We start from the raw sequence: 57,039 nt of genomic DNA, 5'->3' as shown, positions 1-57,039 counted from the left end.
CGACGATCGGCAGGCCGCCCTGCGACAGCAGGTTCGCGGCCTTCAGCGTGCCCTCGCCGCCGATCGGGATGATGGCGTCCAGGCCGAGATCGGCGACGTGGCCGCGGGCCCGCTCCACGCCGTCGCGCAGGTGGGCGGGCTGGACCCGGGAGGAACCCAGAATCGTTCCGCCACGGGCCAGGATGCCGCTCACGGCGTCCAGGTCGAGCTTGCGGTAGTCGCACTCCAGCAGGCCGCGCCAGCCGTCGTGGAAACCGATGACCTCGTCCCCGTGGTCGACGACGGCGCGGTGCACGACGGAGCGGATGACGGCATTGAGCCCGGGGCAGTCGCCTCCGGAAGTGAGCACACCAATGCGCATGGCAGGAGGACCTTTGCAACGTGGGCCGACGACCGGACCACGTCGTCCGGTTGGAACTACCCAGCACCCTACAAGCGGATCGAGGGTGGACTGAACCATCCTCCACATGCTGGTCAGATCCGTCGTACGAAAACACGTCGGCCCGGACCCCACCAGGGGAATCCGGGCCGAACAACGGGTGTCGGGAGGGCTACGCGGGCTGCGTGGCCGCCGCGATCCGCTCGGCGCGCAGCGCGTCGTACCAGCGGTCGTCGATGGGCGGCAGCGCGTTCACGTCGAGGGCCAGCTTCAGCAGCAGGTCCGCGATCTGCGGGTTGCGCGCCAGCACGGGACCGTGCATGTACGTGCCGAACACCGTGTCGCTGTACGCGCCTTCGGTGCCGTCACCGGTGCCGTTGCCCCGGCCCATCGAGACCCGGGCGAAGGGCTTGGCCGTCGGGCCGAGGTGCGTGACGCCCTGGTGGTTCTCGAAGCCGGTCAGCTGCGGCAGCCCGAGCCGCGGGTCGATGTCGCCCAGCACGTCGCCGACGCACCGCTCGCCCTCGCCGCGCACGGTCACCACGTCCAGCAGGCCGAGGCCCTGCTGGCGCTCGCCGACGTCGTTGACGAACTCCTGGCCCAGGATCTGGTACCCGGCGCAGACGGAGAAGACGATCGCCCCGTTCGAGACGGCGCGCTCCAGACCGCCGTCGCGCACCAGCCGCTCCGCGGCCAGCCGCTGCGGCCGGTCCTCACCGCCGCCGATCAGGTAGATGTCGCCCGAGGTCGGGATGGGCTGGTCGCTGCGCACGTCCACGCGCTGCACGTCCAGGCCGCGCCGGCGGGCCCGGCGCTCGACGACCAGGGCGTTGCCCTGGTCTCCGTACGTGCTGAGCAGGTCGGGGTAGACCCACACCAGACGCAGGCTGTTGTCGCTCATGCTCTTGTCCTTATGGGTACTAGTTGCCGACGCGGCGGCGCACGTCCTGGAAGGCGGTGTAGTTGGCGATCAGCTCGATCTGTCCGGGCGGCGCCAGCTGCACGGCCTCGTCGAGGGTCTCGCACACCCGGAAGTCCAGGCCCGCGACTTCCAGACGGACCGCGAGGTCGAGCTTGCGGTCGCCGATCACGAAGATCGGGTGGCCGGCCAGGCGCGGGTAGTCCACGTCCCACAGCCAGGAGGTGTCGGTACCGTCCGCGCCGCGGGCGTTGACCGACAGGATCACCGGGGTCGGCGGCGGGTCGATCAGGGAGAAGGTCTCCAGCCAGCCGGCCGGGTTCTTCGCGAGCAGCAGTCGCAGTTCGCGACCCTGGAAGCTCACCACGTCGTAGCGTCCGGCGACGGCCTGCACCTGGTACATCCGCTCCAGCGCCACCTGCGGCGGGACGCCGAAGACGGCTGCCACGGCGGCCGAGGTGGCCGCGTTCGCCTTGTTGGCGCGGCCCGGGAGCTGGAGGCTGATCGGCCAGGCGCTGCCGTGCGGGTCGAGCACGTGGTCACCGGAGAGCACCCAGCTGGGGGTGGGACGCCGGAAGCCGCACTCGCCGCAGAACCAGTCGTCGCCCGGACGCTGCATGACGCCACCGCAGGAGGGGCACGACCAGGCGTCGTCCTTCCATTCCTGGCCGGCGGCGACCCACACCACGTTCTGCGAGGAGGACGCGGCCCACACGATGAGCGGGTCGTCCGCGTTGGCGACCACGACCGCCTTGGAGCCCGAGAGGCCCTCGCGCCACTTCTCCGCGAGCATGCGGGTCTCGGCGGCGCGGTCCAGCTGGTCGCGGGAGAGGTTCAGCAGGGCGATCACCTTGGGGGTGACGTCCCGGGCCACTCCGGCCAGGTACTTCTCGTCCACCTCGATGACGCCGTACCGGGCGTCGGAGCCGCCCGCCAGGGCGGAGGTGATGCCCGCGGGCATGTTCGCGCCCAGCGCGTTGGAGACGACCGGACCGCTGGCCCGCAGGGCCTCCGCGATGAGCCGGGTCGTCGTGGTCTTGCCGTTCGTCGCCGAGACGAGGACGACGTCGAGATGCTGCGCCAGTGCGCCGAGGAGATCGGGGTCGAGTTTGAGCGCGACCTTGCCTCCGATCACCGATCCGCTTCCGCGTCCCGCGGCCCGCGACACCGCCGCCGCGGCCTTGCCCGCCGTCACGGCCAGCTTGGCCCGCGGCGAAAGCGGCTCTGTGTTGCCTGCCATCGTCCCTTGTCCTCCTTGCGTCGGTCGCCCCCAGCCTATCCATGACCTGCCCGCGCCCTGACCGCGGCGCCCCCGGTCCGCCGAAGATCTCCTCATATAGTCGCCCGTCGTACTCTTACGGCCATGCGACAGCGCCCCCTCCCCGGTACCTCCGGCATCGTCCGCACCATGAGCCTGCTGGGCGACCCGGTGCTCCATTCCGCTTGCGCGGAGGTCACCGAGTTCGGCCCGGCCCTCGACCGGCTCATCGAGGACATGTTCGCCACGATGTACGCCGCCCAGGGCGTCGGCCTCGCCGCGAACCAGATCGGCGTCGGGCACCGGGTGTTCGTATACGACTGCCCCGACGACGAGGACGTCCGCCACGTCGGGCACATCGTCAACCCGCGGCTGGTGTCCGCCGACGGGGACGAGTTCCTCGGTCCCGAGGGCTGCTTGTCCCTGCCGGGGCTGGAGGCGGGGACGCTCCGCTACGACAGCGCGGTGGTGGAGGGTGTCACCTCGGACGGCGCGGCCGTGCGGGTGTCCGGTACGGGGTTCTTCGCGCGGTGCCTGCAGCACGAGTGCGATCACCTGGCCGGTGGGGTGTACGCGGAGCGGGTGACCGGGCTGCGTCTGCGCAAGCTGCGGCGGCAGATCCGGAAGGCCGACTGGGGTGCGGCCGGGATCCACGCGCTGGGTGAGTGAGGGCCCGGCGGGGCCGGGGGTTCCCGGGGCTCTGCCCCGCCGGATGACCCCGCGGGGATCAGAAGCCCGGGCCGTCCGCTCTGTTGCCCGCCGTGGCCAGGCGGCCCCAGAGGAGGTCGGTGAGGGCGCCGACGAGTTCGGTGCGGTCGCAGGGGCGTTCGCCGAGCCACCAGTCGCCCGCCGCGTGCATCATGCCGACGATGCCGTGGCCCCAGACCCGGGCCAGGCGTTCGCCGCCGGGGCCGAGGTCCACGCGTTCGCCGATCACCTGCGCCAGTTCCTCGCCGAGGCGGCGCAGCAGCGGGGCCGAGTGCCGGCCGACGTCGAAGCCGCGCTCCGGGGCCTGGGAATCCTCCGCGGGGTGCATGAGGAAGCGGTAGACCTGGGGGCGGGCCTCGATCGCGGCGAGATAGGTGTCGAGGGTGGCCTCCACCCGGCGCCGCCGCTCGGCGGGGGCGTCGAGGGCGGCGCGCAGCGAGTCGAGCAGGGCGTCCGTGTGCCGGACGGCCAGGGCCTGGTACAGGCCCGCCTTGTCGCCGAAGTGGCGGTAGAGGATGGGCTTGGTGATCCCGGCCTCCGCCGCGATGGCGTTCATGGACGCCTTGGGGCCGTCCCTGAGGACGACCCGGTCGGCGGCCTCCAGCAGCTCCCGCCGCCGGCGCTCACCCGCTCCCGGCTCGCCGGACTGCCGTGTGGTCTCCATGCCGTGTCACTCCCCGCCCTTGCGATGTCCTGAGGCCCACGCAACGTAACACCCCGCACACCCCGGAGATCTCATCGGCCGTCACGGATCGCTGCTGCTTGACAGTGCTTACCGGCCGGTAACAGACTGGAGTCGGCGTGGGGGTTACCGTTGGTAACAACTTCTAGGTGAAAGATGGAGGGGACATGGCGGAGTTCACCATGGATCTGAACGACGACCAGAAGCAGGTACGGGACTGGATCCACGGCTTCGCCGCCGACGTGATCCGCCCCGCCGCCGCGGAATGGGACGAGCGCGAAGAGACTCCGTGGCCCGTCATCCAGGAGGCCGCCAAGGTCGGCATCTACTCCCTCGACTTCTACGCCCAGCAGTTCTTCGACCCCACCGGCCTCGGCATCCCGATGGCCATGGAGGAGCTGTTCTGGGGCGACGCGGGCATCGCGCTGTCGATCGTCGGCACCGGGCTCGCCGCCATCGGCGTCGTCGCCAACGGCACCGAGGAGCAGATCGGCACCTGGATCCCGCAGATGTACGGGACCCCCGACGACGTGAAGGTCGCCGCCTTCTGCTCCTCCGAGCCCGACGCCGGCTCCGACGTCGGTGCGATGCGCACCCGCGCCGTGTACGACCGGGCCACCGACGAGTGGGTGCTCAACGGCACCAAGACCTGGGCGACCAACGGCGGCATCGCCAACGTCCACATCGTGGTGGCGGTCGTCGACCCGGAGCTGGGCACGAAGGGGCACGCCTCCTTCATCGTGCCGCCGGGCACCCGGGGCCTTTCCCAGGGGCAGAAGTTCAAGAAGCACGGCATCCGCGCCTCGCACACCGCCGAGGTGGTGCTGGAGGACGTACGGATCCCCGGTTCCTGCCTGCTCGGCGGCAAGGAGAAGCTGGACGAGCGGCTCGCGCGGGCCCACGAGCGGGCCAAGGCGGGCGGCGGGGAGCGAGTGAAGAACGCGGCCATGGCCACCTTCGAGGCCTCCCGCCCCGCCGTCGGCGCCATGGCGGTCGGCACGGCGCGCGCCGCGTACGAGGTGGCGCTGGACTACGCGAAGACCCGTACGCAGTTCGGCCGGCCGATCATCGACAACCAGGGCGTCGCCTTCCAGCTCGCGGACATGCGGACCTCCATCGACGCGGCCCGGCTGCTGGTCTGGCGGGCCTCGTGGATGGCGGTCGCGGGCAAGCCCTTCACCTCGGCCGAGGGCTCGATGTCCAAGCTGTTCGCGAGCGAGACCGCCAAGAAGGTCACCGCGCAGGCGGTCCAGATCCTCGGCGGCAACGGGTTCACCCGCGAGTACCCGGTGGAGCGCATGCACCGCGACAGCGCGATCTACACGATCTTCGAGGGAACGAGCGAGATCCAGCGCCTGGTGATCGCCCGCACCCTCTCGGGCATGCCGATCCGCTAGCGCGGAGCCCCGAACGGGGAAGGGACCCCGGCGCCACGAGGCGCCGGGGTCCCTTGGGGGGTCCGGGGACATGCGGCGGTGGGCGGCGAGCCCGCGGTCCTCAGGGACGCAGCAGGCGGTCCAGCGCGCGGGTGAAGAAGAGCCGGGCCGCCGCCGCGACCAGGGGGTCGAAGGGGCGGCCCAGGCCGCGTACGCGCAGTTCCTCGCGCCATTCGGCCTCGCTGCCGCCCCGGGGCGAGGGGCGGAGCTCGATCTCCGCCCGGCCGGTCACCACGCGGCCGTGTTTGACGAGCCGGACCAGTCCCGCCGAGCCGCCCCGCGGCGGCTGCCAGAGGGTCACCTCCATGGGGTCGTCGAAGGTGATCCTCCCCACGCCCGTACGCATGGTGAAACGGGTCCCGGTGTGCGTCGGAGGCGGCGTTTCGATGATCGCCCGGGTGAGCGGGACGGCGGCGCCGTGGCGTTCCCAGTCGGTCAGCCTCATCCACGCCTCCCCGGGGTCGAGAAGTGTGTGGCGAATGATCCGGATAGCGGGCATGAGCGCATCGTAAGCGGGCATACACACCCTGAACTGGGCGGCGAATATGGGTTCCGTCCGGGGGTGGCGATCAGCAATACTCACCGCCACCGTGGATCGCGGATTCGACCGGGTGACCACCGGCCCTCCCGCCCCACACTGCGAGGAGGTGCGCCATGTGCTCCCACCAGCCCCCCTGCCCGTCCGCCGACAGCGTCGACCACGACGCCGCACGCACCGTGGCCTTCCACCCCGAACAGGGTTGGAATCTGCTCTGCAACGGCGCCGTGGTCTTCGACGACACAGGCGAACTGCTCCCCGACGGCCGCACGGTGGAGCCCCGCCGCCCGGCCCTTGTCTGAGCGAGGAGACAGCATGCGTCAGCAGCTGATCCGAAAGCCCGTTCCGAAGCCCGCACCCCGAGACCTGGATCTGCGTACCCCGTCGGGCAGACCCCTCCCGTACTGACGGGAGCCCTCGCGTTACGCCACGGCGCCACCGGTTGGGCCCACAGGGGCCGGAGTCAGCCGGTGGTCGCCGCCGCGCCGCCCAGGAAGGCACTCTCGTACGCCTCGTCGCCGATCGCCGCCCGGGCCTGCCGTTCGCCCTGGTCGCGCACGGCCGTGAGCGAGGGTGAGCCCCCCATCTGCGGCCGGCCCACCGTGCGCCACCAGGCATGCCCCGTGCCCAGCAGCCGGGCCGCCAGCTCGCCGTCGCCCAGGCCCGCCACGGCCGCCGCCAGCAGGTCGAGGCCGAGCGCGATCCCGAAGCGGTCGCCCAGCAACCGTTTGCCCGACAGCATCGCCCGCGCGTGCCGGGCCGCCTCCCCGTGGTGGCCGAGCCCCAGCGCCGCCATGGCCAGGATGTAGTCCGCGTACGCCCGCAGCCAGCGCTCGCCCAGCTCCGCGCAGGCCTCGCGCAGGCCCTGCGCCTCCCGCTCGGCCTCCTCGAAGCGCCCGAGGTCGCACAGGGCGTAGCCGGTGGCCAGCCGGCACAGCAGCCACCCCACGCCGGCGGTTCTCCCGCCGTGCCCCCCGCGCGCCCGGGGGCCGGCGAGCGCCAGGGCCCGTACGGGATCACCCGGCATCAGCACCGACACCGCGTGCAGGTACGCGGCGCGCAGCTCCGGCTCCGGGTCGGCCAGCGTGGCGGCGGCGCCGGTGCACTCCTTGCCGAGCTCCTCGGCCGTGGCCAGGTCGCCCTGGAGCAGGGTGGTGAGGCCCAGGGCCCACACGGCCTGGACGTACGCGGCCCCCGAGCGCGGGCCCCTGCTCAGGGCCCGCTCGAGGAAGGACCGGCCCTCGCCGACGTGGCCGCAGGAGAACCAGAAGAACCAGAGCGCGCCGGCCGTCTCCAGGGCCGCCGTCGGATCTGAGCGGAGCAGGTGCTCCAGGGCGGTACGCAGCTGCGCGTGCTCGGCGGTCATCCTGCGGTACCAGTCCACCTGGCCGGGGCCCATCCAGCCGGGGTCGGCGGCCTTCGAGAGCGCCGCGTACCAGTGGGCGTGCCGGTCGGCGACGACCCGTTCCTCGCCGAGTTCCGCCAGCCAGTCCTGCCCGTACTCGCGGATCGTGTCCAGCAGTCGGTAGCGGGCGCCCGCGCCCCGCTCCCGGCTGCACCGGACCACCGACTTCGCCACCAGCCCCGCCAGCACCCGCTCCACCCGAGCGGCGGGCAGCGGGCCGCCCGAGCACACCGCGCGCGCCGCGGCGACGTCGAAGTCCCCGGTGAACACCGAGAGCCGGGCCCACAGCAGCCGTTCGACCGGCTCGCACAGCTCGTGGCTCCAGCCGATCGCGGTGCGCATCGTCTGGTGCCGGGGGAGGCGGGCGGTGGTGGTGCCGGAGAGCAGGTCGAAGCGGCCTTCGAGGCGCTGGGCCATCTGCTCCAGGGTCCACCGCCGCATCCGGGCGCCGGCCAGTTCGAGGGCGAGGGGGATCCCGTCCAGGCGGCGGCAGATGTCCGCGGCGAGGCTCGCCCGCTCCGGGTCGGCGAAGGCGGCCGCGGCGTGCGGGGTGGCGGCGAACGCGCGGGCCCGGAACAGGGCGAGGGCGTCGCTCTCGGGCCCTTCGCTGGGCAGCGGGCTGACCTCGACGAGGTGTTCCCCGGGACTGCGGAGCGGCTCGCGGGTGGTGATCATCACCGTCAGGCCCGGCGCGGACTGCAGGAGTTCGCCCACCAGGTGGCGGCAGGCCGCCACCAGGTGCTCGCACGTGTCGAGGACGATCAGCAGCTCCTTGTCGGCCATCCACGCGCACAGTTCCTCGTCCAGGGGACGCGGGGACTGGTGGGCCAGGCCGATGGTGTGCGTGACCGTGGCGGTGAGCAACTCGGCGTCGCGCAGCGGCGAGAGCTCCACCCACCACACTCCGTCGGGCCTGCGCTGGCGCGGGTCGGCGGCGGCCCGGAGGGCCAGCCTGGACTTGCCGACGCCGCCGACGCCCGTGAGCGTCACGAGCCGCCGCTCGCGCAGCAGGTCGGACAGGAGGCCGAGTTCACGCTGGCGGCCCACGAAGCTCGCCGTTTCCGGCGGCAGGTTTCCCGGCACGGCGCCAGAGTCTGGTCCAGGAATGCCGTCCATGGAATCTGCCTGATTGTTGTTGACCGAGTACTCACCGAACACGGGAGTATTCTGCGCGATCTTCCTTCCCGATAGTGCCGTTCGGCCCAGATCGGACGAACGGGTTGTCAGGAAGCGTTACGCAGACCGGGAGTTCAGGCGGCCAGCACGATCCGCCGCTCGGCGGAGAAGGCCCCCCAGGTGCCGTCGGGCAGCCGCGCCCGGAGCTTCACGGTCCATACGGTTCCCGGCGGTTCGGCGACCGTCAGGCGGTGCTCCGCCCGGCCGGCCGGGACGGCGCCCGCGCCGAACTGGATGACGGTGGTGGGGCGGCCGTTGACGTAGAGCTCGTACTCGCTGGTCTCCCGGCCGGTCGCCGGAGGGGTCCAGGCGAGGGTGACCGCGCCCGGCGAGGCGGCCGCGGTGAACTCGTCCGGCGCGGTGCCGGTCCGCTGTCCCGGGCCGGGCGGGGTGCTCACGTCGACGGCGGGGCCGTCGGGGGAGGAGTTGTCGGCGCCGTCGCGGGCCCGGACGGTGAAGGTGTACACGCTGTCGGGCTGGAGGTCCTCCAAGACGGTGGTGGTGACCCCGGGGCCGACCGTGTGGATCCGGGCGTCGCCCTGGTAGACGTCGTAGGCGGTGACGCCCGTGTCGTCGGTGGCCGCGGCCCAGCTCAGCCGGGCGGAAGTGGGCCCGAGCGGTTGGCCGTTCGTACGGGGCGGCGCGGTCGGGGCCAGCCGGTCCTCGGCCGTGGCGGCGGGGGTGGTGGCGGAGGCGGCCGGGCCGGCCGGGGAGGTGTTCCCGGCGGCGTCCCGGGCGCGGACGGTGAACGCGTAGGCCGTCCGCGGGGTGAGGCCCGTGATGTCCGTCATCGTCTTGTCGGCGGGCAGTTCGCGGACCAGCCGGTCCGCCTGGTAGACGAGGAAGGACGTCACCCCGTCGGAGGGCGCGGCCGACAGCCACATGACGTGCACGGTCGTGGCGCTGCCGGCCTGGGCCGTGAGCCCGGCCGGGACCGCCGGGGGCGTGGTGTCGGAGCCGCCGCACGCCGTCAGCGCCACGGCCGCGAGGGCCAGGGCGGGCGCCGCCCCTCCCCGTGCGGACGGCCGCCGGGAGCGGCGCGGGGGGCGCGGCGCGGTGCGGGGTGCGGGGTCGTGCACGGCGGGCGCCCTCTTCTTCCGGTGCTTCGGGTCTTCCGGTGCTTCGGGTCTTCCGGTTCTGCGGGTCTTCCGTTTCTCCCGGCTCCCCGGAAAGGTCTAGACATATATGGCACGCCGCGCGGCGGCCGGGCAAGACCCCTGCGGGCCCCTTCCCGCCGGGGGCGCCCGGTTCGTGTTCTTCCGTTCCCGTCTGGCATTATTGCGAGCTCTTTGCAATAACGAAGGAAGTGCACCAGATGAAGGCCCGGACCGTACGGGGAATGGCCGGGGCGACCGCGGCCGCGGTGATCGTCGCGGGCGCGGCGGCCTGTTCGAACCCCGGGGGAGGTGCCGCGGCGGGCGCCGGGGCAGCCGACTCCGCGGTCGTCGGCATAGCCACCGAGCCGGAGAGCCTCAGCCCGCTGCTGGGCTACGGCAAGGACGGCAACTCGAAGATCTTCGACGGGCTGCTGGCCCACGACGCCGGCATGAAACTGAAGCCCGCACTGGCCGAGGCCCTCCCGGAGGTCTCCGCGGACGGCCTCACCTACACCTACGCGCTCCGCCGGGGCGTGCGGTTCAGCGACGGGCGGCCGTTCGGCGCCAAGGACGTGGTCTTCACATACCGGACGATCCTCGACGCCAAGACGAACAACGCGTCCAAGTCCGAGCTCGACGCGATCGCGGACGTCACGGCGCGCGGCGACGAGGCCGTCGTCTTCACCCTGAAGTACCCCTACGCCCCCTTCGCCGAGCGGACCGTCCTGCCCATCGCCCCCGAGCACCTCGCGGGCGGCCAGGACGTCAACAGCGGCGAGTTCACCACCAAGCCCGTCGGCACCGGACCGTACGTGCTCACCGCCTGGTCCAAGGGGGAGAAGCTGAGCTTCAAGGCCAACCCGACCTACTGGGGCGGCGAGCCGGCGGTGAAGAAGTTCACCATGGCGGTCATCAAGGACGACGACGTGCGCGCCACCCGGCTGCGCTCCGGCGAACTGGACGGGGCCGTCCTGCCGCCGAACCTGGCCAAGGGGTTCAAGGGCGACAAGACGCACAGGACGTACGCGGCCCAGAGCTTCGACTACCGCAACGTCACCCTGCCCACGGAACACCCCGTCACCGGCGACACGGCCGTCCGGCAGGCCCTGGACATCGCCGTGGACCGCGCCACCATGGTCGACAAGCTCCTGGAGGGCGCGGGCAAGGCCGCCTACGGCCCCGTCCCGACCGGCAGCCCCTGGTTCGCCGCCGGCACGGAGCGCGCGTACGACCTCGCCAAGGCCAAGAGGATCCTCGACGAAGCCGGCTGGATCCCCGGCGCCGACGGCATCCGCGCCAGGAACGGGGTCCGTGCCGTCTTCCCGCTCTGGTACACCTCCGGCGACAAGCTCCGCCAGGACCACGCGCTGGCCTTCGCCTCCGACGCCAGGAAGGCGGGCATCCAGGTCACCACCGAGTCCGGCAGCTGGGAGGTCATCGAGCCCCGGATGCGGACCGAGGCCGTCCTCGCGGGCGGCGGCTCCCCGGCCGACCCGGACTTCGACCAGTACCTGACGCTGAACTCCGCGCTCGCGGGCGACGGCTTCAACAACATGGCCCGGTACGAGAACCCGGCCGTCGACAAGGCGCTGCTCGACGGCCGCCGGAGCGCGGACCCGGCCGTGCGCAAGGCGGCGTACGACACGGTCCAGCACGAGCTGGTCAAGAACCCGGGCTACGTCTACCTCACGCACATCGACCACCTCTACGTCGTGGCCGACCGGTGGGACGGACCGTCCACCCAGACCGAGCCGCACGACCACGGCCTCGGAACCGGCCCCTGGTGGAACGTCGAGAGCTGGAAGCCGAAGCAGAAGTGAGCCGTCCCCACCCGCTCCACCGTCTCGACGCACTCCACCGCCTCGACCCGCTCCGCCGTCTCCCGTGGGGGCCGATGGCGCGCATGGCGGGCCGGCGGACGCTGTTCGCCGGTCCGGTCCTGCTCGCCGTCACCTTCGGGGTCTTCGCGGTCGCCGCGCTGTCGCCCTTCGACCCCGTCAAGGCCTACGCCGGGAACGCCGGGCTCACCGCCTCGCAGGCCCGACTGGACCAGCTGCGGGCCAACCTCGGCGTGGACCAGCCCCTGCTCGCGCGCTGGTGGGAGTGGCTCACCTCGGCGGTGACCGGCGACCTGGGCACCTCCTCCGTCATGCGCCAGCCCGTCTCCGACGTCATCGCCGAGCGGCTCGGCTGGTCGGCCCTGCTCGCGCTCTGCGCCTTCGCCGTAGCCGTACTGCTCGGCACCGCGCTCGGCGTGCTGGCCGCGCGCCGGCAGGGCGGGCGCCTGGACCGGGTCGTTTCCGGGCTCGCGTACACCCTCGAAGCGGCCCCCGCCTACTGGCTGGGACTGCTCGCCGTCTGGTTCTTCTCGGTGCGCCTGGGCGTGCTGCCCTCCGGCGGTCTCACCGACGCGGGCAGCGACGTGATCACCGCCGGGCAGGTGGCCCGCCACCTGGTGCTGCCCGCGCTCGTCCTCGGCATCTCCCAACTGCCCTGGTTCTTCCTCTACGTGAGGCAGGGCGTGGCCGACGCGCTGGAGGAGGATCCCGTACGCGGCGCCCGCGCGCGGGGCCTGGGGGAGCGGCGGGTGCTGCTCGGCCACGGGCTGCGCTCCGGCATGCTCCCGATGCTGACCCTGATCGGGTCCCGGGTGCCGGAACTGATCACGGGCGCGCTGCTGGTGGAGACCGTCTTCAGCTGGCCCGGCATCGCCGCGGCCACCGTGCAGGCCGCGACCTCGGTGGACTTTCCGCTGCTGGCCGCGCTGACCGTCCTGGCCACGGCCGCCGTGCTGGCCGGGAACCTGCTGTCCGACCTGCTCTACGGGCTGGCGGACCCGAGGGTGGGCTTCGATGGCTGACACGACCCGGGCGCCCCGCGCGACGCCGCTGCTCTGGCGCTCCCACGGCCGCGACCGGAGCTCCACACGGAACCTGCGGGTGCGGACCTCGGCGGTGATCGTCGTACTGATCGCGCTGGCGGTGCTGCTCGTACCGCCGCTGGTCCAACTCGACCAGCAGGCGGTCGACTTGTCGGCAAAGCTGCTGCCGCCCTCCTGGGCCCATCCCTTCGGCACCGACGACGTGGGCCGCGACCTGCTGCTGCGCTGCGTGTACGGGCTGCGCGTCTCGCTGCTGGTCGGGCTGGTGGCGGCGGTGGTCGCCACCGTTCTCGGCACGGCGGTCGGCGCGCTCGCGGGGGCGCTCGGCGGGTGGCCGGACCGGTGCGTCATGCGGGTCGTGGACGCGCTGTCCTCGATCCCGCACCTGCTGCTCGGCATCTTCATCGTGGCGATGTTCCGGCCGGGGGTGTGGCCCGTGGTCGTCTCCGTGGCCCTGACCCACTGGCTGTCCACGGCCCGCATCGTCCGCGCGGAAGTCCTCTCGCTGCGCTCGCGGCCCTATCTGGACGCGGCCGTCTCGGGCGGAGCCTCCCGGTGGCGGGTGACCGTACGCCACCTCGTGCCCGGAGTCATGCCGCAGGCCGGGCTCGCCGCCGTGCTGATGGTCCCGCACGCCATGTGGCACGAGTCGGCCCTGTCCTTCCTCGGCCTCGGCCTGCCCGCGCACCAGGCGAGCCTGGGCAACCTCGTCCAGACGGCCCGCGGTTCGCTGCTGGCCGGCGACTGGTGGCCCACGCTCTTCCCCGGGCTCCTCCTCATCGTCCCGACCCTGGCGATCGCGGGCCTCGCGGGCGCCTGGCGCGAACGCCTCAACCCCCGCCGCCGCTCGGAGCTCAGCCTTTGAAGGAGCGCAGCCTGTGAAGACCCCCGTCCGTTCGGCATCGGAGCAGGATCCGCAGGCCGCGCCGGAGTCCGCGCGGCCCGTGCTCGAGCTGGACCGGCTCTCCGTGCGCTTCCGCATGCGCGGCGGCCGGTACGTCGAGGCCGTCACCGAGGCCACCCTCGACCTGGCCCCCGGTGAATGCCTCGCGCTCGTCGGCGAGAGCGGCTGCGGCAAGTCCGTACTCGCCTCCGCCCTCCTGGGCCTGCTCCCCGGCAACGCCGAGACCGCCGGCGCCGCCCGGCTCGCCGACGGGACCGACCTGCTCGCCCTCGACGAACGCACCCTCGCCCGGAGCATCCGGGGCCGCCGCGTCGCGCTGGTCCCGCAGAGCCCCGCCGCGCACCTCACCCCGGTCCGCACCATCCGCTCCCACCTGGAGGAGACGGTCCGCGAACTGACCGGGGCCGCCGGACGGTCCGGGGCGGACGTGCGGGAAGCCGCCGAAGCGGCGGCGGAGCGGGCGGCCTTCCCCGCCACCCAGCTCGACCGCCATCCCCACGAGCTCTCCGGCGGGCTCGCGCAGCGGGCCGCCACCGCGCTCGCGCTGATCGGCGACGCGCCCCTGCTGCTCGCCGACGAGCCGACCACCGGCCTCGACCGGGACCTCGTCCACCGCACGGTCGACGAGCTGCGCGCCCACACCCGGGACGCCGGGCGCGCGCTGCTGATGATCACGCACGACCTCGCGGCGGCCCACCGCATCGCCGACACCGTGGCCGTCATGTACGCGGGCCGCATCGTGGAAACCGCCCCCGCCGGAGCCTTCTTCGGGGTGCCGGGCCCCCGCCACCCCTATGCGCGCGGACTCCTCGACGCCCTCCCCGAGCGGGCCTTCACGCCCATCCCGGGCGCCCCGCCCGAGCTCGGCGCGCTCCCGCCCGGCTGCGCCTTCGCCGCCCGCTGTCCGCGCGCCGACTCCCGCTGCCGGGCCGAGCGGCCCGCGCTCACCGAAGGGGTGGCCTGCCACCATGCTTGAGCTCACCGGCATCACCGCCGGCTACGACCGCCGGGCCCCCGTCGTGCGCGGCGCCCGCCTGCGCCTCGCCCCCGGGGAATCCCTCGGACTGCTCGGCCCCAGCGGCTGCGGCAAGTCCACCCTCGCCAGGGTCGCCGCGCTGCTGCACCGGCCCGACCGGGGGACCGTGGCCTTCGGCGGCCGCGCCGTGGCCGGCTTCCGGCACCGGGCGCCGCGGGCCCTGCGCACCTCGGTCGGCATGGTGTTCCAGCAGCCCCGGCTGGCGGCCGACCCCCGGCTCACGCTGCGCGAGCTCGTCGCCGAACCGCTCCGCGCGACCGGGCGCCGTAGCGAAGTCGACGCCACCGTACCCGAGTTGGCGGACCGGGTCGGCCTGGGCGCGGACCTGCTCGGCCGGCGGCCCCACGAGGTCAGCGACGGCCAGCTGCAACGTGCGTGTGTGGCGCGGGCCTTGGTGCTGCGGCCGCGCTGGCTGGTGTGTGACGAGATGACCGCCATGCTCGACGCGTCCACCACGGCCGCGCTGGTCGGCGTGGTGGAGGAGTACCGGGCGGAGTCCGGCGCGGGCCTGCTCGCGGTGGGGCACGATCCCGTCCTGCTCGGACGCTGGTGTGCGGAAACGGTCCACTGGGACGAGATCGTCAAGGACTGAACGCCGGTCACGGACCGTCAACACCCGTTTGGCGGACACGGGTTTCGCCCGAAGGGCCCTCCCACTGCGCCACCATGGCGGCGCGTAAGGAGGTGTTCCGATGGTGATCTCCCTCTCCGTCCTCGTCCTGCTCCTCGTCCTCGCGTGGATCTTCATGCGCGGTGGCGGCCTCAAGTTCTCGCACGCGCTCGTCTGTGTCCTGCTCGGCTTCTACCTCGCGAGCAGCAGCCTCGCGCAGACCATCCACAACGGGGTCTCGGCCACGGCGAACGTGGTCGGCGGCCTCACGCCCTGACCCGCACCCGGTACCAGCCCTGCTCCGCATGCGAGTTGATCAACTGTTGCGCCTTCGTGAATCATCCGGCTCGTCCATGGACTCCTCAGGCAGTGCGATCTAGCGTCTGGCCGCGGCGCGATGTCATACGCAATGTCAACAACTGAGGACAAGGGAGGTGGTCCGGATGTTCCGAAGAACGCTGAACTGCGCCGTGGCACCCGCTCTCGCCGCATTCGCGGTGCTGTACGGGGTCTCGCCGGCCGCCGCCGAGGAGATACCCCTGGCCCCCGGCCACCGCCTGGTCAGCCACTACCAGGGCGGTCCCGCCACCGCCGCCCCGCTCCCCGGCGAAGCGCCGCCGCAGCACCCCTTCCTCGCGCCCAACGGCCGCAGCGGCATGCACTCCGACGCGGCGGGCAGCGCCACCTCGCCCTGGTCGGGACCGCTCGGCAACAAACCGCAGGTGACCAGCGAGAAGATCGCCGCTCTCGGCGGCGAATGCGCCACCGCCACCTTCGACTCCGGCGGCCGGCTGGTCACGGTGTGCGGCACCTTCGGCGGCTTCAAGGTCAAACTGCTGGAGCCCCGTACGCTCGCCACGCTCGCGGAGCACCAGCTCCCGCAGCGTTCCTCGACGGTCCAGGCGATCACCTCGCTCGACTTTTCGAAGATCTTCAAGGACACCTCGGGCGGCGCCTATTTCTACCTGGACAACCAGGACCGGGCGGTGCTGGCCGACTCCCGCCAGCACGTCCTGCGCCTCTCGCACGCCCAGAAGCCGGACGGAAGCTGGCAGTTCACGGTCGACAACGACTGGGACCTCACCGGCCAGGTCCCGCACGACTGCGTCGACTGGACCAACCTGTGGCCCACGGGAACCTGTGATCCGGTCACCTCGGTGATGCCCGACTGGAACGGCCGCATCTGGTGGGTCACCCGACAGGGCCGTGTCGGCACGGTGGACCCGGCGACCTCGGTGATCCGCTCGGTCGGGCTGGCGGGGGAGGAGATCCAGAACTCCTTCTCGGTCGGCGAGGACGGAGTCTCCATCGTCACGGACCACGCGCTGTACAGCTTCGCCGCCTCCCCGGACGGCACCCCCGTCGTGCAGTGGCGCCAGACCTACGACCGGGGTACGGGTACCAAGCCCGGCTCGGTCAACCAGGGTTCGGGCACCACCCCGGACCTCTTCGGTGACGGCTACGTCGCGATCACCGACAACGCCGACGACCGGATGAACGTCCTGGTCTTCAAGCGGGGCCCGGACGTGCCCGAGGGGCAGCGCCTGGTGTGCAAGGTCCCGGTGTTCCGGTCCGGCGCCTCGACCACCGACAACTCCCTGATCACCTGGGGCAACAGCATCGTCGTCGAGAACAACTACGGCTACGAGAACGTCACGTCGCTGGTCCTCGGCAAATCGGTTGTCGGCGGCGTCACCCGCATCGACGTCCGCGCCGACGGCAGCGGCTGCGACACGGTCTGGCAGAGCGCGATCCGCTCGCCCTCCGTGGTCCCGAAGCTCTCCACCGCGAACGGGCTGCTCTACTTCTACGAGAAGGAGCCGAACGTCTGGGGGATCGACGCCTGGTACCTCACGGCCGTCGACTTCCGCACCGGCGAGCGCCGCTGGCGTCAGCTGACCGGCACCGGCCCGCTGTACGACAACAACTGGGCTCCGATCACGCTGGGCCCCGACGGGACGGCCTACGTCGGCGTCTTCAACGGCATCGTCGCGGTCCGCGACGGCCGCTGAGCCACCGCGCCGGGCCGGCGCGCCGTGCGTGAGCGGGGGCCGTCCACCGGACGGGGTCCGCTCACGGCAGGCGGCCCACGCGCTCGATGGCCACCATCGCCGCGTCGTCGCCGAGGAAGCCGTCCGGGGTGTGGGCGAGGAGGTCGGCGCAGAGGTGGCGCAGGAGGGCCTCGGGGCCGTCTCCGGGCCAGTCCGCGGCCCGCTCCCGCAGCGGGTAGAAGGCCCCCGAGGCGTCGCGGGCCTCGATGACGCCGTCCGTGTACAGCAGGACCACGTCCCCCGGCCCGAAGGCGAAGGACTGCGCGGTGAAGCCGGTGTCCACCAGGTCGGACAGGCCCAGCGGCGGCGCCGGGTGGTCCACCTGGAGGGGGACGGCCCGGCCCCCGCGCAGCAGCAGCGGCGGCGGGTGCCCGCAGCTGACCAGCCGGAGGGAGGGCTCCGCGTCGGGGACGTCGAGCACCGCCGCCGTGGTGAACCCCTCCTCCGGCCGGCCGGGGCCGCCGCCCCGGCCGTCCGCGCCCCGGTCCGGGTCGGCCGCCACGGCGGCCTCCAGGTAGCCCACCAGGCCCGGCAGATCGGCCTCCAGGTGGGCCGCGGCCCGGAAGGCGCCCAGGACCACCGAGGCCTCTCCGACCGCCTCCAGCCCTTTGCCGCGGACGTCGCCGATGAGCAGCCGGGTGCCGTCGGTGGTGCGGGCGGCCGCGTACAGGTCGCCGCCGATCTGTGCCTCGGTCTCGGCCGACAGGTACACCGAGGCGATCCGCAGCGGGCCCATCCGGTCGCGCAGCGGTCGTAGGATCACCTGCTGCGCCGCGACGGCCACGGAGCGCAGCCGGGTGAGCTGGCGCTCGTGGACTTCGCGCAAGTGTGCGAAGAAGGTGACGAAAGCCGAGATCAGCACGAGGGCGATGATCTGGAAGGTGTGGTTGAGGTCCGTCAGGGAAGTGCGCGCGATCGCCACCGCCACCTGCGCGAGGACCGCCACGGCGCCGACGAACCCGGTCGTGCGCGGACCGGCGAAGGAGGCGGTGAGGGCCGGGGCGGCCACCAGGAAGGGCCCCAGGTGGACCTCCGGCGGCGCCAGCACGTCGACCACCGTGACCACGGCGATCAGCGCGAACGGGACCGACAGCAGCACCGCGCGTGATTCCCGGAACCTGCTGGAGCGCGGGTGCGCCGGTGAGGGGTCCATGCCTCCTGCATACACCGCGCACGGCCGGGCGGCACCCGCTCAGGCCGTGTGGCCGGGGCGGGTGCCGCCCGGGTGGTGCTCAGGTGGTGCTCAGGGTGCCGGGGGCGTCAGCTCACCTGGAGGGTGACGTCGTCCACGACGAAGGAGGTCTGCAGGGAGGCGTCCTCCACGCCCTGGAACTTCAGCGTGACCGTCTGGCCGGCGAACTGGGAGACGTTGAACGTCTTGAGCTGGTAGCCCGCGGCCGCGTTCACGTTGGACAGGCTCGCCAGCGTCTGGCCGCCCACCGAGACGGTGAAGGTGTCGTAGACCGTGTTCTCGGTCTCGGCGGTGTCGATGTGCAGGTAGAAGCCGAGCTGGTACGAGGAGCAGCCGGTCGGGATGGTCACGGACTGGGCGGCGCTGTCCGTGCGGGGCGTGCCGTAGCCGTTGAGCCAGGCCTTGTAGGTGCCGCCGTGCGGGGTCTGGCCGGCCTGGTTGGTGATGACGTTCGTGGTGGTCGTCCACGGGGTGGTGCCGCTCTCGAACCCGCCGTTGGAGACGAGCTGGCGCGGGGTGCAGGAGGGGCCGGTGCCCGTGACGGTCAGGGTGTAGGTGGTGGTGTGGCTGACCGAGCCCGAGCCGGTGACGGTCAGGGTGTAGGTGCCGGGCGCGGTGCTCGCGCCGACCTGGACGGAGAGCGTGGAGGAGCTGCCCGACTGGACCGAGGCCGGGCTCAGCGAGGCGGTGGTGCCGGCCGGGGCTCCGGTCACCGACAGGGCGACGGTCTGGGCGGCGCCGCTGGTGGTCGCGGTGTTGATCGTGGAGGTGGCGGTGCCACCCTGGGCGGCGCTGCCGGTGGCCGGGGAGGCGCTGATCGAGAAGTCCGGGCCGGGGGTGGTGCCGCCGACGGCCTGGTTCCAGACTGTGTAGGCCACGCCGTCCGCGCTGCGGTCCAGGACCGTCGCGCTGATGTTGTTGGTGGTGTCGCAGGAGGCGTGGTAGCAGGGGTCGTACGCCGCGTTCGCGGTGCCGCCCCACTTCGCGGCCTGCGCCGAGGTCTTGCGGGCGCTGGCCCCGGCCGCGTAGCCGGAGGTGGGGATGCCGCCCTGCTGGAAGGAGTAGTCGTCACTGCGGCCCTGGCCCTCGGTGTTCTCCTCGGGGGCGAGGTTCAGAGAGGTCCAGTACGCCTTGAGCGGGGCGGCCGCGGTGGAGTTGACGTTGTTGATGAAGTAGCCGCCGTTGGTCGAGCCGACCATGTCGAAGTTGTAGTAGGCCTTGATGGCGGTCCTCTGGGTGCTGGTGAGCTGGTTGACGTAGAACTTCGAGCCGTTGAGGCCCTGTTCCTCGTCGGTCCACCAGGCGAAGCGCACGTGCTTGGTCATGGTCGGGTTCTTCTGGGCGAGGGCGAGCGCGTTCTCCAGCAGGGTCGCGGAGCCCGAGGCGTTGTCGTTGATGCCCGGACCCGCCGAGACGCTGTCGAGGTGCGCGCCGAACATGATCGTCTGGTCGGCGGGGCCGCCGGGCCAGTCGGCGATCAGGTTGTTCGACGGGTAGGTGCACGAGGTGCAGTTCTGCTCGGTCACCGTGTAGCCGGCGGCCTGCAGCTTGCCCTTGACGTACGCCAGCGACGCGGTGTAACCCGCGCTGCCCGCCCGGCGGTTGCCGCCGTTCTGGGAGGCGATCGTGCTGAACTGGGTCAGGTGCGCCTGGACGGCGGCCACGTCGATGTTCGGTGCGCCGGGGTTGGGGGTGGTGCCGCCGATGGTGAGCGCGTAGTCGACGGTGTGCGAGAGGGTGGTGCCCTGGCCCTTGACCACGACGGTCGAGGATCCGGGGGCCGCGCTGGAGGAGGCGGTCAGGGTCAGCGTCGAGGACTGGCCGGACTGCACGGTGGCCGGGCTGAAGGTGGCGGTGACCCCGGCCGGGAGGCCGGACGCGGTGAGGGTGACCTGCTGGGCCGTGCCCGTGGAGATCGCGGTGGCGACCGTGGTGGTGGCCGAGGCGCCCTGCTGGACGGTGCCCGAGGGCGGGTTCAGCGCCAGTGAGAAGTCGCTGTTCTGGCCGCTCGGGGTACACGTCGGGTCACCGGTCTGGGCGGGCACGCTGATGGCGTCCCAGGCGGCCTTGGTCTTGTTGAACAGGCCGCAGGTGGTGTCCAGCGACTTGGCGGAACTGAGCGTCGCCGTACGGTACTTCTTGTAGGACATGCTGGAGGTCTTCAGCAGCATGCCGCCGTAGAAGATCTTGCCGGCGTTCTGGATGCCCACACCGGTCAGCGTGGACTGGTTGCAGGTGCTGCTGTTGGGCTTGCCGCCGCCCGGACTGGTGCCCTCGGCGAGCAGGTAGAACCAGTGGTTCAGCGGGCCGGCGGCCGCGTGCACCTCGGTGCCCGGTATCGAGGAGCTGTAGCAGGACGGGTCGTTGTTGACGGCCGGCGGGTTGTACATGTTGCGGATCGGACCGTTGCCCACGAGGTTGATCGTCTCGCCGACGAGGTAGTCCGGAGTGTCGTACGGGGAGGGCTGGTTGATGAAGGCCTCGGTCAGCGCGCCGAAGATGTCACCGGTGGCCTCGCCGAGCCCGGACTCCTGGCCGCTCGTGCCGCCGGGGGTGTTGGAGTCGATGGCGTGCCCGTACTCGTGGGCCACCACGTCCACGCCGGCGATCCACTCGTTGGCGTTGTTGTGCCCGATGGTGACCGTGCTGCCGTCCCAGTAGGCGTTCACGTCGTTCAGCCCGACCTTGGCCGGGAAGCTGCGGCCGCTGCCGTTGACGCCGTTGCGGCCGAGCCACTGGCTCAGCATGTCCCACTGCTTCTGCGCGGCGAACATCAGGTCCACGCAACCGGTCTCCTTGGAGGTCGGGTTGCCGGTTCCCCAGGAGTCGGTGGACTTCGAGAAGACCGTTCCGCTGCTGTAGTCGGCGCAGCTCAGACCGGTCCGGTTCGGGTCGCGCAGGGAGTACGTGCTTCCGGAGGCCGTGGTGTCGATGGTCAGCGGGTTCGGGCCGTTCCACTTGCTGTTGCCGCTGCCCGCGACCACCTCGTCGAAGGTGTCGACGACCTTGCCGGTGCGGGCGTCCACGAACACGTGGAGCTTGCTGGGCGCCTTGGCGGTCCGCCCGGTCAGGACGGTCTCCCAGGCCAGTACCGCCTTGTCGTCCTTGAGCTTGACGACGAGCCGGCTGCTGTCCACCTTGTCGGTCTTGACCTGCCGGCCGCGCGAGACGGCCTCGGCGGCCTTCGCCGAGAACGACGCGGTGGTCGACACGTCGATCACGGTCGCGGAGGCCGACTGGAGGGCGCGCACCCGGCCCTCGCCGTCGGCGAGGACGACCGCGTCGCCGCCGACGACCGGCAGGCCGCGGTAACTGCGCTCGTACGCGACGGAGTACAGGTCCTTGACCCAGGGGGTGACCAGGCGCCGGTCGTACTGCTGCTGCGGGGAGTTGACCAGGCTGTCGAGGCCGCTGCGCACGGCCGCGTCGGCCGCGGCGACCGCCCGTTCGGCAGAGCTGGACGGTCCGGGGTCCGAGTTCTGCGAGGCGGTGGCGGTGGTGGCCAGCGTGCCGGCGAGGCCCGTGGTCAGCACCATGGCCGCGAGGGCGGCCAGCCATCTGGTGGGCTGCAAGAGTCCACTCCGATCGTGTGGGGGGATGGGGCGGGGGCGGTGCGGGGACGGGCGGGGATGGGCAGGAAATGGCGGTGGGGCGGTCTGGCTGTTCGCGGCCGAGTATGGGCGTGTCCATGACCAGATCGGGACATCCCTGCGGACATAAGACCGGCGTTATGGTGCCGACGCGTGACGCTGCGTAAGCTGCCGGGATGCAGCTGGAGTTGAGACATCTGCAAGCCGTCTGCCAGATAGCGGAGACGGGAAGCCTGGGGGGTGCGGCGCGGATCCTCGGGGTCTCCCAGCCGGCGCTCTCCGCCCAGCTGCGCCGGATCGAACGGGTCACCGGCGGCGAACTCTTCGTCCGGGGCCGCCTCGGGGTCGAACCCACCCCGCTCGGCCAGTTCGTGCTGGCCAAGGCCCGCCGGGTGCTCAGCGAGATGGACGCCCTCGGCTCGGAGGCGCGGGCCCGGACGGCCGACGCCCCGCTGCGCCTGGGCTGCATCCTGCTGGTGCTGATCGACGGACTGATCGCCCGGCGGGACCTGGTCCTGTCCGGCCGGGAGATCACCGTGGACATCGAGGACTCGGTGACCGCCCTGGTGCGGATGCTCGGCGCGGGCCGCTACGACGTCATCGTGTACGGCGAGGTCAACGACCACGAGGTGCCGCTGCCCGCCGGAGTGACGGCCCGCACCCTGGTCCCCAGGGAGCCCTTCTGCATCCGGATGTCGGCGCGGCATCCGCTGGCCCGGCTGGAGGCCCTCGACCTCGCCGACCTCGCCGACGAGCAGTGGATGACCCTGATCGAGGACGATGACGGCGGACCCGAGGCGCTGATCGAGGCCTGCGCCAAGGCGGGCTTCGTCCCCGCCCTGCGCTACCGGATCACCGACCGCATGATGCAGTACGACCTGATCTCCGCCGGCCGCGCCATCTCCCTCAGCCAGCCCACGGCACCCGCCGTGACGGGCACCGTCATGCGCCCGCTGATCGGATCACCGGTCACCGGCCGCATCCGGCTCGCCTGGAACCGCTCGACGGTCTCGGCCCGCCAGGCGGAGCTCTTCTACCGGTCGGCGGTCTACGCGTACCTGGCCAATGTGGACAACAACCCTTTCCACCGGATGTGGTGGGACGGGCATCCGGAAGCCCACCCGACCCTCGACTGACCGCCCGCACGGCGCCCCGGGCCGAGTCCTGACGTCATTTCATACTCCGTACATGGAAAGGGTATTCAGCTCCCTCTACGCTCTCCGCATGGCAGTGGCCGCCACGTCATTTCCCCTCCGGACAGCAGAGGAAATACCCATGAGCAAGAGAATCCGCGCACAGGTCAGCCGCAGAGGTTTCCTCGCGGGCACCGCCGCGGCCGCGGCGGCCGCCACCGTTCCCGCGGTCGGCCAGGCGGCGGCGGCCCCCGCGGCGGCCGCGAATCGCCCCAACATCCTCCTGATCGTCACCGATGACCAGCCCAAACAGACCGACTGGGCCCTCCAGAAGACCATCGGCTGGCTGGCCGGGGAGGGCGTGAAGTTCAACCACGGCCACGTCACCACCCCGCTGTGCGCACCCTCCCGCTCCTCCGTGTTCTCGGGCCGCTACGCCCACAACCACGGGGTCCGCAACAACGCCGCTTCGGCGTCCCTGGACCAGAACACCACCGTCCAGCGCTATCTGAAGCAGGCCGGATATCGCACGGGCCTCTTCGGCAAATACCTCAATGCGTGGAACCTTGCCGACGCGCCTCCGCATTTCGAGGATTACGCACTGCTCCAGCCCGGATACGTCGACGCCAAGTGGAACGTCAACGGGTCGGTCCAGACGATCAACGGCTACACCACGAACATCATCAAGAACCGCACGCTGAGCTTCCTGGACAAGGCGGCCACCGACACCCGCCCCTGGTTCGCCTACGTCACCCCGTACGCCTCGCACGGACCCCGCACGCCCGAGGCCAAGTACGCGGGCGTGCCCGTACCCGAGTGGAACGGACGCCCCTCCGTCACCGAGGCCGACCGCAGTGACAAGCCGACCTACATCAAGGAGGCCACCGGCACCCTCGAGGACGGCAAGCGCATCCGCGCCGAGCAACTGCGCGTGCTGCTCTCCGTCGACGACGCGGTCCAGGCCTTCAAGGACAAGCTGGCGGCCACCGGCCAGCTCGACAACACGCTCGTCATCTACATCGGCGACAACGGCTTCGGCTGGGCCGACCACGGCTGGACCGCCAAGTCGGTGCCCTACAGCCCGGCCCACGAGGTGCCGTTCTACCTCTCCTGGCCCGCCGGAGGCCTCGGCGCCGGCACGGTGGACAACCGCATCGTCGCCAACATCGACATCGCGCCCACCATCCTCGACGCCGCCGGGATCACCCCGAACACCCCGCAGGACGGCACGTCGCTGCTGACCTCGTACAGCCGCGACCACCTGCTCGTCGAATGGTGGCGCCAGGGCCAGGGCCAGGGCACGGACCACCGGACCTGGTCCTCCTACGTCGCCAAGGACAAGCAGTACGTCGAGTACTACACGCTGTACACCGACACCAACGGCACCGTGGCCGGCACCGGAGAGGTCAAGTTCCGCGAGTACTACGACCTCGCCGCCGATCCGCACCAGCTGGTCAACAAGCTCTATCAGGCCACCCCGGAGCAGGAACGGAACCTGGGCATCCCGGCCCTGGCCGCTCAGCTCGCCGCCGACCGGGTCGGCTAGCCCCCCCACCTCCGGCCGGGCGCGCCCCCGTGCGCCCGGCCGGACCGCACCCATCCGCACGTAAGTCCACCGTCCACCGGAGCCCTCATGTCCTCCTCCTGCTGCACCCCGGGCCACGACTCCCCGGCCGGCGCCCTGACCCTGCTCGCCGCGCCGGCCGTCGCCGCGCCCCGGGCCGTCCGCGGTCTGCTCGACCTGCCCGGCGGGCGCTTCCTCATGGGCACCGACGACGCGGACGGGTTCCCGGCCGACGGGGAGGGACCGGTCCGGGAAGTGGCGGTGGACCCCTTCCGGATCGCGCCGACGACGGTGACGAACGCCCAGTACGCGACCTTCGTCAAGGCCACCGGCCATGTCACGGAGGCCGAGGACTTCGGCTTCTCCTTCGTCTTCGCCGGGCTTCTGACGGGCGAACTCGCCCTCTCCGCACCGGCCGTGGACGGGGTCCCGTGGTGGCGGGCGGTTTCCGGTGCGAGCTGGAAGCACCCCGAGGGGCCCGGGTCCTCGATCGCCTCCCGGCAGAACCACCCCGTCGTCCACGTTTCGTGGAACGACGCGGTGGCCTACTGCGCGTGGTCCGGAACCAGGCTGCCCACCGAGGCCGAGTGGGAGTACGCGGCGCGCGGCGGCCTGGAGGGGCGCCGCTACCCCTGGGGTGACGAACTCGCGCCGGGCGGCCGGGTGCTGCTGAACATCTGGCAGGGCGACTTCCCCACCACCCACACCGGCGGCCGGACCGGCACCGTCCCGGTGAAGTCGTACCGCCCCAACGGCCACGGGCTCTACAACGCCGTCGGGAACGTGTGGGAGTGGTCCGCGGACCCCTTCGCCCCGGGCCACCCGTCCCGTGCGATGCGCGGCGGGTCCTTCCTCTGCCACGACTCGTACTGCAACCGCTACCGGGTCGCGGCCCGCAGCTCCAACACCCCGGACAGCTCGACGTCCAACATCGGCTTCCGCGTGGCCGACTGAGGGTCTATCAGCCCGTCTCGACGGCGAGGGCGGCCACGTGATCGGTGACCATGTCCAGGATCTCGGCGGCGGCCTTCTCGTCCCCGAGGACCAGGAAGTTCAAGGTCACCCCGTCCGTCATGGCCGCCAGATAGCGGGCCAGCACGGCCACCGGCACGCTCAGCTCGAACGGCGTGATCCGCCGGAGCTCTTCGAGCAGCTCGGCGTACGTATCGCAGTACGACTCGTACTGCTTGCGCGCCAGGTGCCCGAACTCCGGCTGGCGCAGCGCGTACTGGGTGAGCTCGTAGGTGAGCATGTGCGCACCCGGGCTCGCCACGACATGGTCCCAGTACGCCTGGAAGCCGGCCCGGATGGTCTCGCGCAGCGTCGGCCTCGGCACGATCGCGGCCTTCACGAGAGTGACGTAGTGCGCCGTGATGGTCTCAATGACCGACTCCAGCAGCGCCTGCTTGGAATCGAAGCAGTAGTGGAAGACGCTCAGGGAGACGCCCGCCTCGGCGGCGATGGAGCGGGTCGTGGTCCTGGACACCCCGTCGCGGGTCATCGCGCGGATCGCCGCCTCCGTCAGCTGCCTGCGCCGGTCGGTCAGCGGCATCCGTGCCATGTACGCGTTCCCCTTCGCTCCGGTGCGCCCCGAGCGGGGTGTCCGCGGGCGCACCGGCCCCGGACACCCCGCTCGACGCCGTCAGCTGCTGTATACGCCGACTTCGTACAGGGAATAACCCCACTGGGTGCCGCGTCCCGCTCCGTGGACGCGGACGTACCTGGCCGGGGCACCGGCGAACTGGGCCGTGTCCAGGCCGCCGTCACCGCTCGCCGTGGACCAGGCCGTCTGCCAGTTCGTGCCGTCCGGAGAGAGCTCGATGCGGTAGGACCTTCCGTACGCGCGCTCCCATTCGAGCGTGACCCGCTTGACCAGGGCCGGCGAGCCCAGGTCGAACTGCACCCACTGGCCGTCGTTCCAGTCGCTCGCCCAGCGGCTGCCCCGGTCGCCGTCGACGGCCCTGCCGGGCGCGTAGCTGATGAACGGGTTCCACTCGGCGGAGCTCGCCGAGGCGGCGGCGCCCGCCGCGAGGTTCACTCCGGCCTTGTGCTGCTCGGAATTGCCCCAGGTGCGCAGGTAGGACTCGGCGCCCTTGAACAGGTCGTCCACCACGCCCTGTCCGCCGGTGAGCCGGATGTCCTCGATCCAGTCGGGCACCAGGCCGTAGTGCGAGGCGCCGTCGGTGTTGAGGTCCCAGGTGCGCTGGCCGGTGGTCACCTTGTCGATGACGGAGCCGCCGTCGGTGCTGCGGAAGGGGTACGTGACCGGGTTCGGGGTGTTCGCCCCGCGCGGGCCGGGCCAGCCGCCGACGCCGTTCATGTCGGTGCCGTAGCCGTAGCCGACGTTGTACTTCTCGCGCAGCGCGTCGGTCCGCTTGGCCTCGGCGCTGAAGCCCTCGGAGCCGCCCATGTACGCCGTGGCGAAGCCGCCGAGCTTGTAGAGCCGCTCGGTCCAGCCCAGGTCCATCCAGCTGTGCGAGGAGATCACGCCGGGGTAGGACTCGGTTTCGAGGATGTCGAAGGCCTGGCCGGCCGCCTTCACGCTCATGTGGTCGAGTTCGAGCATCATCTTGCGTTTCATCATGCCGCGCACCGCGTAGTCACCGAGGTCGGTGAGGCCGCGGGTGTTGCACTGGGCGCCCGAGGCGTACGAGGGCACGCTCACGCCCGCCGGAAGCTGCTTCTCGGCCGAAGCCGCGGGGGCCAGGCCGATCGGGTTGTCCTGCTGCGGTCCCCGGCACTGCTCGGTCTGCCAGAAGGTGCCGGTCGACAGGAACTGCCCGACGTTGATGGCCGTTCCCAGCGCACCCTCGTCGAAGCGGACCCCGCACAGGGCGTTGTCGAACTTGTGGCACAGGAACATGCTGCGCACGCCGAGGTTGTACAGCTCGTCGAGGCCGCGGTCGATGTCCGCCTTGCCGCACTGGGCGATGTCCAGGATCTGCTTGCAGCCGAAGGGCTCGGAGGTTTCGACGCCGAGGACCACGGCCAGCTTGCCCTGCTTGATCACCTCGCGGGCCTGGGCGGAGTCGGTGACGATGCGGAACCAGCCCTTGCCGGCGCCGCCGTACATCTTGTCGACGTAGGCCTGCATGTCGTAGGTCTTCTTCGCCTCCAGCCGGATGGCGGTCATCTCGTCGCAGCCGCGGTCCTTGAAGAAGTAGACCGAGCAGATCACCCCGTTGGTGACGAGGTCGTTGACCAGGACGCGCTGGCCGCCGCGCCAGGCGCGCTCGATCCAGGCGTAGTAGTTCTGCTGGTGGGTCAGCGAGTCGTGGGCGGGCCAGTCCTTGAAGGTGGGCCAGCCGTCGGGGTCGTGCTTGCCGTCGCCGCCCTTGGTGATGAAGTCGAAGATCGCCAGGCTGCCGTCCGGGTAGTGCTCGGGACAGTCTTTGAGCGCGTCGGCGATCCCGGCGTCGGAGAACGGCTTTCCGCAGATCAGCCGGCCGCCGAAGCCCTCGTTGGACATGATGTGGTCGTGCGCGTCGACGAAGCCGCGGACGTTGCCCTGGGCGTCGGTGCCCTTGAAGGGCTCGCCGGTGACGTTGATCTGGGAGTCGGGCGCGGGCCGTGCGGTCGGGTTCCACCAGCCGTTGTCGGCCGCCGCTCCCGGTACGGGGCCCAGCGCCATGGCGAGCAGGCCGATCAACAGGGACAGGATCGCGATCGGCTTGCGCCGGCGGTGGGGGCGGGGCCCCGGTCGTTGCCTGCGGGGTTCTCGGCGTTCTGGGGTCAGGGCCACTACTCACGTCCTCGGTCGGCGGAGGGCGCGGTCGAGGACACGGTCCACCGGAGGCGTGGCCGCCCTGGCACCTGTTTGTCATGTCCCGCGCAAGCGTTGGGTCGAGAATCGCTACTGCCGGGTACAGAGTCAAGGGTCCGGGTCACATGACCTGATGGATCGTCACCCTACTCGTCCGTAGGTTCGCCGTCAGCGGGATGCGGAGGATCGGGTGCAGTGGATCGGGTATGGAGGCCGGGGCCTGGGCCGGGGCCAGGCAACGGGGCCCGGTAGTGCGGGAGTTTGAAGCGGGGCCGGGTGTCCTGGGGCCCTGACCGGTGGGAACCGGTAGGAATCGGTGGCGGGATGCTGTTTCGGCCACCCGGTGGTGGGGTGGGGGCGCTGCGGCGCGGCCGGCAGGGGGGTCCCGGGGCCCGGCGCGGGGGCCCCGCCCCGAGGCGTGCGATGTCTTCCGCCGCCAGGTCCTGAGTCCCCCCTCGTGGTGTTTCTGTGGAGGTCGCCCGGGGCCGTTCGCGGCTTGATCCCTGGTACTGCGGGCGGAAAGCGCCATAGGACGCGAAACACGGCTCCGCTGCCCGTTCACGTGTTCTCCGTTTCTGCTTCACCGATCCGTGTGTCCCAGAGTCCTACGCCCCGTGGATTGTCATGCCCGCGGCCATGGGTGGGTGGCCGTTTTCCGGCCACGCACGGCTTGTGGGGAAGGGGGGCGGTCCGGTGTCTCAGCCACGTTTTCTGTTCGTGTCCTGGGTGGACGTAGAAAGACGTCAGGCGCCTGCACCGATGGCGGGGGGACCGCACGCGGTGTGCGGGAGCGGCGGCCACGGCGGCCAGGGAGGCGGGCCCGACGCCGTCACCTGGCGCCTGGTCGGCTCCAACAATCACGAACTCGGCCGCAGTCCTTCGGTGTTCCGCGCCCTCGGCGCCTGCGGCGCGGCCGTGGAACGGCTCCGGGAGCGGATCGCCGAGGCGGTCCCGATCGTGGCGATGTCCTCGGCCTTGGCTTCGGCCGCGGGTGCGGGCACGGCGGCGGGAACGGCCGCCGGAACGGCTTCGGCCCCGAGTGCGGGAGCGGACGCGGGAAATCGTACGGGTACGGGTACGGGTACGGGTCCCCGCAGGGTGGGCGGCGTGCTCCCGGGCGGCTCCGGCGCCCTGTCCGGTTCCGGTTCCGGTTCCGGCGTCGGCGCCTGGACCTGGCAGCTCGTCCTCGACGAGCAGTGCGTGGCCGTGGCCGTCCGCACCTTCCGCCGCCAGCGCGAATGCCGGCACAGCCTCCAGCTGTTCCTGTCCGCCGCCGCCGAGGCGCAGGTGGCCTCCGGGGTCACCCACACCCGGCGGCTGCGCGGTCTGCGGCTGCCCGGTGCCGGGGACGCCCCGGGGCTGGCCCTGCGCGGGGGAGGGCTGCGATGACCACGACCACGGTGATCCCCCCGGCCGTCCCCGAGGACGAGCACATCACCCCGCGCGCCCTCTCGGGGAGCGGCGATCCGGCCGACCGGATCTTCCGCGGCTCGGCCCGCACCGCCGGCGCCGCCGTCCTGCTCGTCATGACCCTGGTCGGCGTCTTCCTCGGGGTCCGCGCCGTCAGCGCCCTCGACGATGCCGGCTGGTCCTTCTTCACGACCTCCGCCTGGGAACCCGACTCCCACAACTTCGGTGTGGCGGCGGTGCTGGTCGGCACCCTGCTGATCGGCGGCGTCGCGATCTTCTTCGCGCTGCCGCTGGCGATGGGCACCGCGCTCTACATCACCGAGTACGCGCCGCGCCGCGTCAAGCAGACCCTGATCAGCCTCGTCGACCTGATGGCCGCGGTGCCCAGCGTGGTCTACGGCCTGTGGGGCCTGTTCCTCTTCCAGCCGTACGTGGTCGGGCTGTCCCGCTGGCTGACCACGTACCTGGGCTGGTTCCCGCCCTTCGCCGTCGACGGGGACGACCCGAGCGACCCGCTCAGCCCGAACACCTTCTACACCTCCTCCACCTTCATCGCGGGCATGGTCGTCGCGCTGATGGTGACGCCGATCGCCTGTTCGGTGATGCGCGAGGCCTTCGCCCAGGCGCCGCCCGGCGAGCGCGAGGGCGCCTTCGCGCTCGGCGCCGCCCCGTGGGGCGTCATCCGCTCCGTCGTCCTGCCCTTCGGCAGGGGCGGGATCATCGGCGGCACCATGCTCGGGCTCGGCCGCGCGCTGGGCGAGACCATCGCCGTCTACCTGATCATCTCCCCGGTCTTCGTGATCCAGCCGCACATCCTCCAGAACGGCGCCATCTCCGTGTCCGCCCTGATCGCCCTGCGCTACGGCTCGGCCAGCCCCCTCGGGATATCCGCGCTCATGGCGGCCGGCCTCACCCTCTTCCTGATGACCCTGGTGGTCAACTTCATCGCCTCCTCGGTCGTGGCCCGCAGCCGCTCCGGAGCGGGGGCCGACGCATGACCGCCCTCACGCACAAGCCGCACGTCCCGGGCGCCGTCCCCGCCGGCTCCGCCGTCCCCACCGCCACCGCCGCCACCGTCCGTCCGCCCGTGGTGGGCGACGGCGCCGGGGTCCCGCCCGAACACCGGCGCAACACCGCGACGTTGCACCTGCGCGACGTCCTGGCCATGGCGGGTGCGGCCGCCGCCGCGCTCGCCGTGACCGCCCTGCTGTTCGGCCGGATCCTGCCCTTCGACGCCCCCCTCGGCTTCGTGGTCGTCCTCTACCTGGCCTTCATGGCCCTCTACGCCGTCTTGGTCTCCCTCGACGAATCCGCCGCCACCGTGCGGGCCCGCCTCGCGCAGGTCCTCGTGCACAGCATCGCCGCCCTGCTGATGACGGCCCTGGTGCTCGTCGTCGGCTACGTTCTGATGCGCGGCTGGTCCGCCCTGGCCCACCTGAACTTCTTCACCGAGGACATGGCCGCCACCGGCCCGCTCGAGCCGCTGACCCAGGGCGGGGCACTGCACGCGATCGTCGGCACCCTGGAGCAGATCGGCATCGCGCTGGCCGTGTCGGTGCCGCTGGGGCTGGCCTGCGCGGTGTTCCTCAACGAGGTGCCGGGCCGCTACGCGCGGTTCGTCCGCACCATCGTCGAGGCGATGACCGCACTGCCCTCCATCGTGGCCGGCCTGTTCGTCTACGCGACCTGGATCCTGCTGCTCCACTTCGACAAGTCCGGCTTCGCCGCCGCCCTCGCGCTGTCCGTGATGATGCTGCCGATCGTCATCAGGGCCTCCGACGTGGTGATCCGGCTGGTGCCGGGCTCGCTGAAGGAGGCCTCCTACGCGCTGGGAGCCGGTCAGTGGCGCACCGTGTGGACGGTGGTCCTGCCCACGTCCCGGTCCGGACTGACCACCGCCGTCATCCTGGGCACCGCCCGCGGCATCGGGGAGACCTCCCCGGTGCTGCTCACCTCGGGCATCGCCAACGGGCTCAACGCCAATCCCTTCGAGGGACCGCAACTCTCGCTTCCGCTCGCGGTCTTCAGCCTGGTCCAGTCCCCGGAGAAGTCCATGATCGCCCGCGGGTTCGGCTGCGCCGCCCTGCTGATGGGGCTGGTGCTGCTGCTCTTCGTGCTCGCCCGCGTCATCGGCGGCAAGGCCCCGGGCCAGCTCGGCCGCGGGGCCCAGCACCGCCGGGTCCTCGCCTCCGCCCGTGACCTGGAGCGGATGCGGGCCCGGGCCGAAGAGCGGGACCTCGCCCTGGCCGAAGAGGAGGCCGGGGGGCCGGAGCCACAGGGGTGGCCGGCCGTACCTCCGCCCCGGGCGTAGCCGCCCCGCTCCTCGCGGCCCCGCGCCGCGTCCATTCGTACGATCTGTGACCGATCAGGAGAGTTCCCCATGCCCGGACGACCCCCGGCATACCCCGTGCGTGCCCCTTCGGGCGACCGCGCACCCACCCGGCGCGGACGCCTCCTCGGCCGCGGACTCGCGCTGCTCCTGGCGGCGCTGGCCGCCGTCGTGCCCGGTGCGGTGCCGGCCGCCGCCGAGAGCTACGTACCGGTCTCCGGAGCGGGTTCCACCTGGAGCCAGAACGCCCTCGACCAGTGGCGGGCCAACGTCAAGCAGTACGGCATGACGGTCAACTACAGCGGTACGGGATCGTCCGACGGCCGCAACCAGTTCCGCAACGGCACCGTCGACTTCGCGGTCTCCGAGATCCCGTACGGGATCAAGGACTCGGGGGTCGTGGACCCGCCGCCCGCCCGGAAGTTCGCCTACATGCCGATCGTCGCGGGCGGCACGGCCTTCATGTACAACCTCAAGATCGGCAACCGCCGGGTCACCAACCTCCGCCTCTCCGGGGAGAACGTGGCGAAGATCTTCACCGGCGTGATCACCGCGTGGAACGACCCGGCGATCAAGGCCGACAACCCGGGCCTCGCCGCGGCCCTCCCCGCCCGCAGGATCGTCCCCGTCGTCCGCTCCGACGGCTCGGGCACGACGGCCCAGCTCACCAAGTGGCTGAGCACGCAGCACGCGGGGCTGTGGGACACCTACTGCGGCAAGGCCGGCCGCTCCACGCCCTGCGGGCAGACCTCCAACTACCCCACCATCGCCGGCCGCGGGTTCGTCGGACAGTCCGGCTCCAACGGCGTCTCCGGCTACGTGGCCCAAGAGGGCAACATCGGCACCATCACGTACGTGGAGTACTCCTACGCGGTCTCCACGACGGGCTTCCCGGTCGTCAAGGTCCTCAACAAGTCGGGCTACTACACCGAGCCCACCGCCCAGAACGTCGCCGTGTCGCTCGGCAACGCGCAGATCGACCCCGTCGACCTCACGCAGAAGCTGGAAGGGGTCTACACGGGGGCCGACGAGCGGACCTACCCGCTCTCCAGCTACAGCTACATGATCATCCCGACGGCGCAGGAGTCGAACTTCAACCCGCAGAAGGGCAAGGCGCTCGGCGCCTTCGCCTACTACTTCCTCTGCGAGGGGCAGCGCTCCGTCGACCGGCTCGGCTATTCGCCGCTCCCCATCAACCTCGTCCAGGCGGGTCTGGAGCAGGTGCGCCGCATCCCCGGCGTGGCCGTGGCCAACATCGACATCAAGAACTGCCGCAACCCCACCTTCTCGCCCGACGGCAGGAACATCCTCGCCGAGACCGCCCCGAAGCCCGCCGCCTGCGACAAGCAGGGCCCCACGCAGTGCGAGACCGGAACCGGCGGCAACAAGAACCCGACGCAGAACGGCAGTTCCGGTGGCGGCGGCGCGGCGGCCTCCGGCGGAGCCACGGGCGGCGCCGGTGCGGCGGCCTCCGGCGGCGGCACGGGAGGTACGGGCGGCGCGGCCTCCGGCGGAGCCACGGGCGGCTCCGCGGGCGCGGCCACGGGCGGTACGGGCGGAGCCACCGGCGGGAGCGGCGCGGCGGCCGCCACGGGCGGTACGGGTGACGGCTCGGCCAGCGGCGGCGCGGACGGCGGGGGAGTGGACCCGCAGACCGGGCAGCCCCTCGCGGCGGGCGCGGCCGACCTGTTCGGCATCCCCGTCACCACCTCGAGCGGCATCGGCGGGTCCCTGCAGACCGTCCTGATGGTGCTCGGCGCCCTGATCCTGCTGGCCGTCACGGTCGCCCCTCCGCTGGTCACCCGGCGCCTGGCGCGGCGCGGCCGCACGGGAGGCGGGTCCTGATGCGCACCCCGCTCCTGCGTACCGCGCTCCTGCGCACCGGGCTCCTCCGTACCGGGCTCCTCCGGACCGCGCTCCGGGCACCGCTCCGGACCCCCCTGCGCACGCGCCGGATCCGGCTGCTCTTCGGCTCGCTCTGCCTTCTCCTGCTCCCCGTGGTCGCCACCTCCGGGCCCGCGGGCCTGGGGCCGCGGGCCGCGTACGCCGCCACCGGGGAGGCCGCGGGCTCCGAGGTCACCGTGTCCGGGGCCGGCGACTTCGCCGACCTCAAGGTGACCGTCGGCCAGACCCGCAACCTCGTCGGCCAAGTCGTCAAGATCTCCTGGACCGGTGGGAAGCCCACGGTCTCCGACACCGCCTACAGCGCCAACTACCTGCAGATCATGCAGTGCTGGGGCGACGCGTCCACCGGCCCCGCCGTCGACCAGTGCCAGTTCGGCGGTTCCTCCGCCCTCGGCGCCGGCGCGGGCAACCAGGCCGGCGCCTACACCAACACCCGCCAGCTCAACTACGGGGACAACCTCCGGGACTCGGAAGGCGAGCCGCTGCCGCCGCCCACTCCGAGCGGGATCTCCTACGCCCCCTTCCGCACGGTCGGCGGGGACCCGGTCAGTCCGGGCAACTGGAACGAGTTCTACGACGTCAACAGCACCAACGAGGTTCCGTACGCCCGCACCAACGCCCGCGGCTCCGGCGAGGTCTGGTTCGAGACCCAGACCGCCATCGAAGCCCCCGGCCTCGGCTGCGGCACCGCGGTCACCGGTTCCGGGGGCGCCGTCGCCGGACGGGGCTGCTGGCTGGTGGTGGTGCCGCGCGGCGAGAAGGAGGTCGACGGCAGCGCGTACACCGCGCAGTCCAGCGGCCAGCTCCAGTCCTCCCCGCTCAGCCCGGCCAACTGGAAGCAGCGCCTCGTCGTCCCGCTCGGCTTCGAACCCCTCGGCAGCTACTGCCCGATCGGCGCCGAGGAACGCGGCACCCTCGGCTCCGAGATGGCCGCCGAGGCCGTCACCCGCTGGCAGCCCGCCCTGTGCCAGACCGGTGGCAAAGCCATCTACGGCTACGCCCAGGTCCCCGACGAGACCGCCCGCGTCAAGCTGCTCTCCGGCGCGCCCGGGCTGGTCTTCCTCGGCCGGCCGGCGCCGGCCGACCCGGCCCGCAAACCCGTCTACGCCCCCGTGGCCCTCTCCGGCATCACCATCGGCTTCTTCATCGAGAGCCAGGCCGGATTCCAGGCACCCGACGAGGTCAGGGCCCGCAACGGGGTCCGGCTCAGCAGCCTGCGGCTCACCCCGAGGCTGGTGGCGAAGCTGCTGACCGAGTCCTACCAGGACGGCAACTCGCGCTTCGCCGAGAGCACCGCGAAGAACCCGGTGAACCTGGGGCACGACCCGGAGTTCATGCACCACAACCCCGACTACGCGGGACTGGACTTCCCGGGCAAGCTCGGTGACGCCCTGGTCCCGCAGCCGCTCGCCGACACCACCCGGCAGCTGTGGGAGTGGGTGTCGCGGGACCCGGCCGCCCGGGAGTTCCTCGACGGCACGCCCGACAACACCGGCGCGCACGGGGACGCCTCGTACGCCGGCATGGCGGTGAACCCGAACTACCGCGGGATCGCCCTGCCGTTGGACACCTTCCCCAAGAGCGACCCGTACTGCCAGCCCTTCCCGGAGGAGCACCCCGAGTCCCCGCTCTGCATCCAGGACAAACACCCCTACGCCACCGACATGCACGCCGCCGCGCGCGCCGCGAGCCGGGGCGACACCCTGGCCCGTACCTCCTGGGACGCCACCGCCACCCCGCCCGCGTACAAGAAGGACCCGCCGCAGCTCGCCGGCTCGCGCGCCGTGCTCGCCGTCACCGATACCGCGACCGCCGACCGGTACGGCCTGGTGCGCGCCGAACTCCTCAACGCGGGAGGGAAGTTCGTCGCACCCGAGCCGGCCGCGCTGATCGCCGCCGCGAACGCCCGCAAGGCCGGGCCCGACGGCGTCAGCTCGCCCGACCCGGCGGCCGCGGACCCGGCGGCGTACCCGCTCACCGTCCTCACCTACGCCGCCACCGTGCCCGCCGACCTCACGGAGGCGGAGGGCAAGGACTACGGCGCCATGCTGGCCTACGCGGCCGGCCAGGGGCAGACCCCGGGCGTGGCGGCGGGCAGCCTGCCGCACGGCTACGCCCCGCTGCCGCAGGCCCTGCGCGCCCAGACCCGGGCGGCGGCCCAGCGGGTGAGCACCGAGGCGGGCAAGAAGCCGACACCGTCGCCGGAGCCTTCGGCGCCGAGCAGCCCGCCCCCCGGCGCCGCCGGCGGTACTCCGTCCGGTACGGGCGGCGCGGCGGCCGGCGGCTCCGGCTCCGCGGGTACGGGGACCTCCGGCTCCGGATCCTCGACCGCGGGCGCCGGCTCCACCGCGGGCGGCGCGGCCGCGCCCGGCCCCGCCCCGGCCTCGCCCAGCGCCGCCGCGGCGGCCACGGGCGGCGCGGGCGCCACCGGCGCCTCGGGCGCCCCGGCCGCGCAGGCGGCGGGGACCACACCGGTCTGGGCCGTCGGAGCCATCCGCAACGTCCTGCTGGTCTGCCTCGTCGTCGGGGCGCTCGCCGCCTTCGCGGGTCCGCTGCTCCCGCGCTTCCTGCCCGGGGCCCTGTCCTGGCTGCGGTCGCTGCGCGGCGCGGCGGGCGGGGCGGCCGTGGGTCTGCCGGCGGACTGGGCGACCCACAAGAAGTCCGGCCCGAGGGACTGGAGCCCACCGGACCAGGAGTGAAGTCCGCAGGACCAGGAGTGAAGTCCGCAGGACCAGGACTGCAGTCCGCCGGACCAGTGCCCGAGCCCGCGCTGCGGCTCGGCACGACGAAGGGCCCGCGGCTTCCACGACGAAGGGCCCGAGGTTCCCACGACGAAAGGAGGTGATGCCCGGCGACGACCGTCTGACCAATCCGCGCCAACGGAACTTCATCCCACGCGCGCCGGGCACCACCCCGGGCGCAGCCTAGCTGAGGGGTCATCCCAAGTGAACAAGAAGAAAATCGCCTTCGGCGTCTCGGCCTTCGCTCTCGCGGCCACCGTCGCCGGAGCCGGCCTCGCCGCCGCCGACCCGTCGGGCGCGCCGACGTACCGACAGCTCTCCGGCGTCGGCTCCGACACGACCCAGGACGTCATGAACGGCATGGCCGCGGCCATCACCGTGGGCGGCCAGAGGGTCATCGGCTCCTACGACTCCACCGGCTCCGCGAACATCACCACCAAGGACCCGGCCAACGGGAACTGCACCATGGCCCGCCCGAACGGCTCGGGCGCCGGCCGCTCCGCGCTGCTCACCTCGCTCCAGGCCGGCAACGGCTGTCTGGACTTCGCCCGCTCCTCCTCGCTGAACCTGGCGGCGGCGGCTCCGGGCCTGACCTACGTGCCCTTCGCGGTCGACGGCGTCACCTACGCCATCACCCCCGGCTCGGCGATCCCGCGCAAGCTGTCGCTGACCGACCTGAAGGCGATCTACCACTGCGACCCGAACTACGTGGGTTCGGGCCCCAACTACGCCATGACGGTCTACCTGCCGCAGGCCGGCTCGGGCACCCGCAGCTTCTGGGAGTCCCAGATGGGGATCACGGACGCCGACGTCGTCGCCGGCATCTACCCCTGCATCAAGGACAAGAAGGGCACCACCCCGGTGCAGGAGCACGACGGCCGCCTCCTCGACGACAAGTCGATCGTGCCGTTCTCCATCGCCCAGTACCAGTCGCAGTCCTCGCAGACCATCGCGGACCTGCGCGGCCGCGCCATCCTCGGCACGGTCGACGGCACCGCGCCCACCGTCCTCAACAGCGGGTTCGGCGTGAAGCGCGACGTCTACAACGTGATCCCGACCAACAAGGTCGCCACCGCGCCGTGGAGCACCGTCTTCGTCGGCGCCAACTCCGAGATCTGCAAGCAGACCTCGGTGATCAACACGTACGGGTTCGCCGCCAGCCCGAACTGCGGCGACACCACCAAGCAGACCCCCTGACCCTGATCGCCGCCCGAGCTTCACATTCTGGAGACGTTGTGCTGAAGAACAGAGTTTTGCGGACCATGGCCCTGGGGGTCGCCGCCGTGACCACCGCCTTCGCGGCGGGTCTGGCCGGGGCGAGCGCCGCGTACGCCGCCCCGATCGGCACCCTCGAGATCAACCCGGCGACCGGTGCGGACACGTCCGGCATCGCGTTCACCACCTCGGACGCCTGCCCGGCGGGCGCCACCAACGTGCTGGTCACGGTGGCGGGTTCCGGCTTCCCGGCCGAGGGCCTGAACGTGGTCGGCAACTCGCTCATCGCGACCTACCCGACCGCCGCCAACGGCGGCATGGTCATCCCGCTCACCTCCACCATGCGGGACTACGCCAGCCAGGCGGGCTTCACCACCCTGCAGGGCAAGTACGACTTCACCGTGATCTGCCGGACCGCCTTCAACGGCACCAGCCTCGGTGACTACACCGGCGCGATCTGGTTCACCTCCAACACCACCTACCAGAACACCGACCCGGCGGTGAAGACCGACACCGTCACCTCCCTCGCGGCCACCCCGGCCGGCCCCTCGCAGGCGGGCACCCCGGTCACCCTCACCGCGGGCGTCACCCCGGCCGGCGCCGGCGGCACCGTCCAGTTCAAGGACGGCGCGGCCGACCTGGGCACCCCGGTCACCGTGAACAACGGCACCGCGGCGCTCACCACGTCCAACCTCACCGCCGGTACGCACAGCCTGACGGCCGTCTTCACGCCGGCGAGCGCCTCGTACAACGGCTCGGCCTCCGCCGCCGTCTCCTACGTGGTCACGGCCGCCGCGGCCACGACCACCACCACCGCCCTGGCCGTCTCCCCGGCCGGCACCGCGCCGCAGTACAGCCCGGTGACCCTGACCGGTACGGTCACCCCCGCGGGCGCGGCGGGAGCGGTGAAGTTCACCGACACCGTCGGCGGCGCCACCGTCACCCTGGGCACCGTCCCGGTGGCGAACGGCACCGCGGTGCTGAACACCAGCAGCCTCCCGGTGGGCAACCACTCCTTCACCGCCGTCTTCGTCCCGGCCAACGCGGGCGCCTTCACCGGCTCCGACTCGGGCGCGATCCCGTACGTGGTGGGCGCCTTCGCCGGTGTCTCCGCCTCCGAGACGATCACCACCACCGTCAACTCGGGCGCGCTGGCCATCAGCGTCGCCAACCCGCAGGTCACCCTGCCCTCGCCGGTGCTCAACGCCGACGGGGACCTGCTGACCACGGCCGGTTCCATCAACCCGGTCACCCTCACCGACACCCGCGCCGGCAACCCCGGCTGGACCGTCAGCGGCCAGGTCACCGACTTCTCCGACGGTGCCACCCACGCCATCAACGGCCAGAACCTGGGCTGGACCCCGAAGCTCGTCGACAAGGCGCCCGCCCAGACGGTGACGGCCGGTTCGGTCGTCCCCGCCGCCAACGGAGCGGCCGCCGCCGACCCGGGCACCGCGGGCCTCAAGTCCGCCCGCACCCTCGCCAACGGCACCGGTCTCGGTACCGCGCACGTCACCGCCGACCTGGCGCTGAACGTCCCGACCTCCACGGTGGCCGGCACGTACTCCGCCACCCTCACGCTCACCGCCATCTGATCCAGGCGTGAGCTCCGGGTCGGAGCGGCCGCGCTTCCCCGCGGCCGCTCCGACCCGCCCCTGACGCCTGGACCCACCGCACCCCTTCTCCGGATCGGACGCCCGAGCCATGAACCCCACCGCCCCCACCGCCCGGCGCGGCCGCCGCCCCGGCCCGTCGGCCGCCGCTCCGCTCCGCTCCCTCCGCTCCCTCCGCTCCCTGCTGGTCGCGCTGCTCGCCCTGGCCGGGCTCCTCGTGCTGGTGGACGGAGCACCCGCGCGGGCCGCGACCTCGGCCCCGGCCACTCCCGGGGAGGACCGCAAGTCCACCTTCGGCGTGCAGCCCGCCGGACCGAAGGGGCCCGACGCCCGGCCGCACTTCTCCTACGGGGTCACCGGCGGAGCCACGACCCGCGACCAGATCGCCATCTGGAACTACGGCGGGGAGCCGCTCACCCTCTCCGTCTACGCGAGCGACGCGGTCAACACCCTCGACGGCGGCTTCGACCTGCTCCCGGCCGGCCAGGCCCCGAAGGACGCGGGCAGCTGGATCAAGCTGGAGAAGGACCAGGTGACCGTCCCGCCCAAGGGCAACGTCATCGTCCCCTTCACCGTCACCGTCCCCCGTGACGTGACCCCCGGGGACCACACCGGCGGCATCGTCGCCTCGCTCGCCGCCGGAGCCCAGGACGGCCAGGGCAACAAGGTCAAGCTCGACCAGCGGGTCGGCTCCCGCGTCTACGTCCGCGCCGCCGGGACCCTCACCCCGCGCCTGGAGGTCCAGCAGGTCGCCGCCTCGTACCAGGGTTCCGCGAACCCCTTCTCCGAGGGCTCGGCGACCGTCACGTACACCCTGCGCAACACCGGCAACGTGCGGCTCGGCGCCCGGCAGGCCGTGCGCGTCAACGGCCTGTTCGGCACCTCCGTCACCGCGTCCGGTGTGAAGGACCTCGGCGACCTGCTGCCCGGCACCTCGCTGACGATCACCGCCAAGGCCGACGGGGTGGCCCAGGTGCTGCGGTCCTCCGCCGTGGTCTCCGTCCAGCCGGTCGCCGCCCGCGACGGCGTGGACCCCAAACTTCCCTCTCTGACCCGCTCGGTGTCGCTGTGGACGGTCCCGTGGGCGCTGCTCGCGATGGTCCTCGTGATCACCGGGGGCGGGCTGTGGGTGTGGCGCCGCAGGCGCCTGGCCCGGGCCGCGGCCGCCGCGTCGGCCCGCAGGCGCGCCACCTCCGACACCAACGAACGCCAGAACGCCAAGAAGGAGCCCATCGTGCAGTTCACCCGCCTCAGCCGGCGATCCGCGGCAGGCGCCGCCACCGCGGCCGCCGCCGCCCTCGTGGGCCTGGCCCTGACCGTCCCGACGGCGGCCCACGCCGCCCCGGCGGGCGCGGCGAAGATCAACCCCGCCACCGGCAAGGACGACAGCAGCGTCGACGTGACCACCTCGGCCGCCTGCCCGGAGCCCGCCACGAACATCCTGGTCACGGTGGCAGGCAAGGGCTTCCCGGCCGAGGGCCTCAACGTGGTCGGCAACTCGCCCATCACCACGTACCCCCCGGCGGATTCGGGCGGCATCACCATCCCGCTGACGATGACCATGCGGGACTACGCCAGCCAGGCCGGCTTCACCACCCTCGAGGGCCGCTACGACCTCACGGTCATCTGCCGCAAGGCCTTCGGCACGGAGACCTACGGGACCTTCGCCGCCTCCCTGTGGTTCACCTCCGGCACCGACTACCAGACGACCGACCCGGGCACGGGGAACCCGACGCCCACCTCCACGCCGAGCCCGACCCCGTCGCCCACGCCGAAGCCCACCCCGACCGCGTCGCCCACCCCTACCCCGACGGACAGCCCGACGCCGACCCCCTCTGACTCGGCGTCCCCCACCCCCACCCCGAGCGACAGCGCCTCCCCGTCCGCGTCGGCCTCCACGGGGACCACCACGAGCGGCGGCAGCGTGGGCGTCTCCACCAATGTCGCGGGCGGAGCCGCCGGCGGCTCCGGCGGCCCCGGCGGCGGCCTGGCCAACACCGGCGCCGACGCCACCACGATCGGCCTGCTCTCCGGGGCCCTCGTCCTCACCGGCGGCGGACTCGTCTGGTGGGCCCGCCGTCGCGGCCTGCTGACCTTCGCGGGCAACTGACCGCACCCGCCGTACCCGCCGCACCTGCCGCACACCGGCAGCACCCGCCGCACACCGGCAGCACCTGCCGCACACCCGCAGCACCCGCATCCTCATCCGCGTTCGGAGAAGACACGATGACAGCCACCTCCACCCCGCCGGTGGACGTGCGCCCCGAACCCGCCGGAGCCCCCGAGGCCCCGGCGGGGCGTACGGGCCCACCCGGCCTGTGGGCCACCGGCGCGGCCCTGGCCATCCTGGGCGCCCTGCTCCTCGGCTTCGTCGCGGAAGTGGGCCCGCTCGGACACCTGCGCCACGAGCGGGACCGCCGGGTGGGGTACGCGCAGCTGCGGGAAGGGCTCGCCAACGCCACCGCGCCGCTGGGGCCGACCGAGCCCGGCACCCCCGTCGCCCTGCTGGAGATCCCGCAGATCGGGCTGCGCGAGGTGGTCCGCGAAGCGACCACCTCCGGGGTACTGGCCTCGGGACCCGGCCACCGGCGCGACACGGTCCTGCCCGGCCAGCCCGGCACGAGCATCCTCATGGGCCGGCAGGCGGGCTACGGCGGCCCCTTCGCCCACATCGCGGACCTGGAGCGCGGGGAGACCTTCCGGGTCGTCACCGGTCAGGGCGAGCACACGTACAAGGTGCTGGGCGTCCGGCGCGCCGGCGACCCGCGGCCGGCCCGGCCGACCGGTGAAGCGGCCCTGCTCACCCTGATGACCGCGGACGGGACCCCGTACATGCCGGACGGCGTGGTGCACGTCGACGCGGAACTGACCTCGCCCGTGCAGCAGTCCGGCGGCCGCACCCCGGGGCGGCTGGCCGCGGACGAGGCCCCCCTCGGGAGCCAGACCTCGGCCTGGTTCCCGCTGGTCCTGTGGGCCCAGGCGCTGCTGCTCGCCGCGGCCGCCCTGGCCTGGGCGCGGATCCGCTGGGGCCGCGCGCACACCTGGCTCGTCGGCTTCCCCGTCCTGGCCGCCCTCGGCCTGGCGGTCGCCGACCAGGCCGCCCTCCTCCTGCCCAACCTCCTGTGAACGAGGCCGAGATGACCACCCAGACGCTTCCCCTCCCCACCCTCCCCGCAACGGGCGCGTCCACCCTCGACGCCCGCGACATCTCGGCGTGGTTCGGCGGCCGCAAGGTCCTGAACCGGGTCTCCCTGACGATGCCCGGCGGCCAGGTCACGGCCCTGATCGGCCCCTCGGGCTGCGGCAAGTCCACCTTCCTGCGGATCCTGAACCGGATGCACGAGCTGATCCCGGGCGCCGAACTGGCCGGTGAGGTCCTGCTCGACGGCGAGGACGTCTACGCCCGCGGCCGCCGGCTCACCGACGCCCGCCGCCGGATCGGCATGGTCTTTCAGAAGCCGAACCCCTTCCCGGCGATGTCGGTCTACGACAACGTCACGGCGGGCCTCAAGCTGACGGGCACCCGCGCCTCGGCGGCCGACAAGGACGCGCTCGTGGAGGAGTGCCTGACCAAGGCCGGACTGTGGAAGGAGGTCCAGGACCGGCTCCGCCAGCCGGGCGGCGCCCTCTCCGGCGGTCAGCAGCAGCGCCTGTGCATCGCCCGCTCCCTCGCGGTCCGGCCGCGGATCCTGCTGATGGACGAACCCTGCTCCGCCCTGGACCCCACCTCCACGCGCCGCATCGAGGAGACCGTCCGCGAGCTGGCCGACGAGGTCACCATCGTGATCGTGACGCACAACATGCAGCAGGCGGCCCGGGTTTCCGACCAGTGCGCCTTCTTCCTCGCGGAACAGGGCACGCCCGGCCGGATCGTGGAACACGGCCCCACGACGGCCATGTTCTCCACCCCCGCGGACCCGCGCACCTCGGACTACGTCCAGGGCCGCTTCGGCTGACCCCCGCGTTCACGCCGTACGCGCCCGACTCGCCCGGGTCCTCACCCTGCGGCGGAGGCGGAGGCGGGCTATGGCGTCCCTCGCGGGCCGGGTTTGAGGCGGCGCAGGGTGTAGCCCTCGTGCGCCGGGTCCAGGGGTTTGGTGGCCTCCTTGAAGAGGTGCTCGGCCCGCTCGTAGGACAGGCGGCGCCGGCCCGTGTCCGGGCAGAGGTCGGCCGGGGCGGGGGTGCGGGCCGGGCCGGGGCGGCGGTCGGAGAGGAACACCGGGCCCCGGGTGCGGCCGGCCAGGAGCAGGGGCAGGAGCCGGGCCGTCCCGGAGCGCCAGCTCACCCACGTGCGGCCCGCGCGGCCCCGGCGGTCCTCCAGGTCCAGGTCTTCCACGTTCAGGGACAGCACGGTCGTGACCCCCGCGGCCGATTCGTGCAGGAGCCGCCACAACGTCCGCTCGCGCAGCGGAACTCCGGGGTCGCTCCACAGCGCGTCGAGCAGCGCGGGGTCCGGCGCGGACGCGCGGAGCCGGGGCTCGGGGCGCCGCTCCAGCTCTGCGGCGAGCCCGTCCAGGCCGGCCCAGGCGCCGAAGGACCGTACGGCCGAGCGGTGCCGGTTCCAGGTCCTGGCCGCCGCGGAGCCCCAGGCGGCCGTGCACACCCGTGCCACCTCCCCGGCCGTCAGCCCGGAGAGCGGCGCCGCGTCACCGAGGTCCAGGCGCAGGCGCCGCAGGGTCTGCCCGTACGAGCGGACCGTCGCCGCGTCCAGCTCCGCCCGGCCGAGGAAGCCCTCCGCGGCCCGGCCGAGGGTCGGACCCGGCGGCGGACCGGCGAGGCCGCCGCCGGCGGGCACCTCCTCCGCACGCCGGCGCAGGAAGGCGCGCTCGGCGGAGTTCTTGGTGAGGGCCGCCGCCCGGAGGAACTCCAGCCGCGCCTCCGGGCCGCGGTCCAGGCGCAGCAGCAGGTCTCCGCGGACGCTGGGCAGCAGGTGGTAGTCACGGAGTACGGGATCGGCGACCAGGGAGTCGACCAGGTCGAGGCCGGCCTGCGGCCCGTGCGCCATCCCGAGCGCCACCGCCCGGTTGAGCTGGACCACCGCCGTCGGCAGGAGCCGGGCCAGCGCCCCGTACAGGGCCGCGATCTGCGCCCAGTCGGTCTCCCCGGCGGTGCGTGCCTGGGCGTGGCACACGGCGATCGCCGCCTGCAGCATGTACGGGCCCGGGGCCCCGCCTGCCTCCCGCGCGCGCAGCATCGCGGTGAACCCGCGGCGTACGAGCAACTGGTCCCAGCGCCCCCGGTTCTGCTCGTGGAGCTGGACGGGCTCGCCCGAGGGACCGGTGCGCGCCGCCGAACGGGAGGCCTGGATCTCCATCAGCGCGACCAGGGCGTGCACCTCGGCCTCCCGGGGCGCCAGTTCGGCCAGCAGCCGGCCCAGCCGGAGCGCTTCGAGGCAGAGCCCGGGGCGCATCAGGTCGTCGCCCGAGGTGGCCGAGTAACCCTCGTTGAAGATCAGGTAGATGACCTCCAGCACCGAGGACAGCCGCTCGGGCAGCTCCGATTCCCCGGGCAGGTCGAAGGGCACGCGGTGCTCGGCCAGCGTCTGCTTGGCCGCGGCGATGCGCCGGGTGACGACGGCCGCCGTGACGAGGAAGGCCCGTGCGATCTCCTCGGCCGTCAGCCCGCCCAGCAGCCGGAGCGTGAGCGCCGCACGGGCCCCGGTCGCCAGCACGGGGTGGCAGGAGAGGAACATCAGCCGCAGGACGTCGTCGTCCTGTTCGGAATCCTGCCGCCCCTGCCGCTCCTGCCGCCCCTGGCGTTCCAGCCTCCCTTCCCGCTCTTCCAGCTCGTGGGCGAGCTGTTCCTGCTTGCCGGCCAGCATCCGGGAGCGCCGGATGTGGTCGACCGCACGCCGTTTGGCCGTGGTCGTCAGCCAGGCGCCGGGGTTGTCCGGGATCCCGGCGCCGGGCCACTGTTCGAGCGCGGCGACGAGCGCGTCCTGGGCGAGTTCCTCGGCCAGGCCGACGTCGTGCACCATGCGCGTGAGCGTGGCGATGATCTTGGCCGATTCGAGCTTCCAGACCGCGTCGATCGTCCGCGAGACGTCCGGCACGGATCAGGGGCCGAAGACCTGCTGGACCACGCTCTCGCCGTCGCCGACGATCCGGCGGAAGCGGCGGGCCAGCTCGATCGCCTCTTCCCGGGACCGGACCTCGATCAGCGCGAAACCGGCCACGGCCTCCTTGGCCTCGGCGAACGGCCCGTCCGTCACGGTGATCTCCTCGCCGGAGGAGGCCACCAGGATGCCGCCCGGTTCCAGGCCGCCCGTGGCCAGCAGGACGCCGGCCGCGGTCAGCTCCTCGATGAACTTGCCCATTTCGGCGTACAGCCGCTCGTCGGGGGCGGTGTCGGAAGGCTTCGTCGTCATCAGGTAGCGCATGGGAACTCCTCGTCTCGTGGTGCCGAGCTGCTGCCCGCACCTTGTCTACACGTCGAACGGGCGATGTGACAGGGAACGCGCGCGTTCCCTGTCACCTTTCTGGTTCGACGTATCAGCGAGAACCGAACGAGAGCCGCTTACGACGAACCCGAGAGGCACCCGCCATGAGCACCCAGGCCCCCACCGCCACCGCCGACGTTTCCCCCGCCACCCACTCCTCCTCCACTTCCTCCTCCGTCACCACCACCCGCGCCCTGCTCACCTGCGCGGTCGTGGCCTCCCCGCTCTGGGCGGCCGTCTCCCTGACCCAGGCCGCGACCCGCCAGGGCTTCGACATCACCCGCCACCCGCTGAGCGCGCTGAGCAACGGAAGCCTCGGCTGGCTCCAGATCACCAACTTCCTGCTCGCCGGAGCCCTTCTCGCCCTCGGGGCGACCGGCCTGCGCCGGGTCCTCGGCGGTACTCCGGGAGGCACCTGGGCGCCACGGCTGGTCCGGATCGCCGGCGTCGGCATGATCGCCGCGGGAGCCTTCGTCATGGATCCGGTCGACGGCTTCCCCCTGGGAGCCCCCTCCGCGCAGATCGCCACGCTCACCTGGCACAGCTACGCCCACTTCGCCGCCGGGTCGGTCACCTTCACCTCGCTGATCGCCGCCTGCTACGTCCTGGGCCGGCACTTCGGCCGGGCCGGGAACCGCCGCTACGCGATCGCCTCCCGGGTCGCCGGTACCGCCCTCCTGATCGGCAACGGCTGGGCGATGGGCGGCGGCCGGGCCGGCACCCTGACCCTGGCCGTCGGAGCCGTCACGGCGCTGCTCTGGGTCTCCGTGGTGGCCCTGCGCGGCCGCCGCGGCGTCTGACCGGCCGGGCCCCCGCCCGTGGGGCGAGCGCCGCTCGCCCCACGGGCGGGCGTGTGGATCACTCGATAGACTTGCGGCGGGAGGCGCCTGATGGGCACCGCAGCGAACCGGGGCCTTTACACGGGACGGGCCTCCGGCCTGATCGGACAGCAGATCGCCGGCTACCGGATCGAGCGCATCATCGGCCGGGGCGGCATGGCCGTCGTCTACCAGGCGAAGGACCTGCGCCTGGACCGTACGGTCGCGCTCAAGCTGATCGCCCCGGAGCGGGTCCGGGACGAGGTGTTCCGGCGCCGCTTCGCCCACGAATCCCGGGTCGCCGCGCGGATCGAGCACCCGCACATCGTGCCCGTCTTCGAAGCGGGGGAGACCGACGGGGTCCTGTACATCGCCATGCGGTACGTGGTCGGACCGGACCTGAGGACCCTGCTGGACCGGGAGGGTCCGCTGCCCGTCCCGACCGCGCTGCGCATCGCCGCCCAGGTGGCCTCCGCGCTCGACGCCGCCCACGCGCACGAACTGGTGCACCGGGACGTCAAGCCCGCCAACATCCTGGTGGCCGGGGGCACCGACAGCGACCACCCGGAGCACGTCTACCTCACCGACTTCGGACTGACGAAGAAATCGCTGGCCCTCACCGGGTTCACCACGGCGGGCGAGTTCGTCGGCACGATCGACTACGTGGCGCCGGAACAGATCTCGGGGCGCCCGGTCGACGGCAGGTGCGACGTCTACAGCCTGGGCTGTGTCGTCTACGAGTCGCTCGCCGGCGGGCCGCCCTTCGTCCGGGACGACGCCCCCGCGCTGCTGTGGGCGCACCAGTACGACAAGCCGCCTCCCCTGACGGAGAAGCGGCCCGATATCGCGCCGGCGGCGGACGGTGTGCTGGCGAAGGCTCTGGCGAAGGTCCCGGAGGACCGTTACGACTCCTGCCTGGAATTCGTGGCGGCGCTGCGTGCGGCCACCGCCACCGCCGCCGCACCGGCTCGGCGGGCCGCTCCGGGGCCCGCGGAACCAGGGAGCCAGGCACCGCCCAGGGAGCCCCCGGACTGGGCCCGGCCGGTGTTCGCGCGCCCCTAGGGGTCACAGCCCCATGGAGATGGCCAGGCGGGTCATTTCGGCCGTGGTGTTGATGTTCAGCTTGGCCCGGATGCGGCGCAGGTAGGCGTCGACCGTGTGCTTGGAGAGTCCCATCGAGCGGGCCGTCTGCACGTAGGTGCGGCCGGCGGCGATGTGGCGCAGCGCCTCCTGCTCGCGCGGGGCCAGAACGGCTGCGGGGGCTTCGGTGTGCGGGGCGACCAGTGTGAGGCTCATGGGACTTCCTCCGGCATTCGGGGTCGGTCATCACGGCTGCTCGCACCTTTGAAAGCAGAAGACATATCCACGAATGTGGGTGTATGTCCGTGTTAAAGAGAATGTCGGGGGGAGTTCATGAGCCTGTCCGCCGTCCGTCACGGGCGTGTAACAGGGCAGGGCAGAAGGTCCTCAGAACTCGGCGAGGGACTGCTCGGCCCAGATGGTCTTGCCGAAGAGGGTGTGCCGGGTGCCCCAGCGCTGGGTGAGCTGCGCGACCAGCAGCAGCCCGCGCCCTCCCTCGTCAAAGATCCGGGCCCGCCGCATGTGCGGGGCGGTGCCGCTCGCGTCCGAGACCTCGCTGATCAGCGTGGTGCCCTCGTGGATCAGCCGCAGCTGTACGGGCGGCGAGCCGTAGCGGATGGCGTTGGTGACCAGTTCGCTGACCACGAGCTCGGTGACGAAGGCGGCCTCCTCCAGTCCCCAGACGGCCAGCTGGTCGGTGGCGTTGCGGCGGGCCTGGGCGACGAAGGAGGGGTCGGAGGGCAGGTCCCAGACGGCCACCTTGTCGGTGTGCAGGGCCCGGGTCCGGGCGACGAGCAGCGCCACGTCGTCGTCGGGACGGTGGGTCAGCATCGCCGTCAGCACCCGGTCGCAGACGGTGTCCAGGCTGGAGGCGGGCTGGACCAGGGCCGCGAGCATGCCGTCCAGGGCCTCGTCGATGTCGTGCTCACGGGCCTGCAGCAGGCCGTCGGTGTACAGGGCCAGGAGGCTGCCCTCGGGAAGGTCGACCTCGACGGTCTCGAAGGGCAGGCCCCCCAGGCCCAGCGGCGGCCCCGCCGGCACGTCGAGGAGGTACGCCGAGCCCTCGGGCGACACCACGGCGGGCGGGGGATGACCGGCCCGGGCGGCGGTGCACCGGCGGGTCACCGGGTCGTAGACCACGTACAGGCAGGTGGTGCCGATGCCCCCGGCCGTTTCCCCGCCCGTCTCGTCCGACGACAGGTGGATGATCAGGTCGTCGAGGTGGGTGAGCAGTTCGTCGGGCGGCAGGTCGACGTCCGCCAGCGTGCGCACCGCGGTGCGCAGCCGTCCCATGGTGGCGGAGGCGCGCATGCCGTGACCGACGACATCTCCCACGACCAGGGCCACCCGGGCACCGGACAGCGGGATCACGTCGAACCAGTCGCCGCCCACACCGGCCTCGCCGACGGAGGGCAGGTAGCGGGAGGCGATCTCCAGCGCCGACTGCACGGGCAGCGTGTGCGGGAGCAGGCTGCGCTGCAAGGTCATGGTGGTGGTGTGCTCCCGGACGGTCCTGCGCGCCCGGTGGATGCCGGTGGCCGCCCGGGCCGTGAGTTCCTCGGCCAGCCGCAGGTCCTCCAGGTCGAAGGGCTCCCGGCGCTGGTGACGGCTGAAGAGTGCCAGGCCGACGGTGACCCGGCCGTCCCGCAGCGGTACCAGCATCAGCGAATGGGTGCCGTGCTCACCGATCCAGCCCGCCCCGGGATCCTGAGCCACCCACCGGACCACGGCCGGGTCGGCGGTCCCGTACACCGCGCCCCGGCCCGCGGCCAGACACTCCACGGGGGGCGACAGCGCCGGGTAGACGGCACTGTCCCCGACGGCGAACCGGGCCTCCTGGCTCGCGCCGAGGACCGACCGTACGGCGCTGCGGGACACCGTGAGCGGACCCGTCCCGGGCGCCGGAGCCGGCGTCTCCCCGCGCGCGGAGGGCTCCAGCAGGTCGACGACCGCGAAGTCGGCGAGCCGCGGGACGGCCGCGTCGGCCAGTTCCTGCGCGGTGCGGGCACTGTCCGGCGGGGTGTCGACGCGGGCACCGGCCAGGGTGGGCGGGAGCGGCTGCCGCGGGGCGGCGTCACCGGCCGGTCTGTCCTGCGCGCTCAGGTATACGGCCCGTACCCGGCCGTCCGGACCCGGTACGGGGGCCAGCGAGGTCGCCCAGCCGTGCGCGGCGCCCGCGCCGGGCGGCCGGACGAAGCCGTCCACGGACTGCGGCTCGCCCGTCTCCAGCACCCGGCGCATGCCCCGCTCGGTCTCCTCGCTCACCGGGTCGGGGGCGATCTCCGACAGGCGCAGCCCGCGCATCTCGGCCTCCGTGAGGGTGAGCGCGCGGTGCATGCCCGCGTTCGCCCGGACCAGCCGCAGGTCCTCGTCGAAGACCGCCATGGCGCAGGGGGACCGGTCGAAGGCCCATTCACCCAGCGGCCCCTCCCAGGAAGCGTCGGGCGCCCCCGCCACGGCGGACACCACGAACCACTCGGCCGCCTCGCCGAGGGCCGCCCTGCGGTGCGCGAGCAGCGCCGCGTCCAGTCGGCGGCCGTCCCGGTGGCGCAGCGGTACGGTGCCGCTCCACCGCTCCTGCCCGGGCCCGACCGGCCGCGCCGCAGGGCCCGTACCGCCGGATCCGGCGGTCCCGCCGGATCGGTCGGACCGGTCCGCGAGCAGGTCCGCGGCGGGCCGCCCCACGACCTCCGAGGCCGCGTGGCCGAGCATCCGGCGGGCCTCCTCGCTCCACCCGGTCACGATGCCCTGGTCGCTGACGGTGGCCGTGGCCGTGTACGAGCCCCCCGGGGAGGCGTGCGTGGTCCGGGCCGGCCGCTCACCGGGAGGGGTGGGAAGTTGCTCCATCGCCGCTCATCTCGCCTTCGCTGGCCAGGGGCTCCACTGACAAGCATCATCCGGAGCGGCAAGGAGCACCAACGCAGTGCGGTCACCTGCCCGGGTGCCCGTGGACCGGCAGGTCCGGGACCCGTTGCCGCTGCGCGGGGACCACGGCGCGCGGGTCGACCGGGGCACCCAGGACCGCCAGCCGGGCGAGCGCCAGGGCAAAGGTGCGTCCGTCGTCCGGCGCCTCCCCGGTGACGGGGACGACGTGGACGTCGCCGCGGCCGGGGAGGATCCGGCGGACCGAGGTCAGGAGCGAGTCCCCGCCGGCGATCTGGAGGAAGACGCGGGCCCCCTGGTCGTAGGCGGTGCGGACGGCATCGTCGAAGCGGACCGGCGCGGAGGCCTGCCGGACCCACAGGGCGCGCAGCCGTTCGGGGTCGGTGCAGAGCTCGGCGTTCACGGACGAGACGAAGGGCACGGCGGGGACGGTGATGCGGCGGGTGGCGAGGCCCGAGCGCAGGGCCTCCTCGGCGCGGAGCCCGGTCCCGGCCCGCCGCAGGGCCGCGCCCCGGTGCACCAGCAGCCGGACGGCGTCCACGTGGGTCAGTGCCCCGGCCGCGGCGGCGGCCGCGAACTCGCCCGAGTCGTGGCCCAGGGCGAGGTCGGGGCTGATCCCGCAGTCGGCGAGGACCCGGGTGGCGGCGATCTGAACGGTGCCGAGCAGCGGCAGGCACACCTCGGTGGCGGCGAGCCTGCGCCCGAGCTCCCCGTTGTCCACGGGGAACCTGTGGAAGGCCCGGGACGCCTGTGACGTCCGGTACCCGGAAGCCTCGCCGTACAGCAGGTCGGCCAGGTCGAAGCCGAGGTCGGCCCGGGCCACGGCGCTCAGTACGCAGACGGCCGACCGGTAGGCGGGGAACCTCGCGTAGAGGTCCCGCATCATGTCCGGCCGCTGACTGCCCTGACCCGGGAAGAGGAAGGCGGTGCGGCGCCGTGCGGCCGGCAGCGGGGCATCGGCGGCGAAGGCGCCGTCGCCGAGGTCGCCCCGGGCTCCGGCGAGGAGCTGCTCACGGGCGTGGCGCAGTCGCAGGAGGAATCCGGCCGTGTCGGTGGCCACGATCGCGAGCCGGGCCACCCGTGGCGCCCGCGCGCCTAGGGAGTGGGCCAGGGCCGCCAGCGGCGTACGGTCCGCCGCGTCGAGTACGTCGAGTAGGTCGCCGATGTACTGGTCCAGGAGCCGGGGGTTTCCGGCCGAGAGGAAGACGAGCTGGGGCCGCCCGGTGCCGGGAACTCCCTCGGCGCCGTGAGCGCCTCCGGTGCTCCCGGTGTCCGCGGCGCGGTCCGGAAACCGGGCGGAGCCGGCGCGGTCCGGAAACCGGGCGGAGCCGGCCGCGCGGTCCGGAAACCGGGCGCCCTCCGGGAAGCCGGCGGGGCGGGGGGCGAGTCGGCCGGCCTCCGCGTCGAGCGGGCGGTACACGCCGGTGCCGGACGGGGCGCGGACACCGGAAGGGCCGAGCGGGCTGCCGGGGGTGAGGCCGAGGACGCGGGGGACGCCGGGGAAACGGCGGCCGGGTCCGGTGAGGGCGATGTCGGTCATGGCGGTCTGCCTCCGGTCCGGACGGCGTCGCTCCTGCGGGGCGCAGGACGGTCGCTCTCCACCGTGCCCGGAGGCGGCGCGGGGGCGTAGTCCCGGCTGTTCGTTACTTGACAGGCGCCGCGGTGGCCTCCTGGAGGTACGCGGCGATCATCGCGAGGTCGTGGGCGATGCCGAGGTTGCCGCTCGGGCCGGTCGTCGGGGTCGAGGCGCCGGTGAGGCCCGCGCAGGACACGTCGAAGCGGCCGTCGTCCTTGTCCGGGTAGCCGGCGATGGTGATGGCGCCGACGCCCAGACGGTCGTTGAGGGCGTCCAGCCCCACCGCGGCGCCGGTCTTGGCGAACACCTTGCCGCGCGCCGGGCAGTCGCGGCGGTTCTCCGCCAGCAGGCCGTCGACCCCGAGGATGGAGCCCTGCGCTTCACCGAGAAGTATCCGGAGGCCGTGCGGGCCCGGGCCGGCGTCGCCGAAGGGCGGGCCCCGACCGGCGCCTGGCCCCGTACGAGCCGTGGGGGCCGCCGCGGATCGCCGCGACGGCCCCCACTGCCGCGAGGCGCTGGATCAGCCGGTGAAGCCGGCCGTGATGGAGGTGAACTGCCAGTCGCTCTGGGCGATTCCCGAGCAGGTCTCCTGCAGGCCGCCGCCGGGGCAGCCGCGGTCGCGGTTCACCGACCAGAAGGCCAGGCGCGCGATGTGGTGGGAGTTGGCCCAGTTGCGGATGTCGGTCCAGTTCTGGACGGTGGTGGTCTCCTGGGTGTCGCTGATGCCGTTCATCCCCGAGATGCCGATGTGGGAGTACGCGGTCGCGTCGTCCCAGCCGTAGACGGCCTTCAGCTTGGCCTTGAGGCCCTCGGTCGCGCTGACGGTGCTGGCGTACATGTCCGTCGAGGCGTTGCCGAAGTCGAACGGCATGATCGTGAAGACGTCGATGCCGGCGTTCAGCGCCTTGGACTGCTCGATCAGCCGATTGCCCCAGCTGGTCGGGCCGGTGGTGGAGGTGCCGAAGGTCAGGATGGTCTTCAGGCCGGGGTTGTTCTGCTTGACGATCTTGAGGGCGCCGAGGATGCGGTCCTGGACCACCGCGTTCTCGAACTCGTCGGTGTTCTCGATGTCCACGTCGATGGCCTTGAGCCCGTACGCGCTGATGACCTGCTGGTACGCACCGGCCAGGGCCTCGGCGCTGGAGCAGTTGGGGCCGAGCTTATTGCCCTGCCAGCCGCCGATGGAGGGCACGATGTCGCCGCCCGCCGCGCGGATCGAGGCGATGGTGCTCTGGTCGATGCCGCCGGTCAGCGGGCGCTGGCCGTCCCAGGACGGGTTGCAGCCGCCCGAGGAGAGGATGAACGCCATGGTGAACCACTTGGTGCCGGTCGCGTTCATCACGGTGGTCGCGCTCGGCGGGTTGCCCCAGCCGAGGTAGAGGTACGGAGCGGCCTGCTTGAAGCCGGTCGGCGGCGTGGTCCCGGTGTCCGTGGTGACGTTGACGGTGTTCGAGGCGGCCGAGGTGTTCCCCGCGGCGTCGCGGGCGCGCACGGTGAACGCGTAGGCGGTGCTGGGGGTCAGGCCGCTGACGGTCGCGCTGGTGGTGCCCGACGTGGCGACCTTGGTGGCGCCCCGGTAGACGTCGTAGCCGCTCACGCCGACGTTGTCGGTGGACGCGGCCCAGCTCAGGGACGCCGTGGAGGAGGTCTTGCCGGTGGAGGTCAGGCTGCCGGGCACGGTGGGCGCCTGGGTGTCGACGGTGCCGCCCGGGCCGTCCAGGGTGATGTCGTCGGCGTAGTAAGTGCCCTGCCCGTACCAGCCGTTGAGGTAGACCTCGGCGCTGGTCTGGGAGGCGCCGGTGGTGAAGGACACGGTCAGCTTGGTGTAGGCGGCCGCCGAGGGGGTCCAGGTGGAGGCGCCGCCGGTGACACCGAGGTAGACGTAACTGCCCTTGACCCAGGCCGAGAGCGTGTAGGTGGTGTTCGGCTGCACGGCCACGGTCTGGACGCACTTGGCGTTGTCGCCCGCACTGGCCGCGCCGGCCAGCGCCTTGCTCCCGCCGTGCACGGGTGAGCCGACCACGGATCCCAGCCCGCCGGAACAGGACCAGCCCGCCGTGGTGCCGGACTCGAAGTCGCCGTTCGAGAGGACGTTGGCACCGAAGGCCGCCCCGGGCGAGGTCAGCACCGCGGCCGCGCCGAGCAGGGTCGCGCCGAGGGCGCAGGCCAGCCGTGTACGGGTTCGGGATGGGGTACGCAAGGAAGTGCCTCCAGTGGGAATGGGGGGACGGCGTGGAGCGCGAAGCGTGGCCGTGCGGCCCGCCGGGGACGCGTGGGGACGGGGCGGCGGGCCCGTGGGTGGGGGGGCCTGCGGCCGGGCGGGCGTGGGCAGTTGACGTCGTGTCCGCTTCGGGTGCGCTCCGTGGCCGGGAACCTAATCCTCCGGAAGGACCGCCGTCAACAGGTCTGGACCAACTGATAGGTGGTTATCTCAATCGGAAGGTTTCCTAACCGTGCCGCTTGACAAGGCTCCCGCCCCTTCGGAAGCATGTCGCGGTGCCAGCCTCCCGCCCCCACCACGTCGCCGTCCTCGTCCTCGAAGGGGCGAAGCCCCTCGACGTCGGGATCCCCGCGCAGGTGTTCACGACCCGCGCGAGCATGCCCTACGAGGTCCGCGTGTGCGGCGCCGCCCCGGGGCTCGTGACCGGCGGTGACGGCCTGTCGTACTCCGTCGCCCACGGCCTCGAAGCCCTCGCCTGGGCCGACACCGTCTTCGTCCCCGGCTACCGCTTCCCCGACCGCGAGGATCCGCCACGGGCCGTCGTCGAAGCGCTGATCGCCGCCCACGACCGGGGCGCGCGGCTCGCCGCCATCTCCACGGGAGCCTTCGCACTCGCCGCGACGGGCCTGCTCGACGGCAAGCGCGCCACCACGCACTGGCACTACGCCCGGGCCCTCGCGGCGAAGTGGCCGCTGGTCCGGGTCGACGAGAACGTCCTGTTCGTCGACGAGGGCTCCGTGCTGACCTCGGCCGGAGCCGCCTCGGGCATCGACCTGTGCCTGCACGTCCTGCGCAGCGATCTCGGGGTCGCCGCGTCGAACCACACGGCCCGCCGGCTGGTCGCGGCCCCCTACCGCAGCGGCGGGCAGGCGCAGTACGTGCAGCGCAGCGTGCCCGAGCCGCTCGGCCCGCGGTTCGCCGCCACCCGCGAGTGGGCGCTGCACCGGCTCGGCGAACCGCTCACCCTGGAGGCGCTCGCCCGGCACGCGGCGGTGTCCCCGCGCACGTTCTCGCGCCGGTTCGCCGAGGACACCGGGTACACGCCGATGCAGTGGGTGATGCGCGCCCGCATCGACGTGGCCCGGGAGCTGCTGGAGCGCTCGGAGCGGAGCGTGGAGCAGATCGCCGCCGACGTGGGCCTCGGCACCGGCTCGAACCTGCGGCTGCACTTCCAGCACATCCTGCGGACCACGCCGAGCGAGTACCGGCGCACGTTCGCCCGGGGCGAGTGAGTCCGCGGCCGCCTCCGCGTGGCGCGATCCTTGCGGACCGTGGCGATCGCGCCGCTGTCGCCGGCGCCCCCGACCCGCGAACCTGGTGGGGAACCCACGGGACAGGGAACAGGGAGACACCATGACTCGCATCGCCATCAACGGATTCGGCCGCATCGGACGCAACGTGCTCCGCGCGCTGCTCGAACGCGACAGCAAGCTCGACGTCGTCGCCGTCAACGACCTCACCGAACCCGCCACCCTCGCGCGGCTGCTCGCCTACGACACCACCTCCGGCCGGCTCGGCCGCCCGGTGACCGTGGACGGGGACGTCCTCGTCGTCGACGGCCGCCGCATCAAGGTGCTCGCCGAGCGCGAGCCGTCCCAGCTGCCCTGGGCCGAGCTCGGCGTGGACATCGTGCTGGAGGCCACCGGCCGGTTCGCCACCGCCAAGGCCGCGAGCGCCCACATCGACGCCGGCGCCAAGAAGGTGCTCGTCAGCGCACCGGCGGACGGGGCCGACATCACGCTCGCGTTCGGCGTGAACAGCGACTCCTACGACCCGGCGCTGCACACGATCGTCTCCAACGCCTCCTGCACGACCAACGCGCTCGCGCCGCTGGCCGCCGTACTGGACGAACTCGCGGGCATCGAGCACGGGTTCATGACCACGGTGCACGCCTACACGCAGGAGCAGAACCTCCAGGACGGTCCGCACCGCGACCCCCGCCGCGCCCGCGCCGCCGCCGTGAACATCGTGCCGACCACGACGGGCGCCGCCAAGGCGATCGGCCTGGTCCTGCCGAACCTGGACGGCAAGCTCTCCGGCGACTCCATCCGCGTTCCCGTCCCGGTGGGCTCGATCGTCGAGCTGAACACCACCGTCGCCCGCGACGTGACCCGCGAGGAGGTCCTGGCCGCCTACCGCGCCGCGGCCGAGGGCCCGCTCGCCGGCGTGCTGGAGTACTCGGACGACCCGCTCGTGTCCTCCGACATCACGGGCAACCCCGCATCCTCCATCTTCGACTCGCAGCTCACCCGCGTCGAAGGCCGCCACATCAAGGTGGTCGCCTGGTACGACAACGAGTGGGGCTTCTCGAACCGCGTCATCGACACGCTCGAACTCCTCGCGAGCCGCTGAGGCCGCACCCCCGTTCACAGGGCGCGGCCCGGGCGCGGGAAGCCGGGGCGGGCCCCCCCCCCCGGTCGCGGGACTCACCCGCACCGCCACGGCGAGTAAAAAACAAAACATGTTGGTGGCCCGAATATCGCGGGG

Annotated in this window: 45 protein-coding genes (1 of these 45 only partly in view); 27 read left to right on the top strand and 18 right to left on the bottom strand. The window is 72.7% G+C overall.

Features of this window, described 5'->3' with window-relative positions; all coding sequences use genetic code 11:
* The 3 genes from ACIQV3_RS08970 to ACIQV3_RS08960 all read right to left on the bottom strand — a co-directional run.
* Positions 1–361, bottom strand: partial view of a 6-phosphofructokinase gene (locus ACIQV3_RS08970; RefSeq protein WP_327307928.1) — the start only. 668 nt of this gene lie to the left of the window's left edge; 361 of the gene's 1,029 nt are visible here — the first part of the coding sequence; its start codon is at positions 359–361; its stop codon lies beyond the left edge, outside the window.
* 190 nt (positions 362–551) lie between these two features.
* Positions 552–1,280 carry a type 1 glutamine amidotransferase gene (locus ACIQV3_RS08965; RefSeq protein WP_403711214.1) on the bottom strand — a complete coding sequence of 243 codons (729 nt, stop codon included), beginning with the start codon at positions 1,278–1,280 and terminating at the stop codon, positions 552–554.
* Between the two features lie 19 nt (positions 1,281–1,299).
* Entirely contained in the window at positions 1,300–2,538 is a 1,239-nt protein-coding gene (locus ACIQV3_RS08960) for a MurT ligase domain-containing protein (RefSeq protein WP_266876101.1), read from the bottom strand.
* A gap of 123 nt (positions 2,539–2,661) precedes the next feature.
* Between ACIQV3_RS08960 and def the strand changes: the two genes are divergently transcribed.
* Complete coding sequence (gene def / locus ACIQV3_RS08955; RefSeq protein WP_403711212.1) at positions 2,662–3,225, top strand: peptide deformylase; 564 nt, start codon at positions 2,662–2,664, stop codon at positions 3,223–3,225.
* A 58-nt stretch (positions 3,226–3,283) separates the two neighbouring features.
* Here def and ACIQV3_RS08950 read toward each other — a convergent pair whose 3' ends face one another.
* Positions 3,284–3,928, bottom strand: coding sequence for a TetR family transcriptional regulator (locus tag ACIQV3_RS08950; protein ID WP_403711210.1), 645 nt, complete (start codon positions 3,926–3,928; stop codon positions 3,284–3,286).
* A gap of 185 nt (positions 3,929–4,113) precedes the next feature.
* Between ACIQV3_RS08950 and ACIQV3_RS08945 the strand changes: the two genes are divergently transcribed.
* Positions 4,114–5,343, top strand: a complete 1,230-nt coding sequence (locus ACIQV3_RS08945; RefSeq protein ID WP_403711208.1) for an acyl-CoA dehydrogenase family protein — start codon at positions 4,114–4,116, stop codon at positions 5,341–5,343.
* Positions 5,344–5,443: 100 nt separating this feature from the next.
* On the opposite strand, the gene ACIQV3_RS08940 is transcribed toward ACIQV3_RS08945, so the two are convergent.
* Positions 5,444–5,881 carry an SRPBCC family protein gene (locus tag ACIQV3_RS08940; protein WP_403711206.1) on the bottom strand — a complete coding sequence of 146 codons (438 nt, stop codon included), beginning with the start codon at positions 5,879–5,881 and terminating at the stop codon, positions 5,444–5,446.
* Between the two features lie 155 nt (positions 5,882–6,036).
* On the opposite strand from ACIQV3_RS08940, the gene ACIQV3_RS08935 reads away from it, so the two are divergent.
* Positions 6,037–6,222, top strand: coding sequence for a DUF5999 family protein (locus ACIQV3_RS08935; protein WP_250740159.1), 186 nt, complete (start codon positions 6,037–6,039; stop codon positions 6,220–6,222).
* Between the two features lie 161 nt (positions 6,223–6,383).
* Here the strand turns inward: ACIQV3_RS08935 and ACIQV3_RS08930 are convergent, their stop codons facing one another.
* Entirely contained in the window at positions 6,384–8,408 is a 2,025-nt protein-coding gene (locus ACIQV3_RS08930; RefSeq protein WP_403711204.1) for an ATP-binding protein, read from the bottom strand.
* Positions 8,409–8,575: 167 nt separating this feature from the next.
* Positions 8,576–9,580, bottom strand: coding sequence for a fibronectin type III domain-containing protein (locus tag ACIQV3_RS08925; RefSeq protein ID WP_403711202.1), 1,005 nt, complete (start codon positions 9,578–9,580; stop codon positions 8,576–8,578).
* 236 nt (positions 9,581–9,816) lie between these two features.
* On the opposite strand from ACIQV3_RS08925, the gene ACIQV3_RS08920 reads away from it, so the two are divergent.
* The 7 genes from ACIQV3_RS08920 (at position 9,817) to ACIQV3_RS08890 (ending at position 17,041) form a co-directional block, all read left to right on the top strand.
* Positions 9,817–11,418, top strand: a complete 1,602-nt coding sequence (locus tag ACIQV3_RS08920) for an ABC transporter substrate-binding protein (protein WP_403711200.1) — start codon at positions 9,817–9,819, stop codon at positions 11,416–11,418.
* A gap of 74 nt (positions 11,419–11,492) precedes the next feature.
* Positions 11,493–12,458 carry an ABC transporter permease gene (locus ACIQV3_RS08915; RefSeq protein ID WP_403711628.1) on the top strand — a complete coding sequence of 322 codons (966 nt, stop codon included), beginning with the start codon at positions 11,493–11,495 and terminating at the stop codon, positions 12,456–12,458.
* Complete coding sequence (locus ACIQV3_RS08910) at positions 12,451–13,344, top strand: ABC transporter permease (protein WP_403711198.1); 894 nt, start codon at positions 12,451–12,453, stop codon at positions 13,342–13,344. Before ACIQV3_RS08915 ends, ACIQV3_RS08910 begins: the two co-directional genes overlap by 8 nt.
* Positions 13,345–13,459: 115 nt before the next feature.
* Positions 13,460–14,359 carry an ABC transporter ATP-binding protein gene (locus tag ACIQV3_RS08905; protein WP_403711626.1) on the top strand — a complete coding sequence of 300 codons (900 nt, stop codon included), beginning with the start codon at positions 13,460–13,462 and terminating at the stop codon, positions 14,357–14,359.
* On the top strand, positions 14,352–15,011 hold the full coding sequence (locus ACIQV3_RS08900; RefSeq protein WP_403711196.1) for an ABC transporter ATP-binding protein: 660 nt from the start codon (positions 14,352–14,354) through the stop codon (positions 15,009–15,011). Before ACIQV3_RS08905 ends, ACIQV3_RS08900 begins: the two co-directional genes overlap by 8 nt.
* 100 nt (positions 15,012–15,111) lie before the next feature.
* Positions 15,112–15,306 carry a hypothetical protein gene (locus ACIQV3_RS08895; protein ID WP_403711194.1) on the top strand — a complete coding sequence of 65 codons (195 nt, stop codon included), beginning with the start codon at positions 15,112–15,114 and terminating at the stop codon, positions 15,304–15,306.
* A gap of 166 nt (positions 15,307–15,472) precedes the next feature.
* Positions 15,473–17,041, top strand: coding sequence for a hypothetical protein (locus ACIQV3_RS08890; RefSeq protein ID WP_403711192.1), 1,569 nt, complete (start codon positions 15,473–15,475; stop codon positions 17,039–17,041).
* A gap of 61 nt (positions 17,042–17,102) precedes the next feature.
* On the opposite strand, the gene ACIQV3_RS08885 is transcribed toward ACIQV3_RS08890, so the two are convergent.
* Both ACIQV3_RS08885 and ACIQV3_RS08880 read right to left on the bottom strand, forming a co-directional pair.
* Positions 17,103–18,233, bottom strand: a complete 1,131-nt coding sequence (locus tag ACIQV3_RS08885) for a PP2C family protein-serine/threonine phosphatase (RefSeq protein ID WP_403711190.1) — start codon at positions 18,231–18,233, stop codon at positions 17,103–17,105.
* Between the two features lie 107 nt (positions 18,234–18,340).
* The gene (locus tag ACIQV3_RS08880) at positions 18,341–21,808 is read right to left on the bottom strand and encodes a M28 family peptidase (RefSeq protein ID WP_403711624.1); all 3,468 of its coding nucleotides are present in this window, start codon (positions 21,806–21,808) and stop codon (positions 18,341–18,343) included.
* Positions 21,809–22,038: 230 nt separating this feature from the next.
* Here ACIQV3_RS08880 and ACIQV3_RS08875 point away from each other — a divergent pair, with 230 nt between their 5' ends.
* From ACIQV3_RS08875 to ACIQV3_RS08865, 3 genes are all read left to right on the top strand, one after another.
* On the top strand, positions 22,039–22,998 hold the full coding sequence (locus ACIQV3_RS08875) for a LysR family transcriptional regulator (RefSeq protein ID WP_403711188.1): 960 nt from the start codon (positions 22,039–22,041) through the stop codon (positions 22,996–22,998).
* A gap of 139 nt (positions 22,999–23,137) precedes the next feature.
* Positions 23,138–24,541: a sulfatase gene (locus tag ACIQV3_RS08870; protein WP_403711186.1), complete on the top strand. Its 1,404-nt coding sequence runs from the start codon at positions 23,138–23,140 to the stop codon at positions 24,539–24,541.
* 87 nt (positions 24,542–24,628) lie between these two features.
* Positions 24,629–25,513, top strand: coding sequence for a formylglycine-generating enzyme family protein (locus ACIQV3_RS08865; protein ID WP_403711184.1), 885 nt, complete (start codon positions 24,629–24,631; stop codon positions 25,511–25,513).
* Between the two features lie 7 nt (positions 25,514–25,520).
* Here the strand turns inward: ACIQV3_RS08865 and ACIQV3_RS08860 are convergent, their stop codons facing one another.
* Positions 25,521–26,120, bottom strand: a complete 600-nt coding sequence (locus tag ACIQV3_RS08860) for a TetR/AcrR family transcriptional regulator (RefSeq protein WP_403711182.1) — start codon at positions 26,118–26,120, stop codon at positions 25,521–25,523.
* A gap of 81 nt (positions 26,121–26,201) precedes the next feature.
* Positions 26,202–28,190 carry a discoidin domain-containing protein gene (locus ACIQV3_RS08855; protein WP_403711622.1) on the bottom strand — a complete coding sequence of 663 codons (1,989 nt, stop codon included), beginning with the start codon at positions 28,188–28,190 and terminating at the stop codon, positions 26,202–26,204.
* Positions 28,191–29,081: 891 nt separating this feature from the next.
* On the opposite strand from ACIQV3_RS08855, the gene ACIQV3_RS08850 reads away from it, so the two are divergent.
* The 10 genes from ACIQV3_RS08850 to ACIQV3_RS08805 all read left to right on the top strand — a co-directional run bounded on the left by ACIQV3_RS08850 (position 29,082) and on the right by ACIQV3_RS08805 (position 43,491).
* Positions 29,082–29,711 carry a hypothetical protein gene (locus ACIQV3_RS08850; protein ID WP_403711180.1) on the top strand — a complete coding sequence of 210 codons (630 nt, stop codon included), beginning with the start codon at positions 29,082–29,084 and terminating at the stop codon, positions 29,709–29,711.
* Positions 29,708–30,730 carry a phosphate ABC transporter permease subunit PstC gene (gene pstC / locus ACIQV3_RS08845; RefSeq protein ID WP_403711178.1) on the top strand — a complete coding sequence of 341 codons (1,023 nt, stop codon included), beginning with the start codon at positions 29,708–29,710 and terminating at the stop codon, positions 30,728–30,730. Before ACIQV3_RS08850 ends, pstC begins: the two co-directional genes overlap by 4 nt.
* Complete coding sequence (gene pstA / locus ACIQV3_RS08840) at positions 30,727–32,043, top strand: phosphate ABC transporter permease PstA (RefSeq protein ID WP_403711176.1); 1,317 nt, start codon at positions 30,727–30,729, stop codon at positions 32,041–32,043. The genes pstC and pstA overlap by 4 nt, the downstream gene beginning before the upstream one ends.
* 69 nt (positions 32,044–32,112) lie before the next feature.
* Positions 32,113–33,906: a phosphate ABC transporter substrate-binding protein PstS gene (gene pstS / locus ACIQV3_RS08835; protein ID WP_403711174.1), complete on the top strand. Its 1,794-nt coding sequence runs from the start codon at positions 32,113–32,115 to the stop codon at positions 33,904–33,906.
* Complete coding sequence (locus ACIQV3_RS08830) at positions 33,906–36,665, top strand: hypothetical protein (RefSeq protein ID WP_403711172.1); 2,760 nt, start codon at positions 33,906–33,908, stop codon at positions 36,663–36,665. The genes pstS and ACIQV3_RS08830 overlap by 1 nt, the downstream gene beginning before the upstream one ends.
* 246 nt (positions 36,666–36,911) lie before the next feature.
* On the top strand, positions 36,912–37,904 hold the full coding sequence (locus tag ACIQV3_RS08825; RefSeq protein ID WP_403711170.1) for a hypothetical protein: 993 nt from the start codon (positions 36,912–36,914) through the stop codon (positions 37,902–37,904).
* Between the two features lie 38 nt (positions 37,905–37,942).
* Complete coding sequence (locus ACIQV3_RS08820) at positions 37,943–39,517, top strand: Ig-like domain repeat protein (RefSeq protein WP_403711169.1); 1,575 nt, start codon at positions 37,943–37,945, stop codon at positions 39,515–39,517.
* Positions 39,518–39,626: 109 nt separating this feature from the next.
* On the top strand, positions 39,627–41,645 hold the full coding sequence (locus tag ACIQV3_RS08815) for a WxL protein peptidoglycan domain-containing protein (RefSeq protein WP_403711167.1): 2,019 nt from the start codon (positions 39,627–39,629) through the stop codon (positions 41,643–41,645).
* Positions 41,646–41,761: 116 nt separating this feature from the next.
* On the top strand, positions 41,762–42,661 hold the full coding sequence (locus tag ACIQV3_RS08810; protein ID WP_403711165.1) for a sortase: 900 nt from the start codon (positions 41,762–41,764) through the stop codon (positions 42,659–42,661).
* Positions 42,662–42,672: 11 nt separating this feature from the next.
* A complete protein-coding gene (locus tag ACIQV3_RS08805) occupies positions 42,673–43,491 on the top strand; it encodes a phosphate ABC transporter ATP-binding protein (protein ID WP_403711163.1) in 819 nt (272 codons plus the stop codon).
* Between the two features lie 68 nt (positions 43,492–43,559).
* On the opposite strand, the gene ACIQV3_RS08800 is transcribed toward ACIQV3_RS08805, so the two are convergent.
* Together ACIQV3_RS08800 and ACIQV3_RS08795 are read right to left on the bottom strand one after the other, a co-directional pair.
* Positions 43,560–45,587: a sigma-70 family RNA polymerase sigma factor gene (locus tag ACIQV3_RS08800; RefSeq protein ID WP_403711161.1), complete on the bottom strand. Its 2,028-nt coding sequence runs from the start codon at positions 45,585–45,587 to the stop codon at positions 43,560–43,562.
* Positions 45,588–45,590: 3 nt separating this feature from the next.
* Entirely contained in the window at positions 45,591–45,914 is a 324-nt protein-coding gene (locus tag ACIQV3_RS08795; protein ID WP_389437074.1) for a YciI family protein, read from the bottom strand.
* Between the two features lie 164 nt (positions 45,915–46,078).
* On the opposite strand from ACIQV3_RS08795, the gene ACIQV3_RS08790 reads away from it, so the two are divergent.
* Positions 46,079–46,774, top strand: coding sequence for a DUF998 domain-containing protein (locus ACIQV3_RS08790; protein WP_403711159.1), 696 nt, complete (start codon positions 46,079–46,081; stop codon positions 46,772–46,774).
* A 90-nt stretch (positions 46,775–46,864) separates the two neighbouring features.
* The gene (locus ACIQV3_RS08785; protein WP_403711157.1) at positions 46,865–47,854 is read left to right on the top strand and encodes a serine/threonine-protein kinase; all 990 of its coding nucleotides are present in this window, start codon (positions 46,865–46,867) and stop codon (positions 47,852–47,854) included.
* A 3-nt stretch (positions 47,855–47,857) separates the two neighbouring features.
* Here ACIQV3_RS08785 and ACIQV3_RS08780 read toward each other — a convergent pair whose 3' ends face one another.
* The 5 genes from ACIQV3_RS08780 to ACIQV3_RS08760 all read right to left on the bottom strand — a co-directional run bounded on the left by ACIQV3_RS08780 (position 47,858) and on the right by ACIQV3_RS08760 (position 54,531).
* Complete coding sequence (locus ACIQV3_RS08780) at positions 47,858–48,088, bottom strand: response regulator transcription factor (RefSeq protein ID WP_403711155.1); 231 nt, start codon at positions 48,086–48,088, stop codon at positions 47,858–47,860.
* Positions 48,089–48,259: 171 nt separating this feature from the next.
* A complete protein-coding gene (locus ACIQV3_RS08775; RefSeq protein WP_403711153.1) occupies positions 48,260–50,719 on the bottom strand; it encodes a SpoIIE family protein phosphatase in 2,460 nt (819 codons plus the stop codon).
* An 82-nt stretch (positions 50,720–50,801) separates the two neighbouring features.
* Entirely contained in the window at positions 50,802–52,295 is a 1,494-nt protein-coding gene (locus tag ACIQV3_RS08770; protein ID WP_403711151.1) for an acyltransferase domain-containing protein, read from the bottom strand.
* Positions 52,296–52,398: 103 nt separating this feature from the next.
* Positions 52,399–52,638, bottom strand: a complete 240-nt coding sequence (locus ACIQV3_RS08765) for a hypothetical protein (protein WP_403711149.1) — start codon at positions 52,636–52,638, stop codon at positions 52,399–52,401.
* A gap of 213 nt (positions 52,639–52,851) precedes the next feature.
* Positions 52,852–54,531 carry a carbohydrate binding domain-containing protein gene (locus ACIQV3_RS08760; RefSeq protein ID WP_403711147.1) on the bottom strand — a complete coding sequence of 560 codons (1,680 nt, stop codon included), beginning with the start codon at positions 54,529–54,531 and terminating at the stop codon, positions 52,852–52,854.
* A 296-nt stretch (positions 54,532–54,827) separates the two neighbouring features.
* Between ACIQV3_RS08760 and ACIQV3_RS08755 the strand changes: the two genes are divergently transcribed.
* Entirely contained in the window at positions 54,828–55,784 is a 957-nt protein-coding gene (locus ACIQV3_RS08755; protein ID WP_403711145.1) for a GlxA family transcriptional regulator, read from the top strand.
* Between the two features lie 121 nt (positions 55,785–55,905).
* On the top strand, positions 55,906–56,904 hold the full coding sequence (gene gap, locus ACIQV3_RS08750; protein ID WP_403711143.1) for a type I glyceraldehyde-3-phosphate dehydrogenase: 999 nt from the start codon (positions 55,906–55,908) through the stop codon (positions 56,902–56,904).
* Positions 56,905–57,039 lie beyond the last annotated feature (135 nt).

The sequence above is a fragment of the Streptomyces sp. NPDC099050 genome, from assembly GCF_044759865.1.
Taxonomy (GTDB): domain Bacteria; phylum Actinomycetota; class Actinomycetes; order Streptomycetales; family Streptomycetaceae; genus Streptomyces.
The sequence above is the reverse complement of the archived record's forward strand: the minus strand, read 5'-3'. Positions and strand labels throughout refer to the sequence as shown.

What these genes read in the sequence shown, in the direction of transcription:
- ACIQV3_RS08945 (WP_403711208.1), top strand. Translation starts at nt 4,114, where the DNA reads ATGGCGGAGTTCACCATGGATCTGAACGACGACCAGAAGCAGGTACGG.
- ACIQV3_RS08880 (WP_403711624.1), bottom strand. Translation starts at nt 21,808, where the DNA reads ATGGTGCTGACCACGGGCCTCGCCGGCACGCTGGCCACCACCGCCACC.
- ACIQV3_RS08850 (WP_403711180.1), top strand. Translation starts at nt 29,082, where the DNA reads ATGGCGGGGGGACCGCACGCGGTGTGCGGGAGCGGCGGCCACGGCGGC.
- ACIQV3_RS08890 (WP_403711192.1), top strand. Translation starts at nt 15,473, where the DNA reads ATGTTCCGAAGAACGCTGAACTGCGCCGTGGCACCCGCTCTCGCCGCA.
- ACIQV3_RS08810 (WP_403711165.1), top strand. Translation starts at nt 41,762, where the DNA reads ATGACAGCCACCTCCACCCCGCCGGTGGACGTGCGCCCCGAACCCGCC.
- ACIQV3_RS08855 (WP_403711622.1), bottom strand. Translation starts at nt 28,190, where the DNA reads ATGGCGCTGGGCCCCGTACCGGGAGCGGCGGCCGACAACGGCTGGTGG.
- ACIQV3_RS08795 (WP_389437074.1), bottom strand. Translation starts at nt 45,914, where the DNA reads ATGCGCTACCTGATGACGACGAAGCCTTCCGACACCGCCCCCGACGAG.
- ACIQV3_RS08960 (WP_266876101.1), bottom strand. Translation starts at nt 2,538, where the DNA reads ATGGCAGGCAACACAGAGCCGCTTTCGCCGCGGGCCAAGCTGGCCGTG.
- ACIQV3_RS08780 (WP_403711155.1), bottom strand. Translation starts at nt 48,088, where the DNA reads ATGAGCCTCACACTGGTCGCCCCGCACACCGAAGCCCCCGCAGCCGTT.
- ACIQV3_RS08965 (WP_403711214.1), bottom strand. Translation starts at nt 1,280, where the DNA reads ATGAGCGACAACAGCCTGCGTCTGGTGTGGGTCTACCCCGACCTGCTC.
- ACIQV3_RS08905 (WP_403711626.1), top strand. Translation starts at nt 13,460, where the DNA reads ATGCGCGGCGGCCGGTACGTCGAGGCCGTCACCGAGGCCACCCTCGAC.
- ACIQV3_RS08770 (WP_403711151.1), bottom strand. Translation starts at nt 52,295, where the DNA reads ATGACCGACATCGCCCTCACCGGACCCGGCCGCCGTTTCCCCGGCGTC.
- ACIQV3_RS08775 (WP_403711153.1), bottom strand. Translation starts at nt 50,719, where the DNA reads ATGGAGCAACTTCCCACCCCTCCCGGTGAGCGGCCGGCCCGGACCACG.
- ACIQV3_RS08785 (WP_403711157.1), top strand. Translation starts at nt 46,865, where the DNA reads ATGGGCACCGCAGCGAACCGGGGCCTTTACACGGGACGGGCCTCCGGC.
- ACIQV3_RS08895 (WP_403711194.1), top strand. Translation starts at nt 15,112, where the DNA reads ATGGTGATCTCCCTCTCCGTCCTCGTCCTGCTCCTCGTCCTCGCGTGG.
- ACIQV3_RS08790 (WP_403711159.1), top strand. Translation starts at nt 46,079, where the DNA reads ATGAGCACCCAGGCCCCCACCGCCACCGCCGACGTTTCCCCCGCCACC.
- pstS (WP_403711174.1), top strand. Translation starts at nt 32,113, where the DNA reads ATGCCCGGACGACCCCCGGCATACCCCGTGCGTGCCCCTTCGGGCGAC.
- ACIQV3_RS08815 (WP_403711167.1), top strand. Translation starts at nt 39,627, where the DNA reads ATGAACCCCACCGCCCCCACCGCCCGGCGCGGCCGCCGCCCCGGCCCG.
- ACIQV3_RS08950 (WP_403711210.1), bottom strand. Translation starts at nt 3,928, where the DNA reads ATGGAGACCACACGGCAGTCCGGCGAGCCGGGAGCGGGTGAGCGCCGG.
- ACIQV3_RS08865 (WP_403711184.1), top strand. Translation starts at nt 24,629, where the DNA reads ATGTCCTCCTCCTGCTGCACCCCGGGCCACGACTCCCCGGCCGGCGCC.
- ACIQV3_RS08830 (WP_403711172.1), top strand. Translation starts at nt 33,906, where the DNA reads ATGCGCACCCCGCTCCTGCGTACCGCGCTCCTGCGCACCGGGCTCCTC.
- ACIQV3_RS08885 (WP_403711190.1), bottom strand. Translation starts at nt 18,233, where the DNA reads ATGGACCCCTCACCGGCGCACCCGCGCTCCAGCAGGTTCCGGGAATCA.
- def (WP_403711212.1), top strand. Translation starts at nt 2,662, where the DNA reads ATGCGACAGCGCCCCCTCCCCGGTACCTCCGGCATCGTCCGCACCATG.
- ACIQV3_RS08910 (WP_403711198.1), top strand. Translation starts at nt 12,451, where the DNA reads ATGGCTGACACGACCCGGGCGCCCCGCGCGACGCCGCTGCTCTGGCGC.
- ACIQV3_RS08935 (WP_250740159.1), top strand. Translation starts at nt 6,037, where the DNA reads ATGTGCTCCCACCAGCCCCCCTGCCCGTCCGCCGACAGCGTCGACCAC.
- ACIQV3_RS08870 (WP_403711186.1), top strand. Translation starts at nt 23,138, where the DNA reads ATGAGCAAGAGAATCCGCGCACAGGTCAGCCGCAGAGGTTTCCTCGCG.
- ACIQV3_RS08875 (WP_403711188.1), top strand. Translation starts at nt 22,039, where the DNA reads ATGCAGCTGGAGTTGAGACATCTGCAAGCCGTCTGCCAGATAGCGGAG.
- ACIQV3_RS08940 (WP_403711206.1), bottom strand. Translation starts at nt 5,881, where the DNA reads ATGCCCGCTATCCGGATCATTCGCCACACACTTCTCGACCCCGGGGAG.
- pstC (WP_403711178.1), top strand. Translation starts at nt 29,708, where the DNA reads ATGACCACGACCACGGTGATCCCCCCGGCCGTCCCCGAGGACGAGCAC.
- pstA (WP_403711176.1), top strand. Translation starts at nt 30,727, where the DNA reads ATGACCGCCCTCACGCACAAGCCGCACGTCCCGGGCGCCGTCCCCGCC.
- ACIQV3_RS08920 (WP_403711200.1), top strand. Translation starts at nt 9,817, where the DNA reads ATGAAGGCCCGGACCGTACGGGGAATGGCCGGGGCGACCGCGGCCGCG.
- ACIQV3_RS08860 (WP_403711182.1), bottom strand. Translation starts at nt 26,120, where the DNA reads ATGGCACGGATGCCGCTGACCGACCGGCGCAGGCAGCTGACGGAGGCG.
- ACIQV3_RS08805 (WP_403711163.1), top strand. Translation starts at nt 42,673, where the DNA reads ATGACCACCCAGACGCTTCCCCTCCCCACCCTCCCCGCAACGGGCGCG.
- gap (WP_403711143.1), top strand. Translation starts at nt 55,906, where the DNA reads ATGACTCGCATCGCCATCAACGGATTCGGCCGCATCGGACGCAACGTG.
- ACIQV3_RS08900 (WP_403711196.1), top strand. Translation starts at nt 14,352, where the DNA reads ATGCTTGAGCTCACCGGCATCACCGCCGGCTACGACCGCCGGGCCCCC.
- ACIQV3_RS08915 (WP_403711628.1), top strand. Translation starts at nt 11,493, where the DNA reads ATGGCGCGCATGGCGGGCCGGCGGACGCTGTTCGCCGGTCCGGTCCTG.